Annotated in this window: 43 protein-coding genes and 1 pseudogene (1 of these 44 running past the window's edge); 18 read left to right on the forward strand and 26 right to left on the reverse strand. The window is 59.3% G+C overall.

Features of this window, described 5'->3' with window-relative positions; all coding sequences use genetic code 11:
- The 5 genes from PY650_RS14995 to PY650_RS15015 form a co-directional block, all read left to right on the forward strand.
- A protein-coding gene (locus PY650_RS14995) for an MFS transporter (RefSeq protein WP_285880128.1) crosses the window boundary here: on the forward strand, nucleotides 1–596 show its end. It extends 745 nt beyond the left edge of the window; 596 of the gene's 1,341 nt are visible here — the last part of the coding sequence; the start codon falls outside the window, past its left edge; its stop codon occupies nucleotides 594–596.
- A gap of 129 nt (nucleotides 597–725) precedes the next feature.
- Nucleotides 726–3,566 carry an ATP-binding protein gene (locus PY650_RS15000; RefSeq protein WP_285880129.1) on the forward strand — a complete coding sequence of 947 codons (2,841 nt, stop codon included), beginning with the start codon at nucleotides 726–728 and terminating at the stop codon, nucleotides 3,564–3,566.
- 219 nt (nucleotides 3,567–3,785) lie between these two features.
- Nucleotides 3,786–4,175, forward strand: a complete 390-nt coding sequence (locus PY650_RS15005) for a DUF427 domain-containing protein (RefSeq protein ID WP_120704975.1) — start codon at nucleotides 3,786–3,788, stop codon at nucleotides 4,173–4,175.
- Between the two features lie 197 nt (nucleotides 4,176–4,372).
- Nucleotides 4,373–6,067: an ATP-binding protein gene (locus PY650_RS15010; RefSeq protein ID WP_285880130.1), complete on the forward strand. Its 1,695-nt coding sequence runs from the start codon at nucleotides 4,373–4,375 to the stop codon at nucleotides 6,065–6,067.
- Nucleotides 6,067–6,906: a hypothetical protein gene (locus tag PY650_RS15015; RefSeq protein WP_285880131.1), complete on the forward strand. Its 840-nt coding sequence runs from the start codon at nucleotides 6,067–6,069 to the stop codon at nucleotides 6,904–6,906. The genes PY650_RS15010 and PY650_RS15015 overlap by 1 nt, the downstream gene beginning before the upstream one ends.
- Before the next feature lie 242 nt (nucleotides 6,907–7,148).
- Here the strand turns inward: PY650_RS15015 and PY650_RS15020 are convergent, their stop codons facing one another.
- The gene (locus PY650_RS15020; protein ID WP_285880132.1) at nucleotides 7,149–9,110 is read right to left on the reverse strand and encodes an AAA family ATPase; all 1,962 of its coding nucleotides are present in this window, start codon (nucleotides 9,108–9,110) and stop codon (nucleotides 7,149–7,151) included.
- Nucleotides 9,111–9,345: 235 nt separating this feature from the next.
- On the opposite strand from PY650_RS15020, the gene PY650_RS15025 reads away from it, so the two are divergent.
- The 6 genes from PY650_RS15025 (at nucleotide 9,346) to PY650_RS15050 (ending at nucleotide 16,986) form a co-directional block, all read left to right on the forward strand.
- On the forward strand, nucleotides 9,346–10,578 hold the full coding sequence (locus PY650_RS15025; protein WP_285880133.1) for an adenylate/guanylate cyclase domain-containing protein: 1,233 nt from the start codon (nucleotides 9,346–9,348) through the stop codon (nucleotides 10,576–10,578).
- Between the two features lie 345 nt (nucleotides 10,579–10,923).
- Nucleotides 10,924–11,334, forward strand: coding sequence for a nuclear transport factor 2 family protein (locus PY650_RS15030; protein ID WP_285880134.1), 411 nt, complete (start codon nucleotides 10,924–10,926; stop codon nucleotides 11,332–11,334).
- Nucleotides 11,335–11,540: 206 nt separating this feature from the next.
- Entirely contained in the window at nucleotides 11,541–11,993 is a 453-nt protein-coding gene (locus PY650_RS15035; protein WP_285880135.1) for a tautomerase family protein, read from the forward strand.
- A gap of 4 nt (nucleotides 11,994–11,997) precedes the next feature.
- A complete protein-coding gene (locus PY650_RS15040) occupies nucleotides 11,998–13,185 on the forward strand; it encodes an efflux RND transporter periplasmic adaptor subunit (protein ID WP_432761534.1) in 1,188 nt (395 codons plus the stop codon).
- Nucleotides 13,182–16,373, forward strand: a complete 3,192-nt coding sequence (locus PY650_RS15045) for an efflux RND transporter permease subunit (protein WP_285880136.1) — start codon at nucleotides 13,182–13,184, stop codon at nucleotides 16,371–16,373. The genes PY650_RS15040 and PY650_RS15045 overlap by 4 nt, the downstream gene beginning before the upstream one ends.
- A gap of 85 nt (nucleotides 16,374–16,458) precedes the next feature.
- Entirely contained in the window at nucleotides 16,459–16,986 is a 528-nt protein-coding gene (locus PY650_RS15050) for a sugar ABC transporter (protein WP_285880137.1), read from the forward strand.
- 83 nt (nucleotides 16,987–17,069) lie between these two features.
- On the opposite strand, the gene PY650_RS15055 is transcribed toward PY650_RS15050, so the two are convergent.
- Entirely contained in the window at nucleotides 17,070–18,008 is a 939-nt protein-coding gene (locus PY650_RS15055) for a hypothetical protein (RefSeq protein ID WP_285880139.1), read from the reverse strand.
- Between the two features lie 431 nt (nucleotides 18,009–18,439).
- Here PY650_RS15055 and PY650_RS15060 point away from each other — a divergent pair, with 431 nt between their 5' ends.
- Entirely contained in the window at nucleotides 18,440–19,843 is a 1,404-nt protein-coding gene (locus PY650_RS15060) for a cytochrome c (RefSeq protein ID WP_285880141.1), read from the forward strand.
- A 553-nt stretch (nucleotides 19,844–20,396) separates the two neighbouring features.
- On the opposite strand, the gene PY650_RS15065 is transcribed toward PY650_RS15060, so the two are convergent.
- The 5 genes from PY650_RS15065 to PY650_RS15085 all read right to left on the reverse strand — a co-directional run bounded on the left by PY650_RS15065 (nucleotide 20,397) and on the right by PY650_RS15085 (nucleotide 25,757).
- Nucleotides 20,397–22,544, reverse strand: coding sequence for a xanthine dehydrogenase family protein molybdopterin-binding subunit (locus PY650_RS15065; protein WP_285880143.1), 2,148 nt, complete (start codon nucleotides 22,542–22,544; stop codon nucleotides 20,397–20,399).
- A gap of 8 nt (nucleotides 22,545–22,552) precedes the next feature.
- The gene (locus PY650_RS15070) at nucleotides 22,553–23,005 is read right to left on the reverse strand and encodes a (2Fe-2S)-binding protein (RefSeq protein WP_285880144.1); all 453 of its coding nucleotides are present in this window, start codon (nucleotides 23,003–23,005) and stop codon (nucleotides 22,553–22,555) included.
- 994 nt (nucleotides 23,006–23,999) lie between these two features.
- Nucleotides 24,000–24,398, reverse strand: coding sequence for a DNA-binding transcriptional response regulator (locus tag PY650_RS15075; RefSeq protein WP_285880146.1), 399 nt, complete (start codon nucleotides 24,396–24,398; stop codon nucleotides 24,000–24,002).
- A gap of 225 nt (nucleotides 24,399–24,623) precedes the next feature.
- Nucleotides 24,624–25,382, reverse strand: coding sequence for an SDR family oxidoreductase (locus PY650_RS15080; protein WP_285880148.1), 759 nt, complete (start codon nucleotides 25,380–25,382; stop codon nucleotides 24,624–24,626).
- A 96-nt stretch (nucleotides 25,383–25,478) separates the two neighbouring features.
- The gene (locus PY650_RS15085; protein WP_285880149.1) at nucleotides 25,479–25,757 is read right to left on the reverse strand and encodes a DUF1330 domain-containing protein; all 279 of its coding nucleotides are present in this window, start codon (nucleotides 25,755–25,757) and stop codon (nucleotides 25,479–25,481) included.
- A 667-nt stretch (nucleotides 25,758–26,424) separates the two neighbouring features.
- Here PY650_RS15085 and PY650_RS15090 point away from each other — a divergent pair.
- Together PY650_RS15090 and PY650_RS15095 are read left to right on the forward strand one after the other, a co-directional pair.
- On the forward strand, nucleotides 26,425–26,721 hold the full coding sequence (locus PY650_RS15090; RefSeq protein ID WP_285880150.1) for a PRC-barrel domain-containing protein: 297 nt from the start codon (nucleotides 26,425–26,427) through the stop codon (nucleotides 26,719–26,721).
- Between the two features lie 161 nt (nucleotides 26,722–26,882).
- Nucleotides 26,883–27,209 (forward strand): hypothetical protein, encoded by a 327-nt coding sequence (locus PY650_RS15095; RefSeq protein ID WP_285880151.1) that lies wholly within the window; start codon nucleotides 26,883–26,885, stop codon nucleotides 27,207–27,209.
- A gap of 357 nt (nucleotides 27,210–27,566) precedes the next feature.
- Here the strand turns inward: PY650_RS15095 and PY650_RS15100 are convergent, their stop codons facing one another.
- The 15 genes from PY650_RS15100 to PY650_RS15170 form a co-directional block, all read right to left on the reverse strand.
- A complete protein-coding gene (locus PY650_RS15100; protein WP_285880152.1) occupies nucleotides 27,567–28,352 on the reverse strand; it encodes an SDR family oxidoreductase in 786 nt (261 codons plus the stop codon).
- Between the two features lie 47 nt (nucleotides 28,353–28,399).
- Nucleotides 28,400–29,173: an SDR family NAD(P)-dependent oxidoreductase gene (locus PY650_RS15105; RefSeq protein ID WP_285880153.1), complete on the reverse strand. Its 774-nt coding sequence runs from the start codon at nucleotides 29,171–29,173 to the stop codon at nucleotides 28,400–28,402.
- A 10-nt stretch (nucleotides 29,174–29,183) separates the two neighbouring features.
- The gene (locus PY650_RS15110) at nucleotides 29,184–30,518 is read right to left on the reverse strand and encodes a dihydroorotase (RefSeq protein ID WP_285880154.1); all 1,335 of its coding nucleotides are present in this window, start codon (nucleotides 30,516–30,518) and stop codon (nucleotides 29,184–29,186) included.
- 20 nt (nucleotides 30,519–30,538) lie between these two features.
- Nucleotides 30,539–32,260: a thiamine pyrophosphate-requiring protein gene (locus PY650_RS15115; RefSeq protein WP_285880155.1), complete on the reverse strand. Its 1,722-nt coding sequence runs from the start codon at nucleotides 32,258–32,260 to the stop codon at nucleotides 30,539–30,541.
- The gene (locus PY650_RS15120; protein ID WP_285880156.1) at nucleotides 32,235–33,176 is read right to left on the reverse strand and encodes an allantoinase PuuE; all 942 of its coding nucleotides are present in this window, start codon (nucleotides 33,174–33,176) and stop codon (nucleotides 32,235–32,237) included. The genes PY650_RS15115 and PY650_RS15120 overlap by 26 nt, the downstream gene beginning before the upstream one ends.
- A complete protein-coding gene (locus PY650_RS15125) occupies nucleotides 33,176–34,219 on the reverse strand; it encodes an NAD-dependent epimerase/dehydratase family protein (RefSeq protein WP_285880157.1) in 1,044 nt (347 codons plus the stop codon). The genes PY650_RS15120 and PY650_RS15125 overlap by 1 nt, the downstream gene beginning before the upstream one ends.
- Nucleotides 34,220–34,255: 36 nt before the next feature.
- Nucleotides 34,256–35,029, reverse strand: a complete 774-nt coding sequence (locus PY650_RS15130) for an SDR family NAD(P)-dependent oxidoreductase (protein ID WP_285880158.1) — start codon at nucleotides 35,027–35,029, stop codon at nucleotides 34,256–34,258.
- Nucleotides 35,026–36,459 (reverse strand): dihydropyrimidinase, encoded by a 1,434-nt coding sequence (gene hydA, locus PY650_RS15135; RefSeq protein ID WP_285880160.1) that lies wholly within the window; start codon nucleotides 36,457–36,459, stop codon nucleotides 35,026–35,028. The genes PY650_RS15130 and hydA overlap by 4 nt, the downstream gene beginning before the upstream one ends.
- Nucleotides 36,456–37,727, reverse strand: coding sequence for an MFS transporter (locus PY650_RS15140; RefSeq protein WP_285880161.1), 1,272 nt, complete (start codon nucleotides 37,725–37,727; stop codon nucleotides 36,456–36,458). Before PY650_RS15140 ends, hydA begins: the two co-directional genes overlap by 4 nt.
- A 2-nt stretch (nucleotides 37,728–37,729) precedes the next feature.
- The gene (locus tag PY650_RS15145; protein WP_285880163.1) at nucleotides 37,730–39,820 is read right to left on the reverse strand and encodes a dipeptide ABC transporter ATP-binding protein; all 2,091 of its coding nucleotides are present in this window, start codon (nucleotides 39,818–39,820) and stop codon (nucleotides 37,730–37,732) included.
- Nucleotides 39,817–40,692 (reverse strand): ABC transporter permease, encoded by an 876-nt coding sequence (locus tag PY650_RS15150; protein WP_285880164.1) that lies wholly within the window; start codon nucleotides 40,690–40,692, stop codon nucleotides 39,817–39,819. Before PY650_RS15150 ends, PY650_RS15145 begins: the two co-directional genes overlap by 4 nt.
- A gap of 3 nt (nucleotides 40,693–40,695) precedes the next feature.
- Nucleotides 40,696–41,709: an ABC transporter permease gene (locus PY650_RS15155; RefSeq protein WP_285880165.1), complete on the reverse strand. Its 1,014-nt coding sequence runs from the start codon at nucleotides 41,707–41,709 to the stop codon at nucleotides 40,696–40,698.
- 75 nt (nucleotides 41,710–41,784) lie between these two features.
- Nucleotides 41,785–43,458: an ABC transporter substrate-binding protein gene (locus PY650_RS15160; protein WP_285880167.1), complete on the reverse strand. Its 1,674-nt coding sequence runs from the start codon at nucleotides 43,456–43,458 to the stop codon at nucleotides 41,785–41,787.
- 244 nt (nucleotides 43,459–43,702) lie between these two features.
- A complete protein-coding gene (locus PY650_RS15165) occupies nucleotides 43,703–44,686 on the reverse strand; it encodes a GlxA family transcriptional regulator (protein ID WP_285880169.1) in 984 nt (327 codons plus the stop codon).
- Between the two features lie 318 nt (nucleotides 44,687–45,004).
- Nucleotides 45,005–46,186, reverse strand: coding sequence for an MFS transporter (locus PY650_RS15170; RefSeq protein WP_285880170.1), 1,182 nt, complete (start codon nucleotides 46,184–46,186; stop codon nucleotides 45,005–45,007).
- Nucleotides 46,187–46,344: 158 nt separating this feature from the next.
- On the opposite strand from PY650_RS15170, the gene PY650_RS15175 reads away from it, so the two are divergent.
- Nucleotides 46,345–47,268, forward strand: a complete 924-nt coding sequence (locus PY650_RS15175) for a LysR family transcriptional regulator (protein ID WP_285880171.1) — start codon at nucleotides 46,345–46,347, stop codon at nucleotides 47,266–47,268.
- 461 nt (nucleotides 47,269–47,729) lie between these two features.
- Here the strand turns inward: PY650_RS15175 and PY650_RS15180 are convergent, their stop codons facing one another.
- The gene (locus tag PY650_RS15180; RefSeq protein ID WP_285880172.1) at nucleotides 47,730–50,066 is read right to left on the reverse strand and encodes a hypothetical protein; all 2,337 of its coding nucleotides are present in this window, start codon (nucleotides 50,064–50,066) and stop codon (nucleotides 47,730–47,732) included.
- Between the two features lie 674 nt (nucleotides 50,067–50,740).
- On the opposite strand from PY650_RS15180, the gene PY650_RS15185 reads away from it, so the two are divergent.
- Nucleotides 50,741–51,610 (forward strand): protein-L-isoaspartate O-methyltransferase family protein, encoded by an 870-nt coding sequence (locus PY650_RS15185; protein ID WP_285880173.1) that lies wholly within the window; start codon nucleotides 50,741–50,743, stop codon nucleotides 51,608–51,610.
- A 92-nt stretch (nucleotides 51,611–51,702) separates the two neighbouring features.
- A pseudogene (locus tag PY650_RS15190) lies at nucleotides 51,703–52,633 on the forward strand (IS110 family RNA-guided transposase).
- A 223-nt stretch (nucleotides 52,634–52,856) separates the two neighbouring features.
- On the opposite strand, the gene PY650_RS15195 reads toward PY650_RS15190, so the two are convergent.
- Nucleotides 52,857–53,117, reverse strand: coding sequence for an ATP-binding cassette domain-containing protein (locus PY650_RS15195; protein ID WP_285880174.1), 261 nt, complete (start codon nucleotides 53,115–53,117; stop codon nucleotides 52,857–52,859).
- A gap of 62 nt (nucleotides 53,118–53,179) precedes the next feature.
- Nucleotides 53,180–53,704, reverse strand: a complete 525-nt coding sequence (locus PY650_RS15200; protein ID WP_285880175.1) for a hypothetical protein — start codon at nucleotides 53,702–53,704, stop codon at nucleotides 53,180–53,182.
- A 1,176-nt stretch (nucleotides 53,705–54,880) separates the two neighbouring features.
- Here PY650_RS15200 and PY650_RS15205 point away from each other — a divergent pair.
- Nucleotides 54,881–55,771 (forward strand): LysR family transcriptional regulator, encoded by an 891-nt coding sequence (locus tag PY650_RS15205; protein ID WP_285880176.1) that lies wholly within the window; start codon nucleotides 54,881–54,883, stop codon nucleotides 55,769–55,771.
- Between the two features lie 55 nt (nucleotides 55,772–55,826).
- On the opposite strand, the gene PY650_RS15210 is transcribed toward PY650_RS15205, so the two are convergent.
- The gene (locus PY650_RS15210; protein ID WP_285880177.1) at nucleotides 55,827–57,455 is read right to left on the reverse strand and encodes an MFS transporter; all 1,629 of its coding nucleotides are present in this window, start codon (nucleotides 57,453–57,455) and stop codon (nucleotides 55,827–55,829) included.
- Between the last annotated feature and the right edge of the window lie 216 nt (nucleotides 57,456–57,671).

Genomic DNA, 57,671 nt, shown 5'->3' on the forward strand with positions numbered 1-57,671 from the left:
AGGATGCCCCCGCCGAAGTCAAGGACGGCCCGGTGCTTGGTCGCGCGATAAGCCTTGTGGCGTTGTATTTTCTATCGCCATGGGCCGCCGTCGGGTTCACCGTGCTGTCGGGCGCGGTTCTGGTTCAGAAGGGCATCAATGTCCGGGACTCACTCTTCTACCTCGGAATATCGACGCTTGCCCCAATCTTCGGCGCCGTCTTTATAAGTTCGTTCGTTGACAAGATGCAGCGTCGAACATTCCTTGTTTTCTGCTCGATCGCAATGGCTGTCCTAGGCATAGCGTTCGGCGGTTCGAACGAGCCTTGGGTGCTCATTACGAGCGGACTGGCTTTCAACCTAATGGTGACCCTCTACATGCCGGTCCTGGTGCTCTTCGCGACAGAATCGGTCCCGACGCTGCACCGCGCGGGCGTTACCTCTTGGGCATGGGCGTCCAACCGACTTGGATCGGCGCTGGTGCCACTGGTCCTGCTTCCGCTCCTAGTGAACTTCGGCGGTCTTGTAATGTTTTCGGCGATAGCGGTGACTTTGATCGCATTTGCCGTGTTCGTCGCTCTATACGATAGGAGATATTTGCCGCGCAACGTTAAGTAACGTTCGCGCCCATCCGATATACTATGATGTGGCTCCTATCGCCGTCTGTTTTGTTGTTTTTATTGTGACGCATAACATAAGCGTGCTAGACATTCGGGTGTTGAGCTTGGGAAAGCGCGGATTCCATTGATGGACGCTGACGGAAATGTTGCCTCGCTCGGGCGTCGTTCGGGCTCAATGCGGCCAAGCGACGCCAGCTTGGACGAGGGCTACCTGTTCGACCGCTTTTGCTTTTATCCTGGCCGTGGCGCTCTTCTCGAAAACGGGAAGGAAGTGAAGCTCGGCGGGCGGGCCGTCAAAGTGCTGGCGACGCTGGTGGAACGTTCGGGCGAGGTTGTCAGCAAGGAAGAAATCATTCGCGCCGTGTGGCCGTCCACCTTCGTAGACGAAGGTAATCTCCGCGTTCATATCGCCGCCCTCCGCAAGGCCCTCGGCCAAGACCGCGAAAATACGCAGTTCATATCCAACATCGTCGGTCGGGGATATCAGTTCACCGGCAGGGTTTCGAAGGTGCGGGGGCCGGTGAGCGCCAACGCCATCCAGCTCCGCCTTCCCGACCAGCTCTCCAACGACACTCTCCCTGTCCCGCTGGCGCGAATCGTTGGCAGGGCGGAAGCCATCGACGGTATCGTACAGCTTGTCAGCAGACAGCGCCTGGTCACCATCGTAGGAGCGGGAGGCATCGGGAAGACGACGATTGCACTTGCCGCCGCCCAGAGGCTCTCGGCTAGCTTCAACGACGGCGTGTTCTTCGTCGATCTGGCGGCCGTCTCCGACGCCGGGCTCGTACCGTTCGCGGTCGCTGCCGAACTGAACATATCGGCAGAGGCCGCCAATCCTATTGGAAGTCTTGTTGCCCACGTCCGGCAGCACCATGCGCTTATCATTCTTGACAACTGCGAGCACGTGATCGGAGGCGCTGCGGAACTGGTGGAAGGCCTTCTTCGCGGCGCGAAGGGCCTGCGAATAATCGCCACCAGCCATGAACGCCTTCGCTCCGAGGGCGAGTGGCTCTACAGACTGTCGCCGCTCGAAGTGCCGAAGGCTGCGGAGGACCTGCTTCTTGAGGAGGCGATGAGCTACCCTTCCGTCGAACTCTTCGTCGAACGGGCCACCTCGGACAATCCCGCAATGACGATTGGAGAAGCAGACGTTCCGTTCATCGTCGAGATCTGCCGCAAGCTAGACGGCAGCCCGCTGGCGATCGAGATCGCGGCTGCACGCGTCGAGGTTTTCGGCATAGCCGGACTTCTCGAGAACCTAGAGGATCGGCTCGACGTCCAGAACGGTGGCAGACGCACCGCCGTCGACCGGCATCGTACGATCCGGAGCATGCTCGACTGGAGCTACGAGATATTGGACGCCGACGAGCGCGTCGTCCTCCGCAGGCTCTCGGTCTTCGCAGGCTCGTTTTCCATGGATGCGGCCGTACAGGTGGCCGCGTGCGAGATGCTTACGCCGCAGGCCGTAATGGAGGGCGTCTCTGGGCTGGTCCGGAAATCGCTTCTCTACTCGAGCATGGGGCTGAAGACAGTCAGCTACCGCTTCCTCGACAGCACGAAACTCTATGGCCGCGAGAAGCTGGCAGATATGTCCGAAACGTCGAGATCGAAGCGGCTCCACGTAGAGTATGTCATCGACATGCTCATCGAAGCCGACGCGAAGTGGAAGGACACGGGACGATCCATCTGGATCGAACGCTATTCTCCCCTCCTCGACGACATACGCGATGCGATGTCCCACTGCTTCCATCCCGAGGCAGACCACTCCGTGGGCGTCAGGCTGACGGCGCTCGCAATGCCGCTCGGACTGCAGCTCGGTCTGGTCGACGAATTCAGGGAGCGTGCCAGGACGGCTATGGCAGCGGCTAGAAGTCTGCCGAAACCAGACCTCGTGTCCGAAATGCGCCTCAACATCATCTACGGCATTCTCGTTCAGAACCAGCACCAGCCTACGGACGACAACATCGTTGGCCTGACTCGAGCCGCGCTCCTTTCCGAAGAGATCGGACAGGACCGTCACAGAATCGAGCCCCAGATCGTGCTCGCCGCGTTCAACATGGGCATGGGCAAGTACGCGCCGGCCATCACACACGCGGAGCTGGCAGAGCGGCTCGGGCAGAGCGTCGGCGACGACCTCGCGGTTGTCGCATCGCAGCGCATCCTTTCGCAGGTCAACCATTTCAACGGCGATCACGCAAGGGCGTCAAAGCTCGCGAAGACCGTCCTTGCCCATCCTGTAGTCAACATCCCGACTGCGTATGGCGGCCTCCAGACGGACCGGCGCGTCTCGATGCGGATAATCCTGGCGCGCGCCCTATGGATGACAGGCAAGCCCGATCAAGCGGTCGAGGTCGTCAGGAAGGCGGAGGAGATCGCCCGCGCGGACGGGCCGCTCGCCCTCTGTCAGGCGCTCGCGCTCGCGGTCTGTCCGATCTTGCTATGGCGCGGCGACGACGATCTCGCACGACAAGCCGTGGCCGATCTGCTGGAGCAGTCGTTGCGCTTCACTCTAAGTCACTGGCATTCGTGGGGTCGGATGTTCGAAAGCGTGTTGCAGCACCGCGCCACGGGCGAAGACCAAGGCCTTCCGGTGATAGAGACGCAGGGTGACCTTCAGGCGCAGACGCTGGCGACGCTGACGGGTCAGCTAGTCGGTCTCGAAGCCGACGCCGCGGGCGAAGACGGCTGGTGCGCTCCGGAAGTCATCCGGGCCAAGGGCGGGCGAGCCGTCGCCGAAGGAAGGTACGGAGAAGCCGAACGACTGTTCCGGCGTTCCATTTCGGTTGCTCAGACGCAGGAAGCGCTTTCGTGGGAGTTGCGAAGCGTCACCAGCCTTGCGCGGCTTCTGGCTTGCCAGGGACGCGTGCAGGAAGCGAAAAGTGCCGTACGGCTCATTCTCGAACAGTTTTCCGAGGGGGTCGACACGCGCGACTTGGTCGACGCCCGGAGCATATTGAGTCTTCGGTGAGATCCACAGTCGCTGCATCCTCGTGATGTCGCCGCTATGCCGCGACGCGCCTGGTCCGCGCGGACTCCCGAATAGCACTTGTATCAGTTTACTTCAAAGATCGACAAGCGCGTCCAAGACCTGGTGCTTGATAGAGCGGAAAACGTGGCAGATAAGCGCGGTGGGCGCTCGCCCGCCTGACAACGCCCCTCGATGGACATTCATGAACGGAGTACGGCTATGGCAGATCAGGTGACGACCAGAACCAAACGGATGCCTGGCCCGGATCATCCGATTACGATCGAGGCAAGCACGTCGCGGGTCGTGGTGAAGGTTGGCGGCGAGACCATCGCGGACACGAGGCACGCCGTTATTCTGCGTGAGGCGAACTACGCGCCCGTGTTCTACATCCCGCGCGAGGACGCCCAGATGTCGACTATGCGGCGGACCGATCACATGACGTATTGCCCCTACAAGGGCGAGTGCGCGTACCTTTCGATACCTGCTGGTGGCGGACGATCGGTGAATGCCGTCTGGACCTATGAAAAGCCCTACGAAGCGGTGGCCGAGATAAGGGGCTTTCTCGCGTTCTATCCGGATCGGGTGGACTCGATAAACGTCGGCGACTGATCCGAGCTTTAGCTCAAGGAGGGGGATCCGTTGGCTCATTCTCGACGCTGGCGAGATTATGAAGTGCGTCTTCTCTCGCCACCCTCCAGAGTATCATCGGACCTCTAGGGATAACCTTGCTGGAAGAGCGAGCTTGCCGGCTTCCCAAGTCGCCGAGAATCGCGTTTTTATCAACTTCCACAAGAGCGGGATGAGCGATGCAGGTTGTATTTAGAGGGCGTGCGGGTCGGTCGTTGAGAACCCCAACCGACAGCGGTGACGTTCTCGAGCTCATCGAAAATGACTGGGACGATTACGGGCACGCGACGACCTTCAACACCGCATGCCGGATAGGGGGCGAAATCCTTGACCTCGGCTCCGTGAAGATTTTGTTCGACGGCAAGACCTCAAGCCGCGGCGTCCTCCGGGAAGCGGTATCGGCGGGATGGGATGGCGTGCTCCCCGTCCCCGATCTTTCGTACGTCTCCGTCCCTTCTGAGATTTCGTTCTACGAGCAGCTCGTTTCACTGCTTGGTGAGGAAGGAGCAAGCGAGGTCGCAATCGCCCTTCGGGACGCCAGCTATCTTATCAATGTTAGAAATGACGATGAAGCAGTGCGGATGTCGAAGGCGCCTGGGTTCGGGTCGTCGCTGCAGCGAGAGCGCGGAGCGCAGAACGCTTTCCAGGACGGGTGGAAGGTTTTCGCCCAGCAAATGGCGACAGCGAATAATCTTGATTTCCGTTACCTCGACGCAAACGGCGTCATTCGGGAAATTCTTTTTAGGTATCAGTCACCGACGCCGCTTCCTCATGACATCAACGTGCTGATTGGTCCGAACGGGATTGGAAAATCTCAGCTTCTTCATCAAATCGTCAAGGATTGGATCGATGACGACGACAGCAAGCCTGCCGAGTCGCCTGGCTTCATCACAAGACCGAGCCTCAGCCAGATCGTTGTCCTTTCGTACAGCCCTTTCGAACGCTTCCCGATCACTATGGAGAGGGAAGACTTCCAGGATCAGGACGCCTACAGATACTTTGGACTTAGAGGGCCTGCAGGGGCGGGAAACGTCCCTGTGAACGAAGACGTCCTCAGCCTTGAAGTTCCGAAGGAGGCGACCGCCCGATCGCTGATCTCATGTGTTTCCGACGACGTCCGATTCCGCGCCATGCGCGCATGGGCAAAGAAGTTGGCGACAGCGGAAGAGGTTCTGAGGTCCGCGTTCTCCTTTGATTTCGCAGCGGTAGAAGTTGAGAGGGGCGACCCGTCCACGTTCGCGAGTAAGGCGATAATGGGGCCACATCCTGTGTTCGATGGGCCAAACGGCGAGCAGTTCGTGCGCATATCTTCGCAGGAACTGCCCCAGCTAGTTCCAGACCGTATCGTAGACAGGCTCAGAGCGCGCACGGGTGTAGTTTTCTTTAAGGACGGGGCGCCACTCCACCTAAGTTCGGGGCAACGCCTCTTTTCTTACATTATCATCAACCTTCTGGGCGTGATCCGACGCAACAGTCTCATCCTGATCGATGAACCAGAGCTCTTCCTTCATCCCACGTTGGAGATCCAGCTTGTCGACATGCTGAAAGAGATCTTGAAACAGTTCAATTCGAAAGCCCTGTTCGCCACCCACTCGATCGTCACTGTGCGTGAGGTTCCAGCCGACTGCGTTCATGTCTTCGCCCGGACCGACGACGGCATAGTTGTTAGTACACCGCCGTTCCAGACATTCGGCGGCGACGTCCAGCGTATTACGTCATACGTGTTCGGCGATAGAGCGGTCTCGAAGCCGTTCGAGGCCTGGATAATGGAGCAGCTGCAGGAGCGCTCGGCCAGCGATCTGATTAACTTGCTTCGCGACGAGTTGAACGAAGAAATGATCATCCAGATCGCTGCGATGGGCCGTGCAATCTGATGGTCCATGTATTGACGCCGCCCGCGGTCGACGACATAGGCCTGATCGATGATGTGATCGCCGAACGACAGACTGGCGTAAACGCCGCGTTCTTCAATGGCATCGCCGTAGAATGGCGAGAACGAGTGCAATCTTATCTCGACGGCCGCGGTTCGCCCGCGGTCGTCGAGAGGTGGCCGGCAGCCGAAGCTCGCAAGAGCACACTGGTCGGCCTCTATACACATCCAGCCGAAGGTTCCGCCCAAGAAGCCGTCCTAAACAATCTCAGATCACATGAACTGGTTATATGCCCGGCGTGTGGAGAGGCAGGTCGGCCAAATACACTCGATCATTACCTTCCGAAGCGGCTCTACCCCCAGTTCGCAATCGTTGCCCATAATCTCTTTCCAATGTGTGACGCCTGCCAGAAGGCAAAACTGGAGGAAACGGGCGACGCCCAGAATCCCCGCTTTTTCATCCACCCTTATTTCGACAGATTCTCTGCGCCGAAACTCGTCGCGTTGAGGATCGAGCCTCCATTTTCGACACCACTTTTCGAACTCACGGCGAATCCCGATTTGCATGACCATGAACGTGCAATTGTTGCGATCCATGTCGAGAAGCTGGAGATCACGACACGGTTTGCATCGTTCTTCTCCGGAGCCTATCGCCGTGTTCTCCGACTCGCCGGTGAGATTCGTGGGGGCGGCCAGGACCTGGCGGCAATGTTCGGTTACTTTCGAGGAAACGCTGTTGCCATATCGCCCAATTCGTGGGACTTCATCGTCTACGATGCAGTGCTATCGAACCCGGAGCTGATGAATTTTCTGCAAAATGGAGAGCTACCGCCGCTCCTGTAGGCGGCTTCGTTTAAGCTGAAGCTAGCGCTGGCTGGCGGGCAAGACTTCAACGCCGCATACAAATATTGTGTTGACAGACCGGCAAGGGACGCAATGCTCAGATCCATTTCACACCCCTCGAATCGATGAAGTCGCCACAGTTCCTGCTGTGGCGTGTAAGGTTTACGAGTTGCGAAAGGATGCCGATTGAAGAAACCGAGCATTCGTGTCTGATCGAATGCCAGTTGCGTCTACGCCCGCTGTCAGAGCAGCTTGTTGTAGGCGTCAAAAATGGTCTGAGCTCTGTCGAGCGTGGTATTCACCGATGCTCCCTTTCCATCCAGTAATTTGGGGTTTCGTATCAACCAGGAGGCCGGCCTGAAATGGTCGAATTCCGGAACGCTGCTCGGCATGATTGCGAATGCGGCCTCGGCCTGCTTCACAAGCCGCTGCGTATCATTCTTTGCCTCGATCAGCTTGGCTGCTGTAAGCTTATGCTGATCGTCGAGCTCGTAGGTACCGTTTAACATGGACGCGAAAAGCTCCGGCTCGAACATGTCTTCGATGTCGGCTTCCGGCCGCTGCAAGAAGTCGGCCATGGTGAAAAAGTGTCCAGCTTGCAGAACTTCGGATTTCTTCAAATCCTCGACTTTCCGTTTGTCTCCCTGAGCCTGATCGGAGAGGACAGCAGTGTGCAGCGCGTTGGACGAGAACATCGCCACGAATGGCCGGATCTTGTCGATGCCGCCCGCAGGGCAGATCGTCCAGCGGCTGTCTAACCCTTCGCGGCCCCGGCGCTTAAGCGCGTCGGAAATTGCTTGGACGTAGAGGATGTCGCCCGGTCCCTCTACCAGGAGCGTGTGCTTGCCTACAAAAAGCGACTGCGTGATCTCGTAGCCGAGCGCACCTTGCAGCGGAAACAGGGTATCAGGATCGCGCGTCAGGACGTCAGACCTTACCTTGGTTCCTTGCGGAATGCGTCTTGGGCCCTTCATCTCGACTTGATCCTCGACGATACGAACGGACGCCAACTCTTCCGCCGGCACCATGAATGGCGAATGCGTCGAGTAGATGATCTGATGATGAGGCGCGAGCTTCTCCTTGAAGAAGCGGAGGAGATCTGCCTGCGCCTTGCCGTGGAGGGTGAGGCCGGGTTCGTCGAGCAGCAGCACGACAGGCGTCTCTTCCTTTTGGACCTGCGCGAACTTGACCAGGAAGGAGAAGAACCAGACGAAGCCGGCACTACGCTCCGAAAATGGGGTGTCGACACGATGGAGATTGTTTTGGATGCGAGCCCACGCGATCGTGCCGGTATTAAGAGGCGAAGGATCGCCCGACCGGGCTTGCTCGATCCTTACGACAACGTTCAGATCAGGGTTTTGTGTCCAGTACTCGAGTACCTGGTCGGTGATGTTGTTTGATGCCGCTTGAAGCCGCGCATTGAAGGTCTCGTACGTCGTCACCTGCGTGATTTTGTCGATCGAGACGCCGGCGTAGTCCAAAAACTCTGCAAACAGACGCGCGCCTCGGTGCGCGTCATTCTTAATCTGGCCATCGGCGATATACTGCCGAGTCTGCTCGAGCTGGATCGCCCCTTCCATCCTGTCGTACGACGAAAAATACATGAATTTCGGGAGGATCGACATGATCAGTCGCCCGACGTGTGTCGTGACTGCACCATTCTTGTCCAGATATGCCTTCAGCTTTTTGTGATTTTCGGTCGGGGAGGTGATTTTACTGAGAACGTCTATTAGCTCCGATGTCGTCGTCGCCGACGCAAGAACCGACCTCTCCGAGCTGTCTAGCTCGAATTTCGTGTAGAGGAATTCGAGCGCTGCCGGGAAATTCAAGCCGACCGTTACGTGAGGCTTTTCGCCGTAGCGACGCGTGATGGTCACTTCGTTTTTCGCAAGGACGCCTTTGCCGATCTGCTCGGACATATGCTCCATATCGTCGGCAGACAACTCCCAGGTCGTCGAAATCGCGAGCGCTTCCTCATCGCCATGGCGCTCTTCGTATTGCGTCAGGTGACGCCGAGGATAATCTCGTTCCTTGTCAAAGACCGCGGGGGTCACGTCGTGGGGATTGAGCGCCGCGAGTGCTAGCAAGATGGCGCTTTTTCCGGCTTCGTTTTTACCAACCAAGCACGTGACGGGATCGACTTCGAAGAGTTCGCTGTCGTCTACTGATCTGAAATTCGTCACATGGACGGTCTTAATCTGCATGATCGCCTCCCGGTTGTCATTTTTGCTTGAATTATTTCGGATCGGAGAACGTTTTTACAACTATGGCATCGGGTAAGATCCAAGAAAACCACAAGAAAATATGTGAACCAGACAGTCGCTGGGTCCACTCTTTCTTAGCGTGGCAGTTTTGTTCAAAGAACATCACGATTGTACAAGAGTAGACAGGCTCGAGAATCCTATCGCCCTTTCTCCACTCGCGAATTGAGAGCCGCCTATGCTTCGCAGAGATAACGACGTGACCACTCTATGGCCTCAACACCGGCACGAAATAATCGACTGGTTGGTCAAGGACGTCCACGAACAGAGGTTCATCGACAATCTATTGGTAGACTTGTGCGCACGTCTGGTAGCGACCGGCGTTCCGGTCGCCCGCGCAGCGCTCATGTTCCGCACCAACTACCCGCAGTGGCTGGGCGCCCGAATCCTTTGGCAGCGCGGCGCGAGCGAGTGCGAGATTCGCGGCGTCGAGTACGGGATAGAACAGACTCTTGGCTACATCGGAAGTCCCGTTGAGCAGGTTGAGAAAGGCGCCGACTTCGTCCGCCATCGCATCCTTGACGACAAGCCGGGTGCGTCACGCCACATCGTCTACGACGAGCTTGCAGCCGGAGGCATGACCGATTATGTCGCTCTTGTAATGCATCATACCTTGGGTAAACGTCAGGTCGTTACGTTTGCCACGGACGCGCCCCAAGGATTCAGGGACGACGAAATTGACCTTCTGAGGGATGTCGCTCCCCTAGTTTCGTCCGCGAGCGAAATCCGGATCAAGAACCACCTGGCGCGTATGCTCCTCGAGACATATGTGCGGAAGCAGGCAAGCAGTGAAATCCTTGCCGGTGCGACTAGGCGGGGAAGCGGATCAACAGTGCAGGCGGCGGTGATGGTCTGTGACCTGCGAGACTTCACTGCACTATCGGACGCTCTTCCAAGGGACAGCGTGCTCTCGCTGCTAAACGACTACTTCGATACCGTCACCGAACCGATCGAGCGCCACGGTGGCGAAATTCTGAAGTTCATGGGCGATGGCCTGCTCGCGATCTTCCCGTTGAGCAGGCCTACGGCTGCAAAGGATCTCCTGGCCGCTGTGAAAGACGCGAGCAAGGGACTTCAGGCCTTGTCCGCCGCGCGCCTGAAAGATGGTCGCGAACCGCTGTCCTGGGGCGTCGGCGTTCATGCGGGCGACGTGATGTACGGAAATATCGGCTCGGCAAGTAGGCTGGACTTCACGGTTGTAGGTCCTGCCGTAAACGTCGCATCGCGACTGGAACGGCTGACAAAGGACATTGGCCGACCGGTATTGATGTCCCAGGATTTCGCCGGCCTCCTGCCAGATAGTGATACGCTAGAGCGCCTTGGCCCCTTCCGGGTACGCGGACTAGGATCGCCGATAGAGGTCTTCGCACCGGTCAACGACCAATCCGCCAAACCGCCACCTGTTTCCTGACGGCGCGTGGAGCGCGATCCAGACGCGAAGGTCGGCATAGTCGACACGTAATACCACGAACCTGCCATTGGGCGGCCGGATCTCGTGATCGCAGTCACGCTCGAGATCGAGGACGGCATCGAAGTCGCCGTAAAGCATCAAGGCTCTCGGGAAACGTTCTCCGTCGCGAGCCCTGGCTCTTATTGTGCGATGTTTGCGGCTGCGCCGCTTCCGATCCGGATCGTCCAACGCCGTGCTCGCTATTTTCAATACCAGCCGTCAGCAGCGGGGTACGTCTTCACGATCGCGCCGGTCCCGAATTCGCATTGAAATTCCGAAGCGGCCGCGCCAAAAAGGAGAAAGCCGATGACGACCCCGGAAGAAAACAAGGCCCTTGTTCTGAAGGCCTTCGACACGCTCTTCAACAAGCGCGATTACGACACCGCTTGGGATTTTTGGTCGCCCCACTACATTCAGCATAGTGCGCACATCAAGCCAGGCCGCGAAGGCCTCTTCGACCTCATTCGCGCGGTGCCGCCAACCCTGAAGTACGAACATCAGCTCATCGTGGCCGAAGACGACTATGTGATCGTCCACGGCCGCTTCTCGGGAAATGGTCGCGGCGTCGCGTGGGTCGCGGCAGATGTCGTTCGGATCGAGGATGGCAAGCTTGCCGAACACTGGGACGTTCTGCAGGACGAGGCTACCCGTGCTGAATCGCAGAGCGGCAACCCGATGTTCGGCGGATTCTTCCCCGAAGAGCTGAACCCCGCCTGACCGCTTCGGCGTTTCGCCGTGCAGCACTTTCGAGGCGTCGTCGGAGTACCGCGACGCCTTTCTCCATGGCCTCTGAAGAGAGTTTGACCCAATCCGGTCAGTATTCTCCTAAAAAGCTGCTTTCCGACAATCGTTTCGGAATGGCGGGCCTACGGTAGCGGTCCGAATTCCCGCAGCCACCGCGGCCGCCGCGCAAAGGTCTCATCATGCCCCTCGTCCGTTTCGACCTCATCAAAGGTCGTTCCCCCGATCAGCTCGCAAAGCTTCTGGACCATGCACACCGCGCGTTGGTCGAATCGTTCCGCATACCCGAGAGCGACCGCTACCAGGTCGTAACGGAGCACGAGCCCATTCATGTGGTTGCGCTGGACACCGGCCTCGGTTTTCAGCGGACGAAAGATCTTGTCGTCGTCCAGGTTGTCAGCCGTCCGCGGTCGATGATGGAAAAGACGGCCTTCTACAGTTCCTTGGCGAAAGCCTTGGAAGACGAATGCGGCGTCAGTCCCTCAGACCTCGTCATCTCGGTCGTCGAAAACACCGACGCCGACTGGTCCTTCGGCAAGGGCGAGGCGCAATTCCTGACGGGTTCGCTCGCAGGCGTGAAGAACGAAGACGCCATCGAAGGCCCGCATTTCGGCGCCCGTCAACATCGAGGATAATTACATGTTCTCTCGCAAGCTCGCGTTGCCGCTGCTCCCACTTATGGCTGCACTCTTCAGTGCCCAGGCGTCCGCCCAGCAGGCCCCACCCCCGCCTCAGGTCTCCGTTGCTAAGCCGCTCGTCCGGGAAGTGGTCGACACCGACGACTTCATCGGCCGCTTCCAGGCGTCGGAACAGGTTTCAGTCCGCTCCCGCGTCGGCGGCTATCTTCAAAACATCGACTTCCAGGACGGCCAGCTCGTCAAGGCGGGAGACAACCTCTTTCAGGTCGACCAGCGGCCGTTCGACACCGCTTTGAGCGAGGCCAAGGCGAGCCTTGCCGTGGCGAATTCGACGCTCACCTATGCGAGGGCGCAGTTTGACCGGGTAGACGCGCTCGTGAAGTCGGGCAGCCAATCGGTCTCGACCCTGGACGACCGGCGTCGCGAGCTACAATCGGCGGAGGCGAGCGTCCAGGGCGCGGAGGCGAGCGTGGACCGCGCCAAGCTCGACCTCGTGTATAGCAATATCACCGCGCCGCTGAGCGGCCGCATCGACCGGCACCTCATCTCCGTCGGAAATCTGGTCCAGGCCGACCAGACGATCCTCACCACGATCGTGGCTCTCGACCCGATCGACCTCTACTTCGACGTGGATGAGCGGCGATTGCTCAGCTACGCGGAAACCGCCCGCACCCAAGGCAAGGTGCTTCAGGAAGGCGGCGGCGGCATCGCCGTCACGGTGACGCTTTCGGACCGCGACCATACCAAATTCACCGGCAAGGTGAACTTCGCCGAAAACGTCGTGGACCCAGCCACGGGCACGCTTCGCGTCCGCGCCAGGTTCTCGAACCCGGACTTCATTCTGCAACCCGGTCTCTTTGGGCGGGTCAGCATCGAGGGCTCCAATCCCTACAAGGCGATCCTCATACCGGACGAGGCGATCTCGTCGGATCAGAACGAGCGCATCGTCTACGTGCTGAGCGCGGACGGAACGGTCACCACAAAGGCCGTCCGGTCCGGCCCGAAGCTTTACGGGTACCGCGTTATCCGAACCGGCCTGACAGGCGATGAGAACGTCGTCGTCAAAGGCGTCGTTCGTGTGCGTCCCGGTGCTAAGGTCACGCCCGTCACGGTCGTGCTGCCCCAGGAAAACAACGAAGCGCCCTCCTCTAGTCAGGAAGCCGCTGCAGCGACGGAGACGACGAAATGAGGTTCGCGCACTTCTTCATCGATAGGCCGATCTTCGCGTCGGTCATCTCCGTCATCCTGATGATCGTCGGAACGGTCGCATACTTTCAGCTCGCGGTAACTCAGTACCCGGAAATTGCGCCTCCTACGATCGTAGTCCGGACGTCTTATCCGGGCGCCGATCCCCAGACCATCGCTGACACCGTGTCGACGCCCATCGAGCAGGAAGTGAACGGCGTCGAAGACATGCTCTACATGTCTTCCTACTCGAGCGCCGACGGCGCGATGTCGCTGACCATTACCTTCAAGCTTGGTACCGACCTGGACAAGGCGCAGGTTCTTGTCCAAAACCGCGTAGCCATCGCCCTTCCCCGTCTGCCGGAGGAAGTCCAGCGACTGGGCGTGACGACGAACAAAAGTTCGCCCGACCTCATGATGGTCATTCACATTCTGTCGCCTACGGGACGCTATGACCAGCTCTACACCTCGAACTACGCGCGTAACCGTATCCGGGACACACTCGTGCGCCTGCAAGGCGTCGGCGACGTCCAGATCTTCGGTGAGCGCCAATATGCCATGCGCATCTGGCTGGATCCTGAAAAGCTGGCGTCCTACGGGATGACCTCCGCAGACGTGGTGCAGGCGCTCCGAGATCAGAACGTACAGGTGTCGGGCGGATCGATCGGCGGGCCACCGGCAGGCAGTGACAATTCCTTCCAGTACACGGTCAGGACCGACGGGCGCTTCTCTGAAGCCCGGCAATTCCGTTACGTGATCGTCAAGTCGACGCCCGACGGCCGTCTCGTCAAGCTTGAGGACGTCGCCCGGATCGAGCTCGGCGCGCAGGACTACGTCACGAACAGCTATTTGAACAATCAAGCGGCGGTCGCCCTTGGCATCTTTGCGAGACCCGGAACGAATGCCCTGGATACCGCCGCTCACATCAAGCAGATCATGAGTGAAGCGGGCAAGAGCTTCCCGCCTGGCCTCGAATACCGGATCGTCTACGATACGACCGCCTTCGTCTCGGAGTCGATCACGGAGGTCTATCGGACCATTGGCGAGGCTGCCGTGCTCGTCGCAATCGTCGTCCTTATATTCCTCCAGTCCTGGAGGACCGCGATCATTCCGATCGTCGCTATTCCGGTTTCGCTCATCGGCACCTTTGCGTTCCTTTCCGCCTTCGGGATGTCGTTGAACATGCTGACGCTATTCGGCCTCGTTCTCGCGATCGGGATCGTGGTCGACGATGCGATCGTCGTCGTCGAGAACGTGGAAAGAAACCTCGCTAAGGGCATGAGCCCGCGCAAGGCGTCGCACGTGACCATGAACGAGGTCGGCACCGCTGTGGTCGCGATCTCGCTCGTTCTGATCGCCGTTTTCGCGCCGACTGCCTTCATCCCCGGCATTTCTGGTCAGTTCTACAAACAGTTCGCGGTGACGATATCGATTGCGACGGCAATCTCCGCGCTAAACTCGCTGACGTTGTCTCCCGCCCTCGCCGCGATCATTCTCAAAAAACACGTCCACCGGCAGGATCACCACAAGCGGAATATCTTCTCGCGCATCGGTCACGGAGCCGCCGCCGGCTTCAATCGAAGCTTCGATGCTATGAGCAGAGGGTATTCCTCCATCGTCCGGGTATTCGTCACCTCCTGGGCTGGACGCGGGATCGCGCTCCTCATCTTCGCTTGCCTGCTTGGCGCGACTTACTTCCTCAGCACCAAGGTGCCAAGCGGCTTCATTCCGGTCATGGACCAGGGATACGCCATCATCGTCGTGCAGCTTCCGGATGGCGCCTCGCTCGATCGCACTGACGCGGTTGTCAAGCGCGTTGCCGAGATCGCCAAGAACACGCCCGGCGTCGGTAACGCAGTAGAATTCGCGGGCTTCAGTGGCGCAACGTTCACAAACGCGTCGAATGCGGGCGTAGTCTTCACTCCCTTCAAGCCGTTCGAGGAGAGACTGAAGGACGGTCAGACCGCAACCTCCATCATCGGCAACCTCTACAAGAACCTGCGGAGCGAGCAGGAAGCCTTTATCATCGCTATCCCACCGCCGCCCGTCCGCGGCATCGGCAACTCCGGCGGCTTCAAAATGCAAATCGAGGATCTTGAAAACGCGAGCATGACGCGAGTCCTTGGCCTGACCCGCCAGTTGATGGCGGCTGCGAACCAGACGCCAGGCCTTTCGGGAGTGTTCACGACCTTCTCGGAATCCAGCCCCGAGTTTTTCGTCGATATCGACCGGGACAAGGCCCAGTTTCTGAACGTGCCGATCCCGAACATCTTCGACACGCTCGCCAGCAACCTCGGGATCTCATACGTGAACGACTTCAACGCCTTCGGACGCGTCTATCAGGTGCGTGCGCAGGCCGACAAGCAGTTCCGCATGGAGCGGGACGACATGCTCGACCTGAAGGTCAAGTCGGCGACCGGCGCCCTAGTGCCGCTTGGAACGCTTGCCGACATCCATGAGACTAGCGGCCCCCCGCTGGTGCAGCGCTATGGCATGTACGTATCCGTGCCTCTTCAGGGCAACACCGCGCCCGGCACGTCGACCGGAGAGGCAATCAAGAAGATGGAAGGACTCGCGACGAAGATCCTGCCGCCTGGGACGACGTTCGAATGGACCGACCTTGCCTACCAGGAGACGCATGTGGGCGGGAACGCATCGTGGATTTTCGTCCTATCGGTCGTGTTCGTCTTCCTTGCGCTGTCCGCCCAGTACGAGAGCTGGATCCTTCCTCTGTCCATCATCCTGATCGTGCCGCTGGCCGTCCTTGGCGCGCTACTGGGCGTCTACGTCCGGGGGATGGACAACAACGTCCTCACCCAGATCGGCTTCGTCGTCCTAATCGGACTGGCGGCGAAAAACGCGATCCTCATCGTCGAGTTCGCCCGCCAGGCCCAGGACGAAGGCAAGACCGCCGTCGAGGCGGCAATCGAGGCCAGCCATCATCGCCTGCGGCCCATCCTTATGACGGCGTTCGCCTTCATCTTCGGCGTGCTGCCGCTGGCGGTGGCCGAGGGACCCGGCGCGGAAATGCGCCGATCGCTCGGAACCGCGGTGTTCAGCGGGATGTTGGGCGTGACGATCTTCGGCCTGTTCCTAACACCGGTGTTCTACGTCGTGCTCCGGTCGGGCTACAAACCCCGCGTCCACGAAAAGGAAGACGAGGACGAAGTGTTCCCGCAGGCGGCGGAGTGACAGAAAGCTCGGCTACGCTCTAGCGAAGGTGTCCGAGGCCTTTCCCTCCCGCGGTTCGCAACCGCCAGCAAAGTGGACGACGCCGATGATCTACGCCGTTGAGTGCAGCTACAATGACCGCGCAAGCGAAGTCGAATGGAACGCGTTTTACAGCTTCGAGAAGCTGCCGGCGCTGATCTCCGTCGCTGGTATCAACACGTCGCAGCGGTTTAAAGCGCTCACGCCCGGATGTCCGAAATACCTGGCGCTTCACTCGGTCGCCTGCCCCGACGTGCTCCTGAGCGCCGAGTATCGATTGAAGGGCGGTGGGAACTTTGCAAAATGGCAATCCCACATCACGGACTGGCATCGCAACGTCTACGAGGGAATCGAGCTGATGCCAGCAGTGGGACCAACAGATCTCCTTGCCCTCTCTTTCGATGGTTCAAGCGCATTCGAGCATGATGACGAGGCATTCCGGCTGGAGGCGGTCGCACTCGATATGAAGCCAGCGTTTCGCTGGTTGCGAGTGTTCGACTTGGTCAAGGTTGATCTCGCGCGGCTCCGGCTGGAGGGCCTGGCATTGTACGAGCCCATGGGTAAGCGACTTATGCCAGGCGTCCGGAACGAATAAATGGTCCCGTTTGCCCAAGCCGGAAACCCGTCCGCATCCGAATGGTGCTTTGAGATCTACGTACGAAGACATTGAGGCAGCCATCAGGATCCGGATCCCGAATGCTCCGTTGATCCTGGCATGATTGCGCGACGGAAATATTCGGAACCACCATATCCGATCAAGGCGCCGATCGCGAAAGCGCCGAAGAAATCCTCGACCGTGATGAAGCTCTGAGCACCAGTCTTTCGGGACAACGTTATAGAAGCAATGATGCTCATAACAACTGCGGCTGCGCCTTGGACAAGCGAGATCAGACCGATGTCCGCTGGCGTTTGAAGGGAGCGGGCTAGTGCGCCCAGCGAACCGCCGAAAATCGATCCCAGCAAAATGGAGCCAAGCGGTGGGTTTATCGAAAAAGTGGCGGCAACGACCTGGCTCCTGAAGCGCCCATCAAGCTCGAAGCCGAGCTGAATATTTACGGGGAATCGTCGCGGCGTAAACAACAGCCAATGCGTTGTACGAACAAAAACAGTGAAAATGCGTTCGCTCCCCGGCGGTATAATGACGGTATCGACCAGATTCTTCGGCTCAGTAAGCTGCTTTCCGATCTCTACATTAGACCCCTCCTCCGCAGTGATATTAAGCGTCGTGTAGGGCCCCACGTCTTCATCAAATTTGACCTTCGAATTGGGCTGCGCGATGACGTTGACTTCTCTGTTAGATTGCCTTTGGGTCTCGATTTTGATCCCGGCGAGCGGTAGTGAGATCGAAGCCAATACGCCAGACATTCCTTCCAGAAACCCCGACGCCGCCTTGACCGCAGCCGCACCGTTCCGTGTTCGATCCTTAACGACAGCGGTCACGGTCTGAGAACTCGGGCCTGCGACCTCGGTGACAGAAATTGGCACCGAAAATGGATTTCTGATGATGAAGTTAATCGCGTTGTCCTGGCCCGCAACAAGCGTCTCTTCAGGAACCACGATCTCCAGACGCCCAGATTGTGAGGGTTCAGTGCCCAGTTCTTTTGCGATCGGGTCCATTTTTCCACCTGCTCAGTCGTTCCAATTTCCGTAGGCGTGAAGCTGCGGAAATGCAACCATTGATCGGGAAGCTCGAGCTTGCTCCTATACAGCGGTTACCCCTACGGCCAAGAAGTATTTGTCGCGAGCGCCGATACTAATGTTGATTTGATCGCAGGACTTGTCTCAAAAGAGTGAATTAATCGGCGAGGCTGGAAGGCCTCGGACCGTCTGTACGGCGCCTTCCTGTGCCCGCCTGCGCGTCTCGAGACGAGAGTCTGGAAGTGTGCGTCAACATGCTCTGATCGGCGATCCGCCGCGCAAGCCGCACCCGATCGCTTCACGCTCGCTTCGTCCAATCATCATCAACATCGTTCAATCCCGTCCGCCTCCAAATGCGAATATCGGCCAGCAGCATCGCGAGCTGCGACCGGTATCCTGTGGAGGCCACCATGAAGTTCAATGCACTCGTCGGCGCGGGGCTCTTTCTCCTGTCCGCATCCGCCGCCCTCGCCCAGCAGCAGGCGCACGGCGATCCGACAACTGGCGACGCCCCTGCGGCCATAGTCGCACGCGGAGAGTATCTGGCACGAGCTGGGGATTGCATCTCGTGCCATACTGTGCCAGGCGGCACGCCGTTCGTTGGCGGCCGCGCCTTCACCCTGCCCTTCGGCGTCATCTACTCGACGAACATCACGCCGGACAACGAGACCGGGATCGGGGCATGGACCGACGACCAGTTCGTACGCGCCGTGCACGAAGGCATCAGCAAGGATGGCGAGCACCTCTATCCCGCCTTCCCCTATGCTTCGTATACCCAGATCTCCCGCGAGGACGTACTCGCGATCAAGGCATACCTGTTCAGCATGCCGCCGGTTCATCAGCCGAGAACCGCCAATAGCCTTTCCTTTCCCTTCAACCAGCGCTGGGGAATGGCCTTCTGGAACGCTCTCAACCTTGACGCCGCGCGGTTCAAGCCCGATCCCGGAAAATCAGCGGAATGGAATCGCGGCAACTACCTTGCGAACGCCCTGGGCCACTGCGGGGAATGTCATACGCCCAGGAATGTCACGTTCGGCCTTCAGGCCAGCCGGATGTTTTCCGGCGCTGAGATCGAGGGATGGCGCGCCTATAACGCATCGGCCGACGCCGCGCTGGGGATCGGCGACTGGTCCATGCAGGAACTCGAGCAGTTTCTGAAGACGGGGCACGCCGAGAATCGTGGTTCGGCATCCGGCCCGATGGAGGAAGTCGTCCGGCTGAGCCTAAGCCATCTCAACGATCAGGACATCCATTCGCTCGCCGTGTACCTGAAAGACACCGCTCCGGTCTCTAACGAGCGCGATCCAAGGGTAGCCGCAGCTCCGTCCGCGTTGCAGGATGGCCGCTACGTGCCTGGGACGGGGGACGCCGGGCTTGGACAGAAGGTCTTCGCCGGAAATTGCGCGAGCTGTCATAGCTGGAACGGCGGCGGCATGTCGACGCCGTTCGCCGGCCTAAGGGGGAGTAAGACTGCCAATGACGCAGTCGGCTCGAATATCGTCCAGGTCGTCCTTAGCGGACAGAAGGCAAACACATCGACAGGCGTCGTAAGCATGCCATCCTTCAGGCTGTCGCTCAATAACATTGAGATCGCGGCGGTTGCAAACTACATCGTTGGACGCTTTGGAGACAAACCGGGCTTCGTTACGCCGGAACAGGTCGAGAAGCAGAGAGCCGGCGAGCAGCGGATCGATTTCGGACCATACGTTAGGTTTGCCATCGGCGGTCTCGTGATCATCATTGTTACCGGCTTTCTGGCATTTTTGGCGTTCCGTTCACGCAGGCAGCCTCGCGGCAACATGCACGCGCACTGATGTCATGGGACATCGCTTGTACCCGTCTTGCCTTCAATCGACGCGCGCTCAATAACGCCTGAAGTTGAAATTCTTAAGAGTCGGAATTGAGCCGCGAACTGAAAGCGAGCTTCAGGAAAAGCATATCGAAAACCGACGCCTCGGTGCAGATCATCAGCTCGATAATAAGGAACCGCCATTAAATCTTACCGACGATCTAAACGTCCAGCTGTTCGTCGGTCCTGAGGTCGGGCCTGGTCAGCGCGCGGGATTCATCCCACCGAAAAGTGGATCATAAGCACGAGCGGCAGAGACGTCCCAGCATCGCGTCCAGGTCGAACGAGCTGCAACGTAACGCGTTGCCGCAAGTGCGGGAGGGGCGCTCCAACACCCTTCTGAGACTGTGCGGTCAGGATCGTCTTGCCTAGGTCTCAATCGCACGGACGTTACTCATCTCGGCCGCGTATCACCGCGCCCATGCCGCTGGGAAGTGACCACACGGCAAAGCTCTGACCTATATCGCCAAATACTGGACGGCCTTTCTATCTTCCCGACCGACGGGTGCCTTCCGCGATCATGCCGTCGGCAACGACGACGCCACCGGCAACTTCCGGAGACGCTTGCCACATGCCGCGAAGATGGCGTTCGTCAGCGCCGGCGCGGCCGCTGCCGTCCCCGCCTCGCCGACACCGCCCGGATTCTCGTTGCTAGAAATCAGATGAACGTTTACGACAGGTGCCTCGTTCATGCGCAGCACGCGGTAGCCGTCGAAGTTGTTCTGGTCGACGGCCCCATCGGTGAAGGTTATTTCGCTGAACATGGCTGCGCTGAGGCCAAAGATGATGCCGCCCTGCATCTGCGCTACGACCGTGTCGGGATTAACGGTCATCCCGCAATCGATCGCGGCGACTACTTTCCGAATGATCACATTCCGGCCATCGGCGACGTCGACCTCGACGCAGAGGGCGACGAACGAGCCGAAGGCGTTCAGCACGCTTAGGCCACGTCCCTGCCCCTTCGGAAGTGGACGCCGCCATTCCACCTGCTGGGCGACCTTGTCGAGGGCCGCCAGCGTTCTCCGGTTCTTCGCGAGCATCGACCTCCGGAAATCGAGTGGATCCTTCTTTGCCGCGTGCGCAAGCTCGTCGATGAGGCTCTCTACGACGAATGAATTGTGTGTCGGTCCGACACCGCGCCAGAAGCCCGTGTTGATGCCTTCCTGTTCGTACCGCACGTAATCGACGAGCACCGCTCCGTCTTCGTACGGCGTTTCTGCCGCAGCCTCGACGGCGTCGCTGTCAAGGCCGTCCTTGAATGCCGGCGGCGCCCATCTGGCAAGGATCGACGGCCCCGCCACGCGGTGCGTCCTACCGACAAGCCTGCCGTCATTGTCCAGGCCGGCCGACACGCGGTCGTAGTAGAACGGCCGGTAGTAGTCGTGCGTCATGTCCTGCTCGCGGCTCCAGACGAACTTCACCGGGTAGGAGACGTTCTTGGCAAGTTTGGCCGCTACCTCCACCATGTCGATGTCAAGCTTCCTGCCGAATGCGCCCCCCATCAACATGTTATGGACGACGACCTTTTCTTGAGGGAGGCCGGTGGCGTTTGCGACGGCGATCTGCGCCCTTACCGGAACCTGTGTTCCCATCCAAAGGTCGGCACCGTCTGGCCGGACATGTAGTGTGCAGTTCAACGGCTCGAGCGGAGAATGCGACATGAAGGGCGACTGGTAGACCTGTGTCACCTTTACGGCGGCGTCCTGAATGGCCTTGTCGGCGTCGCCTTCCCTTCGGGCGACGACGCCCGCGTTTCTCGATGCGGCGTCGAGAGCCGCTACATGGGAGGCCGAGCTTATTTCGGCGTTCTCGCCTGCCCTCCATTGCGGATTAAGCGCCTCCAGTCCTTGGAGGGCAGCCCACATGTGATCCCCGATGACCGCGACGAGGTCATCACCTGCCGAAACGACGTCGCGTACGCCCGGGACCGCGCGCGCTGCGGCCACGTCGGAGGATGCGAGCCTGCCTCCCTTGACGGGAGAGATCGCGAGCGTTCCGATCTTCATTCCCGGTATCTTGGCATCGATGCCGAACTGCGCGCCTCCATTCACCTTGGCGGGCGTGTCGAGGCGCTTTTGCGTCTTGCCGACAAGCCGGAAGTCTTTCGGGTCTTTGAGTGGAATCGTAGTCGGCACCGGCTGCCCGGCGGCGTCGGCTGCAAGGTCGCCGTAGGAGTAGGATCGACCGCTGGCCTCGTGATGAACGACGCCCAGCTCCGCCCTGCAGGCGGCGGGCGAGACGCCCCATCGTGCGGCCGCAGCGCCCACCAACATTATGCGAGCTGCAGCGCCGGCTTCTCTCAGGCGTTTCCAGTCGGCGCGCGTCGAAAGCGACCCGCCAGTGGCCTGGTCGCCGAGGAACGGGTCAATGTACTTCTTGATGTCAGGCGGGGCAGGTTCAACAGCGATCTGGTCGAGGCGAAGTTCGAGTTCTTCACAGACCAGCATCGCGCTTGAGGTGTAGATGCCCTGCCCGACTTCCGTGTGCGGGATGACGAGCACGACAGGGCCGGACTTCTCGATCCGTATGAACGCGTTGGGAACGAAGGCGTCGGCGTCGGCTGCCAGCGCCCGGCTCCTGCCCATCTGCGTCGCCAGCACTAGGCCGCCGCTAACCGCGACTGAAGCCTTCAGAAACGCGCGCCTTGTCTGAACGAAATCGGTCATGTCACACCTCAAGCCGTCGCTGCTGCATGGATTGCTTCCCTGATGCGGCCGTACGTCCCGCAGCGACAGAGATTGCCTGACATGGCGTCGTCGATGTCGGCGTCGGTGGGATGGGGGATATGGTCGAGCAGAGCAGTGGCGGACATGATCTGCCCAGACTGGCAGTAGCCGCACTGGACGACCTCCTTGCCGAGCCAGGCGCTCTGCACCTTCTTGCCATTCGGCGTCTCGCCGACGCCCTCGATCGTCGTTAACTTCGAATTGCCAAGCGCTCCGATCGTGGTCTGGCAAGCGCGGACGGCGTCACCGTCGACATGGACGGTGCACGCGCCGCATTGGGCGATGCCGCATCCATATTTCGTACCGGTCATTCCCAGAATATCGCGGAGAACCCAAAGGAGCGGCATGTCGTCGGGAACGTCGACCTGGACGTCTCTGCCGTTAACGGTGATTGTCTTCATCGGGCGCACCTCTCATCGAAATCGATAGCGAGGCAGACTAGACGAGCGGGTGTCGGTTGCGTTGTAGGAAGCAGACGAGATTTGAATATTCGAAGCAGATTGTGGATCGTCGCGCTCGATGCTCTTCGATTCAGTTCTCGATCACCGCAATGCGCTCACCCTGCAGGATCGTTCGGAGGACATGGTCTTCCTGGAGCGATTTCCATTCGTCTGGCGTGCAGATTGAGGTCGACCTACCTCCCTAACGTATCTTCGATAGGCTTGATCGCTTGGCCCAAATCGAAGACGTCAAGAGCGCCAACGATCATCAGGCAACGTCGCTTTCCCACCGCGCTTCCCTTCTTGCCAGTGAGCCGAATACGAAGGACAGCGCAATGCGATTTCCGAATGGAGCCAGTTCTCGGGCTATGGCCTCCGCCACTCCGAATGTCATCAGACAAATCGACCGCAGTTCAAGATAAATCGAGTGCCTCCGGTTCGCCGAGTAGAGCCGCTGATCGCACCCGGCGGTCTTCAAGGCGATCGCCGACATCGCGAACTGCATCGGGACGCGTTGGCCGGCGCCGGAGCCAGGGCTGCCGATCGCAACGAGTTCGTTAGACCTGAACCGTCGCCCTGGATTTAGCGGCAATGCTGCCAGCATCTTTTGCTAACGTGTGGAGAGCATGAAGTCGACACGAGATATAACGAAGCCAGTACTGGACCGATCACACCAATAGTGGGTTTATACCGACCCGTTTCAACTAGTCGATCCGAGGGGACTCGTCTTATGCGCTCGCCTTAGCGCCTGCGGCTCGTCGGTCAACAGGGACGCTTTAGATTCAGACGAATTTCGCGAGATGACGATCTTGAGCGCAGGCGCAGTCCCCGCGCGGCGCGTTACCCAGACCGCCCGGACGCCGGCATGCGGACACTGACTGTCCAGTCCGTCCACAAGCAACTCTACGATCCCGGCGCTTGCTCCGCACTGCCGCCCGTTGCGACATGGCCGACGTCACAGACTGCCAGTGCGCCTCGCCCGCACAGCCGGGGCGACCAGCATCTCCAGCATGAGCGATGTCAGCTCATCGATCTTAAAAGGTTTCCGCAAATATCGGATGTCTTCACTTTCGATCAGGCCGTTTCCAGGCTTGTGGGTTGTAAGGACGACCTTCTTGTCGGGCCACTGGGCCACGACGCGCTCGGCGAACCGACGGCTGTCGGGCTCGTCCAGCAGGACGTCGTCCGCGATGACTACGTCGACTTCGGGATAGGATGCCAGCATAAACTCCGCATCACTTGCGTTGCCGCACTCGACGGTATCGAAGCCCGCGTCGAGCAGTTGGGCTACCAAAATCATTCTTAGGAAGATTTCATCCTCGACGACGAGGACAAGCGGTCGGTCGATGTTCACGATGTCACCTCGTGGAGCCAATTTTCACGACGATGATGTGGGAACGGGCGCAGCCCGATGTCAGGGCCAAAGGCGGCTGCCGATTGGACGAATTGCTCATTTTTGGGAGGAACCGCGCGCGATATTTTTGGGACGGCAGTCTCCTGTCAAGGGTCTCAATGCTACAATAAAAAAGGACGGCCACTGATTAGTGGCCGGTCCCAATCTGTTGGATAGTCGCTTCGATCACGCCGCCTGGAAGAGCGCCAGCATCTGTGCGTTGAAGCCGTTGACGAGCTCGTGTTCCTGAGGACCCGCATTGTTGCGCAGCCCACGCGCCTCCTCGACGAGGATTTCGTCGGCATCAGTACCGAGCGCTTCGATCGTACCTGCGATGAATTTGTCGAGCGGCATCGCGGCCTCGGCCTCGGAGCTGTTCATCAGTTCGGTGCGGACCCATGGCGGAGCGATTTCAAGCACGCGGACCGAAGTGTCGCGAAGCATGAAGCGCTGAGAGAGGGCGTAGGAGTGGATGGCAGCCTTGGTGGAAGAGTAGACGGCGGTGAACGCAAGCGGCACGAAGCCTAGGACGGAACTCGTATATGCGATAACGGCGTTTTCCTTGGTCTTCAGATGATCGACCAGAGCCGAGGAAAGACGCATCGGGCCGATGACGTTCGTGGTGATGGTATCGACCATCTGCTTGTCGTCGAGCTTCGTCGACGCTGCGTCGGGAAGCATTATGCCCGCGTTGTTGAAGACGACGTTCAAATCAGGATACTGCTTGATGAGATAGGCCGCAGCCTTTTCGATGCTGCCGAGATCGGTAATGTCGAGCTCGACGGCTTCGATACCGGGATTGGCTGCCACCACGGCGTCCAGATGGCCCTGGCGGCGACCGCCGACGATGACCTTATTCCCGAGCTTATGGAGCGCCTCTGCGAGGCCGCGCCCAATGCCGGAACCGCCGCCAGTGATGAAGATCGTATTGCCAGTGAGTTTCATTTCGATGCCCTTTGCAATTAGTCGCGAGGGCGTGAGCCGACAGGCGCCGGCCGTCGCGAACGTGGTGTGTTTTGTTTCGAAGGTGAGCGGGGTTTGTCAGCCCAAAAGGCGGAACCGACATTCGATCGCCGCCGAGCGAAGATCCTTTAACGCTTGATACTCAGGCGAATTGAACCAGCTCTCAGCGGCTTTACGGTCTTCGAACTGGACGATCATGCCGACCTTGTGGTCGGACTGGCCGACGAGTTCCTGCCATGGGCCGAATGCGACAGGGTTGCCACCGAACCGCTCGATGATCGGTGCGGCAAGTTGTGCGTACTCATCTCGCACTTCCACGTTTAAAACATTTGCTTCGACGACGACGAATGCACTCACGACCGCTCCGAACCTGTTGGAAACAACCTGATGGGCAGCTCGCGCCAATCGGTCGGCTGCCACGAGATTGAATATAGAAAGGGTGGAGATAGCGTGATTGTACAAAGCGAGCATGTTCGTCTCGCCGCCACGTGAGCCTACCTCTACTAGTCCACAGACCAGACTTTAACTCCATGTCGTTCGAGCCTCCCAATGCACCGGGTGCCCGAGCGAGCAAGGGGGCATAAAGAGGACGAAGCGGTTGCGAAACGCTTCCGAGTGCTGGTCGAGCTTGTCCAGGTCCTTTGCTTGTTGAGTTCTGGGAGATTTTGACCCCAGATTGCCAAGCGCGATGAATATCCAAGAGACTTTAGGCCTACGCTCCACGTAGGCCAGATCCAGCGCATCGCTCTTCTTCAGCATGCTGTAGGCGTGAAGTCCGCCGGTGCTCAGACTGCGCCAGGAAAAGGTGGCTCCAGGCACTCGATCCACGCACGTTGGCGCTTGATTTTCAGATAATACAAAATCAGGAGGTGAAAATTTCGCTGGTTCGTTGACCGATTTTTGGTGCCACGGCCGCGCTGTGGATCCGTTCTTCTCAAAAGCTCCGCGACTGCTAGGCTCTCGATTGGCGGAACATTCGGCTCGCTGCTCGATTATTCCTCCTCCAACACAGGAGGAAACACACATGGATCACACCAACCACGTACGCTTGACGCCTTCCGAACTTACCCCGGCCGTCCTTGAAGGTGCAACTATCTATGGAGCCGACGAAAGCAAGATTGGGACCGTGGACCATATTCATGGCGCAGGCGCCGGGCGTTCTGCTGTCATTGATGTCGGGGGATTCCTGGGCATCGGTGCTAAGCCGGTCGCAGTTCCACTTTCGGATCTCGATTTCATGCGGGATGAAGACGGCGACGTCCATGCCGTCACAAGCTGGACGAAGGACGAATTGAAGAAAATGCCCGAGCACCGCGATTGAATGTGGCGTGCCGATACCTCCGCCTCGCATGTGTCGTTGACGATGCTGGGCGGAAAGGCCCAATGAGCCGGTCGGCATCGATCGGTATGATCGCGCCTTGAAATGGCCGCTCAGCCATATCTAAAAGGTCGCCCCGGCGGGGGGCGACCGGATGCACTGCAGTGCCGAAGCTATCCGAACTTGCCGAGCTAAGGAGTGGGAACCGAGAGACTTGGCACTATAATATCTCGTGGAAGTCGCGTGGATTTGGTGGTCGTCTGGGTGCCGCGCATTTTGTCGATGTGCCATTCAGCTTCTACGCTCTCACATTAGGTCAAGCCAAGGCATCCATAGGTGATGCGCCACCCCCGTCTCTGGCTGAAGCGATGCACAGTGCATGGGCTTCTTTCGCCAAGACGGGTGATCCCGGCTGGCAGGTATACGACCTTACAACCGTTGCCGATCCGGAGAAGGCGACACGCACCCTGTGGAAGGATATTGTGTTCTGACGTCAGGCTGTCGAGTTTGCGCTTGCCGCCAATGTGTTCGCCAACAAGGATGTCTTCCGCTTCCATTGGCTCTACGCCCAGCAGCGCCGCCCCCTTGAAATGCATCAATCCTTCGATGGCGACAGCGGCAAGGGAGAAGCCTTTTCAAATTATTTCTTTTCCCACGACAGTTAAGCGAAGTCACGAACACGACGGGCCCGTATTTGTATTACTTCCTCGACCAGACTGGTATGGCGTTGAGACGTCCGCGGCGCGTGCCGCGATCCGTCGCGAGCTTCCAAAGGCACAACTCTCCACACGCGCGCCTGTTCTGACGTCAGCAAATGGGCTAGTCGCAAAGTCGACTGTCAGTCGTCCTCAGACGCTGGCGATTAGGCCGCCGTCGATCCTCAGGACACTTCCGGTGACATAGGATGCGCGCTCGCTTGCTAGGAACGCGACGACATCGGCATATTCCTGGGGATCGCCGTAGCGGCCGACGGGAATAGAGGCGGTGCTCTGCGCCGAGACATCCTCGACAGTCCGGCCCTCGCGCTTGGCCTTCTGCTCATCAAGGAAGGTAATGCGCTGCGTCGCGACGCGGCCAGGCAGGACGATATTGACTGTGATGCCATCGCGGCCGACTTCGCCCGCAAGCGTTTTGGACCAGCCGAGCAACGACATGCGAAGGGCATTCGAGAGGCCGAGGTTCGGGATCGGGGCAACGATGCCCGACGAGGTCGAGGTGATGATCCTCCCCCATTTCTTTTCGCGCATCATCGGCAGCACCGCGTCAGTGATCGCAATGACTGACAGCACCATACTGTCGAAATGCTTCCGCCAGCTTTCAGCACTCTGGCCGGCAACCAATGTCGGCGGCGGCCCACCCGTGATGTTGACGAGCACATCCACCGATCCGAATCGGGCTTCGATCGCAGACAGGTTCGAAGCGATGATGCTCAAGTCCGCGAGATCCCATGCAAGCGCAATGGCGCTGCCGCCACCTGCCTCGATCGCCGCAACCGTCTTTTCGGCTGCTTCCTTGTTGATATCGGCAACCGCGACACGACTTCCTTCCACCGCCAACGTCGTGGCGATCGCGCCGCCAAGGCCGCCGCCAGCGCCGAGAACCAACGCCGTCTTTCCCTTTAGTCCCAGATCCATTTGTGTTTCCTTTCATTCTCCGGCAGACAGCCGGTTTTCGTTAAAGTTCAGCCGGCCATCCAGCCACCGTCCACCATCAGGTTGATGCCGGTCATGTAGCTCGCCATGTCGCTTGCCAGAAAAAGGGCCGCGCCGGCGACATCCTCCGGCGCGCCGAGGCGCGGCCAAGGCGTGCGGCGGCGCGAATAATCAAGCGCATCGGGATTATTGGCGACACCCGGCTTGCCGGTGACGATCTTGCCCGGCGCGATTGCATTGCAGATGATCAGGTCGTCGGCATGATCGACCGCAATCTGGCGCGTCATCTGAACGATTCCGCCCTTGCTGACGCCATAGGGAAAATCGCCAGGGCACGCGACCATTCCGTGCTGCGAGGAAATATTGATGATGCGGCCGCGTACCTCGTTGACCGGCTCCTGCGCGAGGAACTGCTGTGCGGCCCGCTTGCAGCAATAGAAGAAGCCGGTGAGATTGACGCCGATGACGCGCCCCCATTGCTCCGGCGTCGTCTCCAACAGATTGGTCGAGGTATAGATCGCCGCGTTGTTGACGATCACGTCGAGCCGGCCGAAATGATTGACCGTCTCGCGGACCAGCGCATCGACGGCATCCCAACTGGAAATATCCGTCCTGACGAAAAGAGCCTGACCGCCGCCGGTGCGGATCCGCTCGAGCGTGGTCTCGCCGCCCTCGAGCGGCGCTTCGATCATATCCGCGATGACGACCGACGCCCCCTCGGCTGCATAGCGCAAGGCAATGGCGCGACCGAGACCAGAGCTAGCGCCGGTGACAATGGTAATTTTGTTCTGCAGCATGGACATAGTGCTTTCCTCAGGCTCTGCGGGCGACAACGGCGCCATGGGCTTCGGCGGTGATTGCCCCGTCGCGAACTATCTCTTCTCCCCGTAGGAAGACGTGGGTCAGCCTTGCTGGAATGCTCCAGCCGTCGAAGGGGGTGTAGGCAGCTCGCGAGGCCTGTTCGGCATCGGTGATGACGCTCGTTCGGCGCCTGTCGACCACGAGGATATCGGCATCGTAACCCGGCGCGATCACGCCCTTCGATCCACCTAGACCAAAACGCTCGGCCGGATTGCGGGCACACATGCGGACGAGATCGGAGAGAGCGATCACTCCTTCCGCGACCAGCTTCAGCATGGTCGGAAGCAAGGTCTGCAGGCCGGGCGTGCCACCTGGGATATCGGCGAACGCGGCATAGGTCGCCGCCTTCTCAGCTGGACTGTGCGGCGCATGATCAGTGGCGACGATGTCGATCAAACCCTCTGAGAGGGCCAACCGTAGTGCCTCGACATCCCGGGCGTCGCGCAAAGGCGGCGATCCCTTCAGATTCGCGCCTGCTGTCGTGTAGTCTTCCGCCGTAAAGAACAGGTTCTGAGGTGTCGTTTCGACCGTCACATCAGCCATGTCGCGAAGACGCCGCCATGTGGACACGCCAAGGGCGGAGTTGACCTGCCGGACATGGATACGCGCGCCGGTACCGGCGGCGGCGAGTATAGCGCGAGCGACACCGCCGGCCTCGGCAAGCGGTGGCCGGCTGGCGAGGAATGCGGCGATATCGCCGGCGCGGTTGCGCAGACCGCTGCCTTCCAGAATGGATTGATCGCCCGGAGAGATACCGATCAGCGTGTCGCATCCGGCAAGGCGCTTCAGCATCCCGGCAACGGCATCTATCGTGTCGAACCGAAATACTTCAGGCACGTCGGCAGTGAAGAGTTCGAGCGAAACCGGTCGGAGGGCAAGTAGCCCTTCGAGAAGGCTCAGATCTTGGCTGAGAACCGCCTGGAAGCCGACATCGACGTGGATCCGCCCCTTCGCCATCGCCATCTTCTCGGCAAGCTGTTCTGATGTTGCAGTCCAGGGATCGTCGGTCGGCATGTCGAGCACCGATGTCACGCCACCGAGCGCCGCCGCCCGTGTCCCGCTATCGAAATCTTCCTTCTGGGTCAGCCCCGGCTCGCGCAGATGGACATGGGCATCGACGAGACCGGGCAACAGATGGCAGCTAGTTGCGTCAACGACTGTGCGGGCCTCAGCCGCATCACCCAGCGTGAGGATCGCGGCGACCCGCCCGTCCTTGATGCCGACGTCGGCTCTGGCCTCACCGTCGGCGTTCACGACGGTGGCCCCCGATATGATCGTGTCGAACATGTTGCTCTCCTATCGCGCCGTCAGCAAAGCCCCGGCAGGCGCGGCTCCTCATGCGTCACGACCTCGACCAGCGCCGCCTGCCCCTGGCCTACTTTTTCTAAAGCACGCAGCAGCGCCGGGCGCAGATCGGCGGGAGAGGTCACGCATTCGCCGTAGCCGCCAAGCGCTTCGGCGATCGGCGCATAGCCGCCCGACATTCGGTTAGCGCCATATTTCTTGGTTGCGATCGGCATACTCGCCGCGTAGCCGCCCAGCACATTGTTGCGCATCACGAGGGTCAGGATCGGCAGATTGCAGCGGATCGCCGTCTCGAAATCGATGCCGACCATGCCGAAGGCCGCCTCGCCCATCAGGTTCACCACGGTCGCCTCGGGCCGCGCCAGCTTGGCGCCGAGCGCAAAACCAAGCCCACTGCCGAGCTGGGTCGTCTTGCCCCAGCCGACATAGCTGCCCGGCACCGTCGCCTCGTAGAAAGGGCTGAACTGGTCGCGCGGATTGCCGGCGTCGTGGGTTACGATGGTCTTGGTCGGATCAACGGCGCGCATGATTTCCCAGACGACGCGATAGGGCGAGATCGGCTCGCTGTCGGCGGTCAGGAAGGGCATCCAGCGTTCCATGAACGCGGCGCGTATAGAGCGTATCTCTTCGACGATATCGCCGCGATCGGGGATAGCCAGCCGCTCGCTTTTGATATTGGCGATCATCTGCCGCAAAGCGGAGCGGGCGTCGCTGACGATACCCTGCGCGATCGGATAATCCTTACCGAGATCACCCTCGTCGATCGTGACGTGCAGCAACACCTTGTCCTTGGCGATCGGCAGGATGTAGTGCGAGCGGGTGAGGCTGGTACCGAGCGCCAGCACGACGTCGGCTTTGTCAATGAAATAATCGACGGTTGCCGGCCGAGCCCGCCCGGCGGTACCGAGCGCCAGCGGATGGTTTTCCGGAAAGCCGCTCTTGCCGTTCGGCGTCGTCATGACTGGGATGCGCAGCAGCTCCGCAAACTCGACCAGTTCTTTCGAGGCCGAGGCGGCCAACACGCCCTGCCCGGCGAAAACCACCGGGCTTTTTGCGGCTAGCAAGGTTGCGACCAGTTCGGCAATCTCCCCCGCATCGGCCTGCGGCACGCTGCGGCGGGGCTTCTGATAGATGTCGTGGGATGGATCGAGCTTTTCGGCCAATAGATCGACCGGCAATTCAAGAAGCACGGGGGCTGGGCGACCATTGCGAAGACGGGTGATGGCCGAATGCATCAGCTTCGGCAGATGCTCGACGCGGGTCACCGCCTCGCACCATTTCGTGATGTGGCGGAAGTTGCGACTCGCCTCGAAATTCGGCGCCACTGCCTCGGAGCCGCGCGGATAACCGGTGGGCAGGAAAAGGATCGGCGCGCGATCGTTGAAGGCCTGGGCGATGCCGCCGAAAGCGCTCTCTGCGCCGGGACCGTACTGTACCGTGACCACGGCGAGTTCCCGCCCGGCCGTGGTACGGGCATAGCCCTCGGCGATATTGACGGCGACACGCGGCGTCCGGGTTATGATCGGCGGAATGTCGAGATGCGCCGACGCGTCGAAGAGCTCGCTGTTCGGGAAGCCGATGATCTGCTTCACGCCTTCCTGTTTCAGGATGGAGGCGACGACATCAGCACCGTTCATGTCTTTCCCCAAACCGCTCATTGTTTCCTCGGGCTTTGCCAGCGACGCTGCTTCTGTCCCATCACGCATGGCGGCCAAATGTTTCATGATTTTCAAGCCAGTAGCGGGCAATATCCTCGCGGCGCATAAAGGCGGCGCCGGGAGTTTTCTGGACATGCTCGATGACGTCGCGCAGACCCGAAGCCCGGTTCGGCTGGCCCATCCAGCGGGCGTGGACGCCAATCGTCAGCATGCGCCCGCCGGTCTCGTCTGCCTCGCTGAGCAGGTAATCGATGGCGGAGCGGCAATCTTCGGCAAAATCGCGCGGGTTGCTGTAGCCGGGCGCGATCAGATAGCGGCTGTCATTCAATGTCTTCGAATAGGGAACGACGAGCATGCGCGTGCCGTCATGGTTCATGAAATAAGGCAAATCGTCGTTGCAGGGGTCGGAGTAATAGAGGAACCCGCCCTCCTTTGCGATCAGGTCACGCGTATTGACGCTTGGGAAGGAGCGGCAATTCCAGCCCATCGGGCGGCGACCGGTCAGCTTGTTGTAGAGAGCGACCGCCTCGTGCAGCTCCCGCTCCTCGTCTTCGCGGGCGACCGTCGAATATTCGCTCCAGCGCAGCCCGTGACCCAGCAGGTCATGGCCGCGGGCATTCATCCATTCTGTCACGGCGGGGTTCTTTTCCAGTGCCACTGCGCAAGCCGAGACCGTAATCGGGATGTTGTAGCGGTCAAAGAGGCGCGCCAACCGCCAGACGCCGGCGCGGCTGCCATATTCGAAATGGGTCTCCGTGCCGAGATCGCGTACGGAGGGGCTGTTGGGGATGTTGTATTCACCCCAATTGTCGTTGCGGCCATCTTCCAGCCAGGAATATTCCGAGCCTTCCTCATAATTGAGAACAAGATTTATCGCGACCTTGACGCCGCCGGGCCAGCTCATGAAGGGCGGCTTGGGGCCATAGCCGATGAAGTCGCGCGGCTGGCGTTCCGTGTTTTCTATTTTGACGGTCTCGGACATTATTTCCCCTCCTTTGCCGCCGCAGCCTCGCTGGCGACAATCCAGTCCATGTAGTCGTGGAACGCCTCCCTGCCGGAGCGCGGACGCCAGTCGGTGTCGCGCTCGATGCGGGCGAGATCGTATTCTCCCCACATGCCGTCCTTCAGCGTCGCATCCTGGATGACGTTGGCGGTTTCGTGGGGGCTGACTTCGACCTTCAGATCCGGCACGCGCTCCCGCGCCCATTCGACGATATCTCCCGTCGTCGACGTGCGGCCGCTGCCGATATTGTAGTGACGATAGCGTAGGCGCGGTGCCGTGATCAGCGCGATGACGGCTTTTGCAACATCGCCGGAATGCACGTAATCGCCGACCGATTCCAGGCTGTTGGGCCGGATCACGTCGCCCGAAAGCGCCATATGGGCGACACGGTTAGGGACATGGCGGAAATTGCGGCTTTCGGTTGCCCGGTCCATCGGGCCATAGACGGAGGCGAGACGAACGCTCAGAGCCGAAATGCCGAAGAGATCCGCATAGCGGTTGACGACCATTTCGGAGGCGAATTTCGAGATGCCGTAAAGCGTCAGCGGCGCGACATAGCCATCTTCCGGCAGCGGTTCGCCCGCCCAGTCCGGGCCATGGTGGCGATAGACCGAGCCGGAACTCACATAGAGGAAGCGCTTGACCGAGGGCTTGTTGCGCGCCCATTCGAGCATCCGCACCGTACCCATCAGATTGACGTCGACGATCCTCGCCGGGTCCTCCGCCTCGGGCTGGCGCTTCGCCTCGGCGGCGCTGCCGCGCGAAATCGGCGTGATAGTCGCGCCATGGACGATCGCCACTATGCCGTGAGCGACAAGCGCATCGGACCATTGCGAGGGATCGCAGATATCGCCCGTAATGACCGTCAGACGATCGCGAACCGGGGCGAAATATTGCTCGGCCATGGCGTCGAGGCCGGAGCGATCGAGAATAACGGCGCGGGCGGCGGGATCGCGGTCGAGCCATTCCCGCGCCACCACACTCATCACGAAACCAGTACCGCCGGTGACAAGAAGGGTCATTTTGAAATCCATTCCAGTTGCGTGTGAAAGAAAACGTCAGCGAACCGCATAGCCGCCATCCACGAGAAGGTCGGTGCCGGTGACGAAGGAAGCGTCGGACGAAAGGAGAAAGGCGGTCGCCGCCGCAATCTCCTCCGGCTGAGCAATCCGGTTGAGCAAATGCGCAGGGCCGAGGCCTTTGTCGGCGGCTTCGAGATCGGGCCAGCGCTGCAGTAGCCGCGGCGTGGCGACTGCCCCCGGCGAGAGGCTGTTGACGCGAATGCCCTCAGCGGCATGGTCGATCGCCATCGCCTTCGCGAGATGAACGAGACCGGCCTTGGCCGCGCAATAGGCGACTGCCTTGCCGGTCGCGACATGCGCGAACTGAGAAGCGATCAGCACGACGGAGCCACCGCCATTTGCCGTCATCAACGGAATGGCAAACTTGCTCGCCAGAAACGCGCCGGTCAGGCTGACGTCGATTTCGAGACGCCATTGCTCCTCGCTGAGGTCGACGACCGTGCCGTCAAGCGACGGCGCCGCCGCATTGTGCACGAGCCCGTCCAGCCGCCCAAAACGGCCACGAACTGTTTCGACCGCCCGTTCCATCGAGCGCTGATGCCTGACGTCGCAGAAGATAGCGGCAGAACGTGGCCCCAAAGCTTCAGCAAGGTTGCCGACCGCATCTTCCGACTGGTCGGCGCAGACGACGCTGCCGCCCTCCGCCAGGCAACGGCGTGCAATGGCCGATCCGATACCGCTTGCCGCACCGGTGATCATGATCACCTTACCGTCGAGCCGCGCAGCCATTGGGTTTCCAGTCGCCGTCATGATGCAAGTATCCGTGAAAGACCCTGCTGTGGCGGGAATGGTCGCTGCCGGGGGATGAACTGGCCGCGACCGGGGACCGACAGTACCTCTCCGTCATTCCACACCAATTCGCCACGCGAGATGGTCATGACCGGCCAGCCACGGATTGTCTGCCCTTCATAGGGCGTGTGGTCCGTCGCGTGATGCAGCATGTCATTGTTGATCGTCACGACCCGATCCGGATCCCAGATCGCGATATCGGCATCCGATCCAACCGAAATTAACCCCTTGCGCGGATAGAGCCCAAAGAGCCGCGCGGGGGCGGCCGAGGTCAGTTCGACGAATTTCTGCAGCGACATGCGACCACCGTTGACGCCGGCCGAGAAGAGCAGAGCGAGCCGCGTCTCAATGCCGGGAATGCCGTTCGGAATGCGGTTGAACGGTGTTTCCGGACCGCCTGCAATCTTGTCGGCATAGTTCCAGGGCGAATGGTCGGACGAGAAGACCTCGAGCGTGCCGTCCAGAATGCCGCGCCAGATATTCGGCTGGTTCGACTTGTCACGCGGCGGCGGCGTGCAGACGCATTTCGAGCCGGAGAGATCGTGGGTGTCGATATCCTCGGCAGAGAGGAACAGATATTGCGGGCAGGTCTCGGCATAGATCGGCAGGCCCCGCGCCTTGGCGCGACGGATCTCCTCGACGGCACCGCCGGCGGCGACATGGCTCACCAGGATCGGCGTCTCGATCAGTTCCGACAGGCTGATGGCGCGGAAGGTCGCCTCGCGGTCGCCGATCTCGGAATGGGCCTTTTCGTGATATCGCAGCTGAGTCTTGCGAGCGGCGATGAATTTTTCGGTAAGCCAACGGATGCAGGCATCGTTCTCGGCATGCACCATGACCATAGCGCCGTGGGACCGGGCGAGATCGAGGACGTTCAGCACCTCGTAGTCGTTGAGCTTCAGCCCGTCATAGGTGAGGTAGATCTTCATCGAAGTGCAACCCTCGGCGATCAACGCCGGAATTTCGTCTCGAAGCACTTCCGCGCTGGGATCACCGACGATCAGGTGAATGCCGTAATCGATATGCGCCTTCGGCCGCGCCCGCTCGTGATAATCCTCAACGATATCGCGCAGGGACTGGCCGCGCATCTGCATTGCGAAAGGAATGACGGTCGTGGTGCCACCGCAGAGCGCCGAGAGCGTACCCGTGTTGAAGTCGTCGGCCGTCGCTTTTCCTTCCCAAGGTTGCTGGTCCATATGGCAATGGCTGTCGACACCACCTGGCAAGACCAAACGCCCCTCGGCTGATATCTCCTGGCGTCCTTCCGGCAGATCGGCGCCGAGAGCGACAATCACGCCGCCGCAAATGCCGACATCGATGTCGCGGGTTTCCTCGGGAAGCACGACGCGGCCTCCGCGGATAACGAGGTCGAAGCTGGAATCCTTGGTCATTCATTGGCTCCGGAAACGAGGCAGTCCGACGAAACAAGGCAGTCCGAATGGACTGCCTTGCGGCGTAGATTGAAGCAGGCGCCGGCGGCAACGAGCGCCGCACCGCTGCCAAGCATGATGAAGAGTGCGTAAGGTGCGACATGCGCCATTAGACCGGCCGCAATGCCTGGTGTCATGACATTGCCGATCGAATAGAGCAGCAGGAGACCGCCCGATGCCGAGACCATGTGGCGGCTGTCGATCTGCGAATTGGCGAAGGCAATGCCAACGGGATAGATCGTCAATGCCGTTGCGCCATAGAGGAAGAACAGCACGAAGAGCAGCGGTACGAGGTTATTTCCGAGCAGGATGATCGAGACGCAGAACATCGCTGCGAGTATGCCTTGCACCAGCAGCATCCAGCGGCGGTCCAGCCGATCGGAGAGCCAGCCAACAGGCGTCTGCGCCAGCATGCCGCCCATGCTGAATGCCGTCACGAGCCCGATTGTCGTTGCGGCCGGAAGGTCGATCTTCGCGCCGTAGAGCGGCGTCAACGCGAAGACATTCATGTTGGTCATGCCAGCCTGGAAGACGGCAATGATGGTGACGGGCGCAAGGACGGCCAGCTTCCAGAGGCCATAGCGTTGATCCGCGGTCGAAACATCAGCCTGCAGCGGGTGGATGTTGCGCACCGGCAGCGACGGCCAGGGACGGCCGACGAACCGGCAATAGAGGACGCCGACCGTGACGGTCATTGCCGCGATCAGGAAGAGATTGGGGGAATGCGGGCCTGCTGCCTCGACCATGAGCTGGCCGAAGAGCACGGCGAGCGAGGTCATCATCATGTAGAGTGAGAAATAGGAGCCGCGATTACGCTCGTCGGCATAGAGATTGATCCAGCTCTCCGAGACGACGAATATCACCGCCATCGCAAAGCCGTTCAAAACTCGCAGCAGGAGCCAGACCGGCGCCGCTGATGTCGCCATGTAGCCGAAGCCTGCGAAAGCCGCGAGGAAACCCACGGCCAGGAAGGTGCCACGATGGCCGAAGCGCGAGACCAGAAAGCGCGCGGCGAGGCAGCCCGCCAGAAAGCCGACCGGAAAACCGGTCAGGAGCAGCTGCACCGTGCCAGGATGGACATCCGGTTCGCTGAGGCGCAGCGACACTGATGTGGTCAACAGGCTATTGCCCGTGCCGATCACGCAAATGGCCACCATGACGGGGACAAGCGCGCGAAATCGCGCAGCCCGCTGCCAGAAACTTGCGCCCATGGATGCTTCGCCGCTCATCTCTATTCCCTTGTTGCCGCCGCATAGACCGGAAGTTCGGCGCGCAACTTCTCTTCCTCGATGTGGCAGGCGATCTCGTGGGTGTCGGACATCCGCCGGATCGGCGGGGCGACGCTGTCGCAGATCGCGCCGACCCTGCGGTGGCAGCGCGTCGCAAAGCGACAGCCCGCGGGGACATTGACGGGGCTCGGCGTTTCGCCGGTGAGCCGGATCCGTTCGCGCGGCGCTTCGTCGGGGTTTGGGCTGCGGATCGCGGAAATCAGCGCCTCGGTATAGGGGTGGGTGCCGGCGCCGAAGACCTCTTCGACAGTACCCTTCTCCATCACCTTGCCGAGATACATGACGACGACCTTGTCGGCGACGTGGCGGACGAGCGCCAGGTCATGGCTGATGAACAGCATCGTCGTGTGCTTCTCTCTCTGGATGTCGAGAAGCAGGGTAACGACTGCGGCCTGGACCGAGACGTCGAGCGCCGAGACGGGTTCGTCCGCAACGATCAGCGAGGGATCGGCGGCAAAGGCGCGCGCAATCGCGATGCGCTGCTTCTGGCCGCCGGAAAGCTGGCCCGGCTTGCGATCGCCAACCGTGGGCGACAGGCGGACCATTTCGAAAAGTTCGCGGACCCGCTGCTCGATCGCGGCCTTGCCCTTGCGGACGCCGAATTTCTTGATCGAGCGACGTATCGAGAAGGCGGCCGAATGGCACGGATTCAGCGTACTGTCCGGATTCTGGAAGATCATCTGGATGGATTGCAGCAGGTGACGCGGCCTGTCGCGCGCCTGAAGTTCGGCGATGTTCTCGCCGGCCATGCGGATCGACCCTGACGTGGCGCTGTCGAGGCCGGTGACGATGCGGGCCAGCGTCGACTTTCCGCAACCGGACTCGCCGACCAGAGCGACGATCTCGGCCTTGCGTGCGCCGAAGGAGACCGCCTCGTTGGCCTTGACCGTCTTCTGCGAGCTGATCCGGTAGAGCTTCGTCACGTCGGAGAGGTCGATCGCCTCTTGCTGCTGAGCCGTGTTGGATAGAATCGGCCGCAGTTTCGCGCGCGGCCGCTCCATCTCCTGCCAGCGGGCGCAGCGAACGAGATGATCGGCTCCGGCGGCAGTCAGGTCGAGATCAGGGCGATCGCAAAGACCGGCGGTGAAGCCTGAGCAGCGCGGGCCGAAGAAGCAGCCTTCCGGCCGCTCTTGCGGCAACGGAATGTGGCCCGGAATGGCGGCGAGCGCGCGACTGCGCTTGTCGCTGCCAATATCGGGAATGCAGTCGATCAGCCCCTGCGTATAGGGGTGGCGGGGCTTGCGGAACAGCTCAGCAGTCGTCCCCTCCTCGACCATCTCGCCGGAATACATGATGCCGACGCGATCGCATGTCTCGGCGATCAGGCCGAGATTGTGAGAGATGAATAGAAGGCTCGTCGAATAACGCTTTCGCAACTCACCGATCAGGTCGATGACCGCTGCCTCGACCGTAACATCGAGCCCGGTGGTCGGCTCGTCGAGTAAGAGCAGGGAGGGACGCGCCAGAAGCGCCATGGCAATCACCACGCGCTGCTGCTGGCCACCGGAGAGCTGGTGCGGGTAACGCTTCAGCATATCGAAAGCGTCGGGCAGGCGCACGTCTTCGAGCATTGCGGCGGCCATTTCCATAGCCTCCTTCTTCGTCGAGCCCAGATGCAGGAGTGGTACTTCCGCGAGCTGAGATCCGATCGTCTTGACGGGATTGAGCGCGCTCATCGGGTCCTGGTAGACCATGGCGATGCGGCGGCCCCTGATCGCGCGCAACTCCCTTGCGCCGGCGCCAACAAGCTCCTTGCCGTCGAAGCGGATATTGCCATTGGCGATCACGCCCGTATTGCCTAGATAGCCCATGATCGCCATAGCGGTCGTGCTCTTGCCGCAGCCGGACTCGCCGACGAGGCCATAGCTCTCACCCGGGCGGACGCAGAAGGAGAGGTTCGGCACCGCGACCACGGTCTCGCTCTTGCCGCGGAATTCGATCCTGAGATCCCTGATATTGAGTAGCGGTTCGAGATCGGACTTTGGAGCGTTGGACACAGCGGCCCCTTGCAGGTTGGATACGGTCAGGTTCACGGCTTCCAGGCCTCGCGCATGCCGTCGGCCAGCAGGTTGAAGCCAAGCACGAGGCTGACAAGTGCCGCCGACGGTATCAGGGACATTAGCGGCCAGACATTGAGCACGGTCACGCTTTCCTTGACCATGCCGCCCCAATCCGGGTTCGGCGGCGGCAAGCCGAGGCCAAGGAAGCCGAGGATGCCGATCGTTATAATGGTGTAGCCGATACGCAGGCAGGCATCGACGATCAGCATGCTGCGGCAGTTGGGCAAGAGCTCGACGAGCATGATGTAGATCGTGCTCTCGGCCCTTAGCTTTGCAGCCGCGATATATTCCTGCTCCTTCAGCCCGAGGACCAGGCCGCGGGTGATGCGGCCGATGCCCGGCGCCGAGGCGATCGTCGTCGCGATGACGATGTTCAGAACCGACGGACCGATATTTGCGATCAGGATCACGTAGATCACGAGGACCGGAAAGGCGAGGATGATGTCGGAGAAGCGGCTGATCAGCGTATCTATCCAGCCACCATAGTAGCCGGCCACCATTCCCATGGTGATGCCAACGATCATTGCGACGGCAACCGAGAGCGGGGCAACCGAGAGAACCGTGCGCGCACCGAAGATCAGGCGGGCGAGCACATCACGGCCGAGAATATCCGTGCCAAGCCAGTGCGTAGCCGACGGGAACGGATTGCCCATGGCCATTACATCGGAATCGGTCGGCGAAGGCAGCGGCAGGATGGGTGCAAGCAATGCGGCAGCAACCCAGAAGGCGACAAGGAAGAGCCCCACGACGGCCGTCTTCGAATGGAAGATGCGCATCCAATTCGGCCTTGCGGCACGCTTTGCCGGTACGACCTTGACCCCAGCGATATTGTCTTGAAGCGCCATGGTTCACCTCACCCGGATGCGTGGATCGAGCAGCATGTAGCCGAGATCGCCGAGCAGCTGCGTAGTGACGGCGACGGCGACGGTTATCAGCGTCGCGGCCTCAAGGGTCGCGATATCGCCGAAGAGGCTTGCGTCGAGGATCAGCCGGCCGAAGCCCGGATAGGCAAAGACGAGCTCGGTGACGACCACGCCGCTGATCAGAAAGTTGATCTGCAGGAGCAGAACGGTGAAGGGTGCGATCATGGCGTTACGCAGCGCATGGCCGAGAACCATGCGGCGCGTGCTCATGCCCTTCAGGACCGCGGTGCGGATATAGGGTCGCTCCATGACGCCGATCATCGAGACGCGGATCATGCGGGCGACATAGCCGAAATCGTAGATCACGAGTACGGCGACAGGCAGTACGAACTGATAGGGCACCGGCCATCCGCCATCACTGTTGAGCGGGCTCGTTCCCGGCAGGATCGGCCAGAGAATGACGAAGAGTGTGACCAGGAAAACGCCCGAGGCAAATTCCGGTATGGATGTGAAGGTGATGCAGACGACCGACAGCGCCCGATCCAGCACTCCGCCCTCCTTCAGCCCCGACAGGATGCCGAAGATGATCGACAGCGGCACGATGAGAAGAAAGGCGAGGCCGGCAAGGATCGCCGTATTGCCGAGCCTGCTCCAGATCACGTCATTGACTGGCAACTTGTTCAGCGTCGAATAGCCGAAATTGCCGAAATACTGCGCCCCGCGCGGATCCTTGAAGTTAAGGCCGGTGCTTGGATCTTGCAGCGGATCGGAAATGGCGCCAACGAGCACGCCGAGCCAGCGGCCGTAGCGCACGAGCAGCGGATCGTTGGCCTTCAGCTTCTCGGTCAGGATATCGACCTGCTGCTGCGTAGCGAAGGGCCCGAGCGACTTGCGAGCTACGCTCCCGGGGGTGAATTCGCAGACGGCAAAGACCAGGAACGACGCACACAGCATCGTGAGCAGCATCATGATCAGTCGTTTCAGGAGGAATTTCGACATTGCAACATCAGTCCGAATTTCGCGCTGCCGCTAAAGGTTCGCCCGGCCGGTGCCGGGCGATCACGGCGGCTGCCATCAGGCGGAGATCGCGTATTGATGCGCGAAGATGTACTGCGAAGGATGCAGCTCGAAGCCCTTGACCTTCTTGTCCATCACGGTCGAGAAGACGCGCCAGAAGGGCTGAACGATCGGCCCGTCATCCTGCATGATCAACTCGATCTTCTCGATGACCTTGCTGCGCTCGTTCGGGTCGAGGATGCCCTCGGCTTGAGTCAGGAGCTGGTCGAATTCCAGATTGGAATAATGGGATTCGTTCCAGGCAGCATTCGAGCGATAGGCTAGCGACAGCGTCATGATGGCGAGCGGGCGATGGCCCCAAGCCGTCAGACTGAACGGCGCCGTCGTCCACACTTCCCAATATTGCGCACTCGGAAGCGACTTGATGTTGATCTTGACGCCGATGTCCTTGAACTGTTCAGCCAAGACTTGCGCCGTGTTCAATTCCCAGATCGGGTCGGGGCGCGTCACCATGTCGATTTCGAAGCCGTTCGGATAGCCGGCATCGGCAAGCAGCTTCTTGGCCTTCTCGATATCGCGCGGATATTTCGGCAGAGCAGCATATTCGGGATGCGACGGAGCGACGTGATGGTCTTCTGCCGGCGTGCCGGCGCCGAGCAGCGATGTCTGGATGACCTTCTCGCGATCGATCGCGAAGCGCATTGCCTGGCGGACGCGCTTGTCCTTGAACTGCTCGACATCAGGATGCATTCGGGCGACGACGGTCTGCGTCGTCTCGACCTTGTAGACCGCAACATGCGGGAAGTTCTTCATCGAGCTGATCTGGACGGCGTCGGCTTCCGAGAGGCCATCGACCTGCTTGGAGGCCATGGCCGCAATGCCCGCACCGGGATTGTCGCCGAGGTCGACGAATTCGAAGGTCGCAAGATAGGGACCGGTGCCCCAGTAGTCACTGCGCGCCTTGTACTTGGCGCCCTTGCCGACCGTGTATTCCGTCATTTCGAACGGACCGGTGCCATTCGCATCCGGGCCGAAGGCGCCGTTGTCGGCCGGATCCAGGATAAACATCGGATAGTGATAGAGATGCTCGGGAACCGCGATCTGAGGCGCGAAGCAGTTCAGGCGAACGGTATAGTCGTCGATTTTCTCGATCGCCTTGTCGGACCAGAGCTTGCTGGACTTCTTCGGATTGCCCTTCTCATCCTTCTCGCCGCCGTCATATTCCTGAACGAGATAACCGGTGAAGAGGCCGAGAACCGACGAGCCGACCTTCGGGTCGCTGACGCGCTTGAGGTTCCAAACGACATCGTCCGCCGTCAGCGGCCGGCCCCCCTTGCGCCACTTCACATCCTTGCGGATATGCAGCGTCCAGGTCTTTAGGTCGTCGCTCACCTCCCATTTTTCAAGGAGGTAGGGATGGGTAATGTTATTGCGATCGGTGAAGGTCAGGTATTCGCAGACCTGGCGGATGACGTTCGACTTTTCGGCGAAGTCGGCCAGATGCGGATCCTTGATTTCCATGCAGCGCATGCCGATCCGCAGATTGCCGCCCTTCGGCATATCGTCGGCCTTGGCCTCGCTGAAAGGTTGGGCGACGCCCGCGAGCGAATAGGCGGCCGCGGCCGAGAGGCCGAGAAGCGTCGACTTGCGCAGGAAATCCCTGCGATTGATGCTGCCGTCCGAAAGTCCCTTGATAAGCGTCGGAATATAGGAGTGCTGATTCTTGTCCAAGATGGTGGTCTCCGAGTTCGTCCAAACTGTTCCCGTTGTCGCGAAGCGGAGCAGTTTCCTGCTGCTTCGACCTGCGCGGATCTGATGTCCGTTTTTCGCCGTCGACACCAAATCTAGAGCCAATATGAATGTGACAAAATGCATTCACCCGACATGAAATATGCGCGAACCGACATATTGTTGCATTGCACCAATAGCGGTTTTCGCGGTAGACAGGACAGGTGAAGATTGCAGGGCGTCAGGATCAGGAACGCCGTGTGGCGGCCGGGCTTTCCCGAAAATGCTGACGGTAGAAGCGGCTGAAATGCGAGGGCGATTCATAGCCGCAGACGCCCGCGATATCGCCGACGCTCAGATCCGTATGGATCAGGAGCTCCTTCGCCCGCGCCATACGCAGATCGATATAAAACTGTGACGGACTTTTGTTCAGTTTGGTGCGGAACAGCCGCTCCAACTGGCGGGGCGAGACGTTGACGCTTTCGGCAAGCTCCGAAATTTCGATCGGCTCAGAAAGGCTGCTCTCCATGCGGCGGATAACGAAGCCGAGCTTGGCATTGCGGATGCCGAAGCGATCCTCCGGCAGCATGCGCTGGACGTCGTCCTGCCTGCGCATGCGGGGGTGATTGAACTGGTCGGAAATCTGCTCGGCGAGATCCCGGCCCTCGATGGCCGCGATCAGATAGAGCATCATGTCCAGCGTGACGGTGCCGCCGGAGGAGGTGATGAGTCTGCCGTCGACGGCAAAGATATCATCCGTCGCCAAGCAGTTCGGAAACTCACTTCGAAACGTCGGCAGCGATTCCCAGTGGATGGCGCAACGGCGCCCCTCAAGCAGCCCCGCCCTCGCGAGATAAAACACCGCCGTGCTGACGGCGCCGAGAACGCACCCCTCGGAATAGACCCGGCGCAGCCAGGAGAAAAGTGCCGGACCATAGCTCTCGGTGTAATTGACGCCGGCGCAGACCAAAAGAATATCGCATTTCGGCGCCTGTGCCATAGCACAGTCCACCGGGAAGGCAAGCCCACTGCTCGACCTCGCCTCGTTGCCGTCGGCCGAAATCAGCACCCACTCGAATGCCTTGCGCTTGATCAGGCGATTGCCCTGCCGCAGCGAGTCGAGCGCCGCCGAAAAGGTCATTAGTGGATAATCGGGCACCAAAAAGAAGCCGATGCGCACCGGTCGTTCGTCGCGCTTCAATTGACCAAATGAGAAGGACTGTCGTGTCATTCGCCGGATATACTACATCAAGCGGGTATCACCCAAGGGTGTCAGCTTCTTTTCGCCGCGCCGGCGGGTGGCGGACAAGATCGGGATAATTCGCAAGATCGGGAACGCCGAAAGGACGGCGTTCTTTTACGCGTAGCTCCTCAGCTCCGGCGCCCAGTCGTTTTCGAGGGGAAGTTCGATGCCGAGCGTCAGACCTCCTTCCACTTGCGGATCCGGTCAAGCGCAGAAAACTGGCCGACTTTGAAAGTAGACATGGGAGTTCTCCGGGTGAGATTCGACAGGAGGGACCTAGCGCCCAACGCGCCGAACCGCCGTGGTTTAGGCGGTCTTCAGGACCGGGACCGAGCGGCGGTCGAGAGCGCTGCTCCAGATGGTCAGGAGCAAGGCGACGGCCACGAGAATAGCGCCGACCCAGGGAGTCGCGCCGAGGCCCATCGGGGACTCGACTACCAGACCACCGAGCCAGGCACCGATGGCGATACCGAGGTTAAAGGCGGCGATGTTGAGCGCCGACGCGACATCGACGGCGCCCGGACGGTGTTCCTTGGCAAGCTTCACGACGTAGAGCTGCAGACCGGGCACGTTGCCGAACTGAAGGAAGCCGAGAGCTGCAAGGGTGACGATCGCCAAGACCGGCGAGACGGCGGTGAAGGTCAGGATGACCAGCACGATGGCCTGCAGGATGAACAGTCCGATCAGCGCCTTGACCGGATTGTGATTGGCAATCCTGCCGCCGGCAATGTTGCCGATGGCGATGGCAATGCCGTAAAGAACCAGGATCAGGCTGACGCTCCGTTCGGAAAAGCCAGTAATTTCCTGCAGGATCGGCGCCAGGAAGGTGAAGGCGACGAAGGTGCCGCCGTAACCGAGTGCCGTCATCGCGAAGACGATCAGCAGACGGCCGGAACCGAGCACGCGAACCTGGTCGAGCAGGCTTGCGGGTGGCGCTTTCTTCAGATTGTGCGGCAACAGGGCGACGATGGCGACAAAGGCGACAATACCCAGCGCAGCGACGGCCCAGAAGGTCGCACGCCAGCCAAACACCTGGCCGATGTAAGTGCCAAGCGGGACGCCAGTGACGATGGCAACCGTCAGGCCCATGAACATCATGGCAATGGCCGAGGCCCGGCGATTTTCCGGAACAAGATCGGCTGCAATGGTCGAGCCGACCGAGAAGAAGACGCCATGGGCGAAGGCCGCAAGCACGCGGGCAACGAGCAGAATCTCGTAGCTCGGTGACAGCGCCGCGACCGTGTTGCCGAGGATGAACAGGGCCATCAGGCCGAGCAGCAGCGGCTTTCTTTCGATCTTGCCGGTGAGCGCCGTCAGGATCGGCGCCCCGAAGGTGACGCCGAGCGCGTAGACGCTGACGATGAGGCCGGCAAGCGGCAGGGCGATGTTGAGGTCGGTCGCGACCGTCGGCAGAAGTCCGACGATTACGAACTCTGTGGTGCCGATCGCGTAGGCGGCGATCGTCAAGGCGAAGATAGCTAAAGGCATGACAAGCTCCTCTCCCTGCACCATCCAGGTGAGGGTTAAGAAGACAGCAGGGCTGTCGGTTGAAGGATTGCTGTGGCGCAATATGGTCGAAGAGGGCTTGCGCGATAATCAGGAGTATTGGAGAAATTCTTTTGAATTGAATTCACAAGGCTAGTCGCATGGACAATCGCACTGGAGAGATGGAAGTGTTCGTAAGTGCCGCAGAATTGCAGAGTTTCTCAGCGGCGGGACGGCGCCTCAGACTATCTCCATCTGCAGTCAGCAAGCTCGTCACCCGAATAGAAGACCGCCTTGGGACACGTCTGCTCGTCCGCTCGACACGCTCAATGACTCTGACACCGGAGGGCGAGGTCTATCTCGCGCGAGCCCGGCAGATCCTGGCAGACATTGCAGAGACAGAACAGATCGTTGCGGGCGGTGGAAAATTGGTTCCGCGGGGACTGCTCCGCGTCAACGCTTCCGTTGGCTTTGGTGAGCGCTACCTCCTTCCCCTGGTACCGTTGTTTCTCGAAGCCTATCCCGAAGTTCAGCTCGATATTTCGCTGTCCGATGGCGTCATTGGCTTGATCGAAGAACGGACGGATATCGCCATTCGATCCGGGGCAATGGACGACTCTTCTTTGAAAGCAAGAAAGCTTTTGGAGAGTCGACGGGTCATTGTCGCCTCTCCGGACTACCTGAAAACGCACGGCATGCCCGAGACACCGATTGACCTCGCCAATCATAACTGCCTCACCTTCAACTTCAGGCGCAGCCTGAACGAATGGCCATTCCAGGATCCAGGATCGACAGAGATCTATCGCCTTCCCATTTCCGGCAACAGCTCGGTCAACAGTGGCATGATCATGCGCCGATTGTGTCTCGCCGGCTGTGGTCTTTGCCGCGTGGGTCAGTTCCACGTCCAACCCGATATCGAAGCCGGATTGCTCATTCCAGTGCTGGAGGAATATAATCCGGAAGACATCGAATTGATCCATGCCGTTTTCGCTGGACACGAGCACCTTGCGGCTCGCATCCGTGCGTTCATAGACTTCCTGGCAGGATACGTCGGCAAAGGTGGAAAATCGGCGCCGATCCCGTGACCCAGGATAGCGCGATCCATTTGGATGACTACGCGCTCCTTCGCTTCGCGCTTAATGATGGGGACGTTGAGCGTAAGACCGTCGACCAGCACGGTTTTTCTCGAAACCGATTCCTCGGACATGTTCGACGCATCAGGTCGATTTATTCGAAATCGAGCGCTATCCACGGCCGGCGAGAGCCCCCGCGGCTGGCAAAATTTGAAGATTGTCGCGCAACGCAGGCGCCCAGAGCGCGATTAATCGAGGATGCATAGTCAATTCCAATCGAGGCCGCGGCGCAATATTTGCCTGGTTCTTTGCGCGCCCCTTCGGAAACTTACAATTCCGTGAAGGGATGCGGATCACATGCTGCATCCTGCGCTTCTCATCACACTGAAGGTCCGCCACTGGCGTTTCAAATGCGGACATCCCGAAGAGGCGATAGAATGACTGCCGCTGGCGCCAATGCCAGATATTGCCCGTTACCGGTTGCTAACGCGATCATCCGCGGACGCCGCCGTTGGCCTCAAAACGGCGAAAAAGGCAGGAATAGCAATCGCATAGGCGGCCGCGCTCACTCCCAACACGGTATGGATCCCGAAAGTAGTCGCGATGATTGGCACGAGAGCGGCGCCGATGACTGAGAAACAGCCGTTAATCCCCCAGGCCCAGACAAACATATGGTCCTTACCGAGACGCGCCAGCCAGCTCATGGCTGTTGCCATTGGAAAGCCCATAAGAATGGCCGCTGGCGCAATGGCAAAGAAACAAATCACCAGCCGAATTGTATAGCGGTACCCGCCGATAAAACCGAATAGTGGCGTCAGCCCGACCGCATAGACGGCAAGAAGCCCGGCGATCGCGGCGAGTATCACTGGAAGCGCGATGCGAGCCCGCTCAACGAACCGTTCAGAAAGCAAGCTTCCCAAGCCAGAAAACACCAACATACCGGCGATCAAGACCGAGGCCGAGATCGTCGCGCTGCCGAGTACAAGGGTGAAACGGCTTATAAGCCCGACTTCCACCATGATGAAGCCGACGCCGAGGCAAGCAAAATAAAGGATCGTTCCAGCTTTGCCAGGCGTGCGTGCAAAGGAACGGCGCCAGCCAACAAAAAGAGGGATCAGGATGAGAGGCAAGGTCGCAGCCGACGCAACCCCTAAAGTGGCCCAAAGGACCAGATAACCCCAGTCATCCTGGAAAAGAGCGAGCCGCGCGAGCGCTTTAGGAAGGTCTTGCAGCTTCTCGTAGCCCGCGAAATATGGCCGGTCGTCGGTCAGCGGCTGAATATCGAACACATATCGATGCGCGATGTCAGCCCAGCGGCCGCTTATCAAGGATTGCCAGACAAGGCGCTCGAGAGACGTCGCAGGCATCTCCGAATTGTCGGCTGGTGGGCCGTCTCCGTCCGATAGCGTCGCATCGGTTGTTGAAACTTCCAAAGGAGCATCGCCAAAGACCGAAGCCCTATAATCGGCAAGGATCTTGTCGCCGCCCGACATCTCATAACCAAAGCCGGGCGAGTAGATCTCATCAAACGACATTGATCGCGTATACTGTCGAAGCTTTTCGATCTCCTGCGACGTAAAGCCTCCTCTTTTGTAAAGGATTGTCGTGGTCGAAAGATAGCTCGATGCAACGAAGAAAGAGCGCGCAAACGTCGCTGGTTCAATCTCCTCAGCTGCGCCGGCAATGGTGGCATAGAGCTTGAGAACGGCCTTGGGCGGCTCCTCCTTATTCCAGGCAGTTACTGAAAGAATGCCTCCGTCTCGGAGAGCGCGCATGTAATCGCCCATCGCCTCCTTTGAGAAATCGTAGCGTTCGACAATGGTGAAGCCGCCGGGGCTCGAAAGCCCCACAGAGTCAGCGAGACTTAGATCGATAATGTCGTAGCGTTTGGCAGTGTTTTCTAAATAGAGGCGGCCGTCGCCGGCGACAGCTGTGACGTTTGAATTGGAGAGAAAACCGCTTGTGATGGGGTAAAGCCCGGGGTCTCGAAGAGCGGCGAGAACGGCGGGGTTTCGTTCAGATGCCGTAACAGAAAGCGAGCCCGCGTGAAGAGCCACCATCGTTGAGATGCCGCCGCCAAGCTCGACGATGAATGTCGCAGGCCGTTCTTTGAGAACATAAGGATAGTAGTCCGGAAGGTAATGATAGTAGGAGCCGTCCTCGGGCGGCAGGTCGCGCATGACCCCCTCCGGACCATCACCGTCAATATAGAGGCCGGCATAGGTGTTGGGCGGCACTTCCGGGACGTTGAAAGCAGCATTGTCGGAGAGCCCTGGCGCAAAATGCATATACGAGCTTTGATAGAGCTGTAGGTCTCCAAATGGTGAGACGCTGCGATAGACCCGCTTGGAGTCGGGATAATTGCGGGCATAGGAAATGCCCTTGAATTGCGTGATCTGGATAGGCTCTACATCAAAGAGGCCCGCTAATCCAAGATAGGAGGCGAGCGACAGCACGGCCAAGCTGGCGGCTCCTATGAGATTTCGCCTTCTGGACCGTAAGAGTGAATTTGCGGCAAACCAGCTGAAAAGGCTCACCGCCCAGAGGATGAGAGGCACGACGATGATCTTCTCTGGCGGAACGAAATAGAGCGCGCCAAGGATGAGCAAGCCGGCGACGCCAGACCCGCAGAGATCAGCGAAATAGAACCGGCTGAACCAACTGTGGCCCTTCAGGAAGATTAGGCCAAGAAAGAAAGCGCCGGACAGGAACGGCAGTAAGTAGAGTAAGAAGTTGGCAGCCAGACGCCACTTCTGGGTGGGATCAGAAACAATGAAAATCGCGTTGAACGGCACAATTTGCGCGATCAAATTCGACGCAACGACGAGCGGCCCAAACAGGCAGAGCGTGATTGTTGCGACATTTTTCCACGAGCGTTCAAGAAAATCTTTAAAAGCAAATAGGATTACGCTTGCTAGGCCGAACCCCAACATCGCGAGACTTACCACAAGGGATCCGAAATGGGCCCAGCTGCCAACCGAAAAGATGCGCATTATGCTTATCTGCAGAGCTATTACGGCGCCGGCCAGAAGACCAACTGCAAGATAATTTGAAGCGCGTCGACTAAGGTCGCTGCTGCGATTATGTTGGTGAGAATGGGAATCGTGCATTTCGGCCTACACGCTCCTTGCATCGACTTACGCCACTGGTGCTGGCTAACGAGGCCAGCCCGAAGATATTCGGAGTTCGGCATCGGGTGAGGAATTAGGCCCAACCCTTTTAGTCCGGCTACGGTGCGTCCCAAGGACGCCTTAGATCGCCGTAAAGACGAAGTTTTAGCATTTTAGCGCACGTTTGAATGTGCCCGATTTTTACAAATTCGTAAGGTGGAAAACAATCCAGATGTAAATTCGCCGTCTATATTGAGCCATAGGTCAACAAGCTCCATTTATCAGTGCGATATGCCGAGTTTGACTTTTGAGGTGGGCAGGCAGTGCTTTGCGTGCGTAAACACGGGCGCGCAAAAATCGGTGGGAGAATCGGAATGAGGCGACGTGATTTTCTGGGCGTCATGGGCGGAGCACTTCTTGCTGGCCCTTTCTCTACGAAGGCTGATGCGAACGTTTCCATTCCCTACGACTGGAACGCCACGCCACCAATGGACTCGCGCAGTTCCTTCATCGATTGGATGATAAAAACACGAGGTGAGGATCCGCATTTTCTCGGCGAACGCTTTGACCGTTTCACACAACTTATTTCCCATCACGATGTTTGGAACACGCGCAATAAACGTGCCTACCTGTTGACGCCACGCGAAGATTTTGTGACGGCTGCCAACCGCTCACGCGCGTACGAATGGCATTATCTCGACATCGGCTACGGTGTGACGATCACGGGGCCGCACACGGTTGCCCGCATGACCAATACGATTGATCCGCAGTATGGAGAAAAGGTACTGGAAGTCGGCACCGGATCGGGGTACCAAGCGGCCTACCTCTCAAATCTCACCGATAAGATCTGGACCATTGAGATCATCCGGCCGCTCTATGATCGCACAGATGGAATCTTTGCCGACCTCATCGCTCGCGGCTATTCCGAATATGGTGCCATCAACCGGAAAAATGCTGACGGGTATTACGGCTGGCCAGAATTTGCGCCGTTCGACAAGATCATTGTTACCTGTGGCATTGATCACGTTCCGCCGCCTCTCCTACAACAACTGAAGCCAAATGGAGTCATGGTCATTCCGATCGGGCCACCGGGCGCACAGCATGTTCTTAAGATCACCAAGAGCGTCGGTTCCGACAATGCGATCACCGTTGCCCGTTCTGACATCTACAATGGCGCGATTGTCAATTTCGTGCCGCTGACCCGACTTGAAAACGGGCGCGCATCCGGAACGCATAGCCAGTGAGGCTTGAGATGCCTCTCTAACGACAGCGCTGGAGCGACGTGCGTTCATTTGAACTCGCACATTACATTTTTTGGCCAATCGATGGACACGACATCGCCCCCTACCCGTACCTACAGGCGCCAAGTGTGTGCGTGGTGGATGCGGATGGCCGCATCGTGCGGGAAGCAAAGGTGCCGAGCGAGCCCGAAGCGCTGATCGCCTGGTTTGGCGAGCACGGCGTGGTGATGCGTGCGTGCAGCCTTCAAGACGATGCCGGTGAAGACCGACAAGAAGGATACGCGGGGTATCGCGCAGTTGATGCGGCTTGGCTGGTTCAGAGCGGTCCCCTGCAAATCTCTTCCGGCCCAGGAGGTGCGCGCCCTGCTGACCGCCCGTAAGCTCATTCAGGGCAAGCTTCACGACATCGAGATGAGCATCCGGGGCATACTGCGCGGCTTCGGCCTCAAGGTAGGGCCGACGACACGGCGCACCTATGCGGCACGCATCCGCGAGCTGATTGAAGGTCATCCGACCTTGGAGGCGATTGCCGCGTCGTTGTTGAAGGTGCGCGACGCACTTGCAAACGAATTTGCCGGGTTTGAGCGCAAGCTGCGTGCCATCGCCCGTCAGGACGATAACGCACGCCGGCTGATGACGACGCCCGGCGTTGGCGTCCTGGTGGCGCTGACATTTGTGTCGGCCGTTGATGCGCCTGAGCGTTTCCGATCATCACGAGCGGTGGGGCCGCATTTCGGATTGACGCCGAAGAAGTACCAATCGGGCGAGACCGATTACACTGGTCGTATCTCGAAGATCGGCGATGTGGGTGTACGAACCGCGCTCTACGAGGCGGCCAACGTCATCCTCACGCGCCCCGTGAAGGGGTCGGATCTGAAGAGCTGGGCGCTGGCGATCGCCAGACGTGCGGGTCCCAGAAAGGCGCGTGTGGCACTGGCCCGCAAGCTGGCGGTGGTGTTGCACCGCATGCTAAGGGATGGAACCAACTTCATTCCCCACAAGGCAAAGACAGCCATGGCCGCCTGAGCCGGAAGGAGACAACAACAAGGTTTCGGGCGGGCCCTGCCATCAGCCCCCCGAGCGAGGTCCCTTCGCCGGGACGATGGATGGGTTAGGCCGCAGATCCGGGAGCAGCACTCAGGTGACTGCGCGCCCCTAGATTGGCCAGCAGGTCCCCAGCAGACCCCATAGAGCAGCGGCCAAGCGTCGACTGCGGACACAGAAGCAAGCACTCGGCGAGGGATTAAGCTCATAAGGGATTGACTCGGGAAGGCCCGTTACAGAAGCTAAGTAATTTTCCATCTTCATGCACGGCGAACCGATCATTGTGAGCGGTGCCGCTGACGAGCGAGAAGCCTCCGAAGAAACGTGCGACAAAGGCATTGGCCGGCGCGGCATAGATCGATTGTGGTGGCGCGAACCGCACGATCGAGCCCCGGTCCATCACCGTCAGTCTATCGGAAACGGCCATCGCCTCGACCTGGTCATGGGTGACATAGATCGTCGTCATACCGCGCGGAACTCACCCGGCCGAAATACTCTGCCATCCCATACGCTTTTCTTCGCTTACCGTTAAAACGGAGCAAGCGAGGCCCCGCCAGCAGGCTTTGCAGGATCCGACTTACCGAGCTGTGAGAGACATTTTCCGAAGGACGAATGCATTGGATAGATCCGCGAGATGGGAACAATCCAGTTCGGCTCTGTCCCCGGAAAATCCAATTCGATATCCGCCGAACCAGACATGGCGTTGTATAGCATTCCGCGCGCGGTATCGGCGTCCGAAAGCATTACGCTGGTTGGGGTTAAAGCTTTGGCTGTGACCTGCCAGGTAGCGTTATGAGCGACAATGCCGATCTTACCTTGACTTGCTTGGGGAAGGTTCCATGCGGCGTCGCTGATAATCCAGGCGATGCTCTTGAAGCCTTTGCGGAACTCAACTTTCTGTCCGAGCCCACTATCCCAAACAAAGGCGCAATAGCCGCCTTGATTCGCCGTGTAAGCGATGGACCACTGGCCCGGGGAGACAGCGAGGTCCGCCGCCGCAGCTGGTCCCATACAAAATGCGATCGCTGCCATAATTGTTGCCAGTTGCCGCATAATTGAACCTCCAAGACACGCCCTCGCTAGCGTAACCAGCAATCCTTGCGTTTTCATTATTTCGGAGGAGCCTCGCAAGGTCCGCACTCGGCAAATCGGGAGACCCACAAGTCGCGGAATTGTTCGACGCCAGGAACCCTATCCCGTGAATAGCACCGACGCATGAAAATCCATTCCGCAAGTTTCGCGCGAAACGCGAACCAAAACCGCCCAAATTCTTTAAGCTTTGTTTTTCATGGGCATGTTATATTTTCATTCTCGCAGGCGACTTTGTCGCCAATAAAGAGCTTCGCTATTTTACCTTATGGCTGCCCGCGAAACGAACGGCGTTTTTCGGTGCCTGTCGTTAATGGTTTGAGCCCGGCCCATGATGGCTTAAAGAAACACTCTGCTCGGGCGTTCCATATTTGTTGGTCGTGCAACAGGAGACGGCTACTGCGATGAACACTGCTGCAGCGGGAATTGCCATCAATTGCAAATGCGATTTGCAGTAGGCTAGCATTTGAGCACCTCGTCGTAATGGCGTGAATCTCGATTTGGGTGTTATCGGCCGATGCCAAAATCACAATGAAGTGGAGGTGTTGTCTGAGGGACGCGACCGCCGGTTCGCGCGTCAAATAAGTCGACGGTTATGCTATAGCAACATCGGATCGGAAGCGAGTTGGCGCATATCATGTCCCCTCCATGGTGTCGAAATCGTTTTCCGAATATTGCGAACAATAAATATGGGAGGGCTCAATGGAAAGCGTAGGTTCTCGTGTCGGATCGACCGACCACTTTCAGGGTTAGGACCGACGACACAGACTGAGGCGATCGATGGTATGCTGTGCCCTGACGGAGCCCAAGCCGCGCATTCGAGTGCGGTTACTCCCGGGATCGGGCCCTTATCAGCTGACTGGCGCGCTCCAAGTTGGCGGCACGATTGGATGAATTGTTGCCATGCTCGGTAGGGTTAGGCAACCAGTAAGATCTAGCGTTGTTGATGCTTTGCCGGCATAGTCGAGGACGATCAGAAATGCACCTCTGGGGTCGATGACCTATTTCCGATTTTTACCCCACATTCGGTTAACTCCTTAAACCGCGCCGCCGGGCAGTTTGAAACGATCGATACACGCCTAGCAATTAGCGGGGATCACGCATAAATTGGTGAGACTATCCGTGGAGCACGAACAATAGATGGATCGACTCGACGCCATGCGCGTTTTCACCCGTATTGTAGAACGAAGGAGCTTCACTGTTGCAGCTCAGGATTTGGGAGTACCGCGTTCGACCGTGACGGATGCGGTTAAACAGCTAGAGGCCCGCCTCGGGATACGACTTCTTCAACGCACAACTCGTGTCGTCAGCCCAACACTCGATGGGGAGGCCTACTATCAGCGTTGCCTAAATATCCTCTCAGATATCGAGGATGCAGAAGGAGCCTTCGCAGGAGCAAAGCCAAAAGGGCAGTTGCGTGTGGACGTTCACGGCACACTTGCACGCCATTTCATACTGCCTAATCTGCGCGCCTTTCTGGCGAATTACCCGGAGATCGAGATATATATGAGCGAAGGCGACCGTCTCGTCGATCTTATTCGGGAGGGAATTGACTGTGTGGTGCGTGTCGGCACGCCCCAAGACAGCGACATGATTGCGCGCAAGGTTGCAATGCTCGACGAAGTAACTTTCGCAGCGCCGTCGTATATTGAAGCTTATGGTATGCCAACGCATCCAGATGGGCTAGACGGTCATCGAATGATCGGCTTTCGTTCGAGCGCAACCGGAAGAGTGTTGCCGCTGGAATTTACGATCAACGGCCAGGTGCGTGAATATATTCTACCCGCAACCGTGTCGGTCAATGCTGCGGAAAGCTATGTCTCCCTAGCAAAACTCGGCATGGGTTTGATTCAAATCCCCCGATATCATGCCAATGCAGACCTCGAAACTGGGCAACTAGTTGAGGTATTGAAGGACTTCCCTCCGACCAGTACCCCTGTTTCCGTTCTTTACCCGCGGGATCGACAGCTATCCCCGCGTGTGAGAGTTTTTATCGAATGGGTGGCGGCCGTGTTCAACCAGAAAAGCTAGCGGCCGGGCCGCGCGCGCCCCGCAAATTTGGCATGGGAGGCGATGTTGGCATAGGTTAAGTCGCGTCCAGATAGGGTTTCAAAGGCGTGTCATCACGGGTGGGGACCGTTTGCCTTTCAATTAAATGATGCACCGTGGGCGGCTTGTCACCGCGGTGCAGCGCGTCCAGTCGTTCAGCGATCTCGGCATCTGCATATGTCTGGCGCTGGCTGTGTCGCACATATTCGATCCACGTCGGCAAATGATAGCTTTCCGTCCAAATCTGCGGTTTTTCGAGGTCGCGCAGCAATGCCCATTGTTTGGCACCGTCGCGAATCCTGGCTCTACGGCGTAGGGCCATCATGGTCAGGAATTCCGATGTATCCTGCTGGTCGATGTTATATTCCACCGTGACCATGATCGGACCGCTCCTTAATCGCAAATCAAGCTGCAATTGAGGCTCGCTGAACATGTTTGCGGGATCGAGGTTGAGTGATTCGAAATCAGGTTGGCGCAACAGAAGGCCAAGCAAGCCACCGAAAACGAGGGCAGCGCTCGCGATAAACAGTGCACCAGAAATGCCATTGATGTCGGCAAGTTCGCCCCAGGCCCAGCTTCCTGCTGCCATGCCGCCGAAGGTGGCGGTCTGATAGAGCGAGAGCGCACGTCCGACGACCCATCTCGGTGTGGAGAGCTGCACTGTGACGTTGAACAGGGAAAAAGCCTGCACCCAGGCGACGCCCGCTGGCATGAGAAGTAGGCAGCTCAGCCACATCTGGTGGCTCAGCGCGAGAAACGCGCTGCTGGTTGCCAGCGTCAGGAAGGCGCCCCGGATCACCCATTCATTGCTCAAGACTTCACGGATATGTCCGATCAAAAGCGCGCCGCAGATCGCGCCAAACCCGAAGAAGCCGAGCATGATGCCATAAGTAATAGCCGTGCCCTTGATCTGGTCACGCGCTACGAGGGGCAACAGCGCCAAAATAACAATCGCGGTCAAGCCGAAAACAAATCCACGACACATCACCTTAAGAAGGTTCGGTGACATTAAGACGTAGCGAAACCCCGCCGACATCGCGCTACCGAAGGATTCTCGCGGCAACGTATCGCGGGAGGGGTTGTTGTTCCAACGCCACAACGCAAAAATGAGCGCGAAATAGCAGAAAACGTTGAAAAGAAAAGCGAAAGGCGCACCTGCAGTCGCGACGATGACGCCGCCGATTGCGGGGCCAATGCTGCGCATCAGGTTGTAGCTCATGCTGTTAAGCGCAACGGCCCCGGGTAGATGGTCGCGGGGGACGACATCTCCCATGGAAGCTTGCCACGATGGATTGTGGAGGGCGCCGCCGCAGCCAATCAAGAAAGTGAGGCTGAGAAGCAACCACGGCGTCAGGGCATGGGCGTAGGAAAGAACCGCCAGCGCCGCGGATATGCACAGCATCAGTAGCTGCGCGACCAGCATGATCCGCCTTCGGTCAAAATTGTCGGCCAGTGCTCCCGCGGCAAGTGAAAAGATCATCACCGGTAACGTCGTCGACGACTGGACCAATGCAACCATCCCATGGGAGGTGGCCAAGCTCGTCATAAGCCAGGCCGCACCGACAGCCTCGACCAAACCTCCGAGATTCGAAACCAACGTGGCGGACCAAAGCAGCCGAAAAGTCTTCGATTCAAACGCGACAAGGGGAGAGGTTCTATTGGACATGGCAGCTTTTCTTTGATTTCTTGCCTCGCTACAGGGGCACTGCGTAGCGGACGTTCGGGCCGAGTCGGCTCTGATTTTATCGTGGTCTGCTAATTTTGGAACGATAGTGGAAAAAGTTTTCTAAATGTCTGGTCCCGGACTTTGATGGGACATCCTTAACGTCCGGATCAAAGGATACACTATGGCCCGGGTTCATCATGGAAAGCGCCCGATGGC

This window comes from Martinezella calliandrae (assembly GCF_030272695.1).
GTDB classification, from domain to species: domain Bacteria; phylum Pseudomonadota; class Alphaproteobacteria; order Rhizobiales; family Rhizobiaceae; genus Rhizobium; species Rhizobium calliandrae.

Bases quoted from the DNA above. Each gene is read 5' to 3' on its own strand.
- PY650_RS15000 (WP_285880129.1), top strand. From the start codon at position 726: ATGGACGCTGACGGAAATGTTGCCTCGCTCGGGCGTCGTTCGGGCTCA.
- PY650_RS15005 (WP_120704975.1), top strand. From the start codon at position 3,786: ATGGCAGATCAGGTGACGACCAGAACCAAACGGATGCCTGGCCCGGAT.
- PY650_RS15010 (WP_285880130.1), top strand. From the start codon at position 4,373: ATGCAGGTTGTATTTAGAGGGCGTGCGGGTCGGTCGTTGAGAACCCCA.
- PY650_RS15015 (WP_285880131.1), top strand. From the start codon at position 6,067: ATGGTCCATGTATTGACGCCGCCCGCGGTCGACGACATAGGCCTGATC.
- PY650_RS15020 (WP_285880132.1), bottom strand. From the start codon at position 9,110: ATGCAGATTAAGACCGTCCATGTGACGAATTTCAGATCAGTAGACGAC.
- PY650_RS15025 (WP_285880133.1), top strand. From the start codon at position 9,346: ATGCTTCGCAGAGATAACGACGTGACCACTCTATGGCCTCAACACCGG.
- PY650_RS15030 (WP_285880134.1), top strand. From the start codon at position 10,924: ATGACGACCCCGGAAGAAAACAAGGCCCTTGTTCTGAAGGCCTTCGAC.
- PY650_RS15035 (WP_285880135.1), top strand. From the start codon at position 11,541: ATGCCCCTCGTCCGTTTCGACCTCATCAAAGGTCGTTCCCCCGATCAG.
- PY650_RS15040 (WP_432761534.1), top strand. From the start codon at position 11,998: ATGTTCTCTCGCAAGCTCGCGTTGCCGCTGCTCCCACTTATGGCTGCA.
- PY650_RS15045 (WP_285880136.1), top strand. From the start codon at position 13,182: ATGAGGTTCGCGCACTTCTTCATCGATAGGCCGATCTTCGCGTCGGTC.
- PY650_RS15050 (WP_285880137.1), top strand. From the start codon at position 16,459: ATGATCTACGCCGTTGAGTGCAGCTACAATGACCGCGCAAGCGAAGTC.
- PY650_RS15055 (WP_285880139.1), bottom strand. From the start codon at position 18,008: ATGGACCCGATCGCAAAAGAACTGGGCACTGAACCCTCACAATCTGGG.
- PY650_RS15060 (WP_285880141.1), top strand. From the start codon at position 18,440: ATGAAGTTCAATGCACTCGTCGGCGCGGGGCTCTTTCTCCTGTCCGCA.
- PY650_RS15065 (WP_285880143.1), bottom strand. From the start codon at position 22,544: ATGACCGATTTCGTTCAGACAAGGCGCGCGTTTCTGAAGGCTTCAGTC.
- PY650_RS15070 (WP_285880144.1), bottom strand. From the start codon at position 23,005: ATGAAGACAATCACCGTTAACGGCAGAGACGTCCAGGTCGACGTTCCC.
- PY650_RS15080 (WP_285880148.1), bottom strand. From the start codon at position 25,382: ATGAAACTCACTGGCAATACGATCTTCATCACTGGCGGCGGTTCCGGC.
- PY650_RS15090 (WP_285880150.1), top strand. From the start codon at position 26,425: ATGGATCACACCAACCACGTACGCTTGACGCCTTCCGAACTTACCCCG.
- PY650_RS15100 (WP_285880152.1), bottom strand. From the start codon at position 28,352: ATGGATCTGGGACTAAAGGGAAAGACGGCGTTGGTTCTCGGCGCTGGC.
- PY650_RS15105 (WP_285880153.1), bottom strand. From the start codon at position 29,173: ATGTCCATGCTGCAGAACAAAATTACCATTGTCACCGGCGCTAGCTCT.
- PY650_RS15110 (WP_285880154.1), bottom strand. From the start codon at position 30,518: ATGTTCGACACGATCATATCGGGGGCCACCGTCGTGAACGCCGACGGT.
- PY650_RS15115 (WP_285880155.1), bottom strand. From the start codon at position 32,260: ATGAAACATTTGGCCGCCATGCGTGATGGGACAGAAGCAGCGTCGCTG.
- PY650_RS15120 (WP_285880156.1), bottom strand. From the start codon at position 33,176: ATGTCCGAGACCGTCAAAATAGAAAACACGGAACGCCAGCCGCGCGAC.
- PY650_RS15125 (WP_285880157.1), bottom strand. From the start codon at position 34,219: ATGACCCTTCTTGTCACCGGCGGTACTGGTTTCGTGATGAGTGTGGTG.
- PY650_RS15130 (WP_285880158.1), bottom strand. From the start codon at position 35,029: ATGACGGCGACTGGAAACCCAATGGCTGCGCGGCTCGACGGTAAGGTG.
- hydA (WP_285880160.1), bottom strand. From the start codon at position 36,459: ATGACCAAGGATTCCAGCTTCGACCTCGTTATCCGCGGAGGCCGCGTC.
- PY650_RS15140 (WP_285880161.1), bottom strand. From the start codon at position 37,727: ATGAGCGGCGAAGCATCCATGGGCGCAAGTTTCTGGCAGCGGGCTGCG.
- PY650_RS15150 (WP_285880164.1), bottom strand. From the start codon at position 40,692: ATGGCGCTTCAAGACAATATCGCTGGGGTCAAGGTCGTACCGGCAAAG.
- PY650_RS15155 (WP_285880165.1), bottom strand. From the start codon at position 41,709: ATGTCGAAATTCCTCCTGAAACGACTGATCATGATGCTGCTCACGATG.
- PY650_RS15165 (WP_285880169.1), bottom strand. From the start codon at position 44,686: ATGACACGACAGTCCTTCTCATTTGGTCAATTGAAGCGCGACGAACGA.
- PY650_RS15170 (WP_285880170.1), bottom strand. From the start codon at position 46,186: ATGCCTTTAGCTATCTTCGCCTTGACGATCGCCGCCTACGCGATCGGC.
- PY650_RS15175 (WP_285880171.1), top strand. From the start codon at position 46,345: ATGGACAATCGCACTGGAGAGATGGAAGTGTTCGTAAGTGCCGCAGAA.
- PY650_RS15185 (WP_285880173.1), top strand. From the start codon at position 50,741: ATGAGGCGACGTGATTTTCTGGGCGTCATGGGCGGAGCACTTCTTGCT.
- PY650_RS15195 (WP_285880174.1), bottom strand. From the start codon at position 53,117: ATGACGACGATCTATGTCACCCATGACCAGGTCGAGGCGATGGCCGTT.
- PY650_RS15200 (WP_285880175.1), bottom strand. From the start codon at position 53,704: ATGCGGCAACTGGCAACAATTATGGCAGCGATCGCATTTTGTATGGGA.
- PY650_RS15205 (WP_285880176.1), top strand. From the start codon at position 54,881: ATGGATCGACTCGACGCCATGCGCGTTTTCACCCGTATTGTAGAACGA.
- PY650_RS15210 (WP_285880177.1), bottom strand. From the start codon at position 57,455: ATGTCCAATAGAACCTCTCCCCTTGTCGCGTTTGAATCGAAGACTTTT.